Consider the following 41,988-nt stretch of genomic DNA (forward strand, 5'->3'; position numbering starts at 1 on the left):
TCGGTCGCCTCGGCCAATGCGCATTGGCGGCGACTGAATGAGTTGCTCGGCGACGCGACCGACCCGACGAGGATGCACGGCGTCACCGATGAGGAATTGCGCGGCGCGGGCATCTCGCGGCAGAAGGCGGGCTATCTGCGTAGCCTGGCCGAAGAGGTGACCAGCGGTCGCCTCAACCTGTCGGACCTGCCGGAGGACGACGAGGAAGCGATCGCCCAACTGGTCGCGGTCAAGGGCATCGGCCGCTGGTCGGCGGAGGTCTATCTGCTCTTCGCCGAAGGGCGCACCGACATCTGGCCCGCCGGCGACCTGGCCGTGCAGATCGAGATGGGGCGCATCCTGGGCCATGACGCGCGGCCTTCCGAAAAGCAGGTCCGTGCGCTGGCGGAGGCGTTCCGCCCGCACCGCAGCGCGCTGGCGATCTTCACCTGGCATCATTACGGCGCAGGGGCGGACGCCGCGCCCGTCTAGAGCGGTTTCCGACTAGGTTGAACCATCGTCATCGCCCTGTGGGCGACCGCTTCGCGGCGGGGCGCTTTCGGTCCAGGGCGGCGTTGCTTGGCGGTCACGATGCTTCTGCATCGCTCCCTTCGCGCGCCTTGCCCCGAACCGAAATCACCTCCGTGCCAATGATCCAACCTGATCGGAAACCGCTCTAGAATCCGGACGCTAGTCGCTGTGCGGCGTCGTGCGGTGGCGGGTGGCCACCCCGACCAGCACCGCCGTCGACAACAGGATCGACGACACCAGGCCGCCAATGGCGAGCAGTCCGCCCGGCGTCACCCGCACCTTGGCCCGGAGGACGACCTTGCGCCCGATCCCGGCGCGCAGCGTGGCGGACTGATGGCTGGGGCGGCGTGGCGTGATGGAATGGGACATGGGCGATCAACGCGGCGGCGCCCCGTCCGTTCACGCGCCATAGCGCTGAGCGATGCGGTCGCGACGTTGCGGGATCGGCCGGTCGGGATCGAGTTGGACGAGATGAACGCCCGTCGGCGCCATCGCGGCCCGGATCTCGGGCCAGATATCGCCCCGCGCCGCGACATAAAGCGTCACCTTCGACAGGGACCCGGGCGGGAGCGACGCGCCGATCCTGTGCAGAACCGCGACCATGTTCGCCGGGGACAGCGACGCCAGCGCGACGTTATCCGCATAGGATTTGGTCAACGCCTCGCGTGTCCAGGTCTCGGTGATCGCGTAATCCTTCGCACCGGGCAGGCGGAGGACGGTGGTGGAGGTGGAGATGTCGGGTCCGCGCAATCGCGCCACGGCCTCGCGCAGATAGTCATGCCATTCCCGTTGATCGTTGACCGCCGGGCCAAGGAGCGGGGCGAGGAAGGCCGCCTTCGCCCTGGCCGCCGCCGCAAGCTGTTCGGCATGGACGCGGCGGCCTGCCGACAGCGCCTGTTCCAGGGCGAAGTCGTTCGCCGGGGCGACCGCACCGGTGGCGAGATCGACCGTGATCGGCACCATGCTGTCCGGGCCTTCGTCATCGCTGGTCGGCACGAGGACCGGGATGACCACCCGGCGTCCATCGGATGAGAAACAGGGCTTGCCCCGCCATCGGATCGAACTGACCGAATGGGGAAGCGCATCGATATAATCCTGCGGCACGAGGTCGGTCAGCGCCAGCGCGCGGACCTGTTCGCCCGAGGGGCCGTAGATCACCACGGCGTTCGGGCCGTATCCCGTCCCATGCCAATTGTCGAAGGTGACGGTATAGGCGCCGTCCTCCCGCACGATCACGTCCACGGGTGCGACCTCATTGGCGATCGGCTTTTCCCAGACCGTCCGCCACCGCCCGCCCGTCCGCGTCTGAACCCTTGCGGTCGCGGCCCGCGGGCCGTTCTCGGTCTGCCCCGCCGGTTCGACATGATCGACCTTGTCCTCGAAATAGGCGAGCTGGCTTTCCAGGTCGCGCGGCGTGACCGTGACGCGTGCATGGCCCTTGCAGGACGTGAAGGTCCGGGTCGTCGGCATCGTCCAGCTATCGGCGCAGGACGCGGTGGGGGTGAAAGACGTCGCGACAAGGGCCAGGCCGATCAGAACGGCCATGCGCAGGAATTGCATCGTCCTTCCCCCCCTTACTGACTGGCCATGTTTCCCATCATTGTCGCGGTCGTGGCAAGCGCGCACTGGCATCCCGCCCCCCGCGCCCTTAAGTCCCTACCCATGTTGACCCCCGAACAGGCCCGCGACCGGGCCGCCGATATCGTCGCCCGCGCCCGCGCCGCCGGAGCCGACGCCGCCGACGCCATCTTCGCCGCCGACGCCGCACTGGAGGTGTCGGTGCGCCTCGGTGCGCTGGAGGATGTCGGGCGGTCGGAGAGCGAGGAACTGGGCCTGCGGGTGTTCGTCGGGCGGCGCTCGGCCAGCGTCTCGACCTCCGACCTGTCGGGCGACGCGATCACCCTCGCGGCCGAGCGCGCCGTCGCCATGGCGCGCGAGGCGCCGGAGGATCGCTGGGCAGGCCTGGCGCCGGAGGAACGGCTGCTCAAGGGCGCGCCGCCGATGCTCGACCTGGACGACGGAGGAGAAGTCGCGCCCGAGCAGCTCCGCGCCGCCGCACTCGTCGCCGAGGAAGCCGCGCGCGCCGTGGCCGGTGTCACCAATTCGGAGGGAGCGGGGGCCTCCGCCTCGCGCGCCGTCTCGGCGCTGGCAACCAGCCATGGCTTCGCGGCGGGCTATGCCGCGACCGGCTATGGCCTGTCGGTCAGCGTGGTGGCGGGCGAGGGCGCGGGGATGCAGCGCGACTATGCCCATCACGGGGCGCGCCTTCGCCGCCTGCTCGAAAGCCCCGAGGCGATCGGCCAGCGCGCGGGCGAGCGGACCGTGGCGCGGCTGAACCCCGCCAAGCTGGCGAGCGGCGCCATGCCGGTCGTGTTCGACCCGCGCGTCGGATCGTCGCTGGTCGGCCATCTTGTCTCCGCCATCGCGGGCAGCGCGATCACCCGGCGGACCAGCTTCCTGCTCGACCGGCTGGGCGAGCGGGTCATGGCCGAGGGGATTCGGATCGAGGACGATCCCCATCGCCCGCACGGGCTCCGCTCGCGTCCCTTCGATGGCGAGGGGCTGGCGGTGTCGCCGACCGCGATCGTCGAGGACGGGGTGCTGGAGACCTGGCTGCTCGATTCCGCCTCGGCCCGGCAATTGGGGCTGGAGCCGACCGGCCATGCCGCGCGGGGCACGGCGGGGGCGCCGGGCGTTTCGACCAGCAACCTGTTCATGGCGGCGGGGCGCGTGCCGGTGGAGACGCTGATCGGCGACATCGCCGACGGCGTCTATGTCACCGAATTGATCGGCAGCGGCGTCAACCCGGTCACCGGCGACTATAGCCGGGGCGCGGCGGGCTTCCGCATCGTCGACGGACGGATCGCGGAACCGGTTGCGGAGTTCACCGTGGCGGGTAATCTGAAAGAGATGTTCCTAACCATGACGCCGGCCAATGATCTGGAATTCCGCTACGGCGTCAATGTGCCGACGCTGCGCATCGATGGAATGACGGTTGCCAGCGGCTGACCCGACCCCGACGGCGGACCTGATCCCGGCGGTCGTGGCGGCGGCGCGAGAGGCGGCGGCGATGGCGCTCGCCCGATGGCGCACCGATTTCCGCCAATGGGAGAAAACGCCGGGCAGCCCGGTGTGCGAGGTCGATCTGGACGTCGACCGGATGCTCCATGCACGGCTCCAGGCGCTGATCCCCGATGCCGGATGGCTGTCGGAGGAGACGGCGGACAAGCCCGACCGGCTGGCCGCGCGCCGCGTCTGGGTGGTCGACCCGATCGACGGCACCCGCGACTATATTCGTGGACGCGAAGGCTGGGCGGTGTCGGTCGCGCTGGTCGAGGACGGGCGGCCGGTGATCGGCGTCCTCGCCGCGCCCGCCCGGGGCGAGTTGTGGCTAGCCCAGGCGGGCGGCGGCGCGACCCGCAACGGGCGCACACTGAGCGCGGGCTATTGCCGCCGGATGCCCGGCGCGCGCGTGCCGGTCGATGCGCTGCCCAAGGCGGACCGCGACCTTGTGGCGGTGTTCAAGCCCAACTCGATCGCGCTGCGCATCGCGATGGTCGCCGCCGACGAGGCCGATCTGGTCGCGACGCTGCGCTGGGGCAATGAGTGGGACATCGCCGCCGCCGCGCTGATCGCGTCCGAGGCGGGGGCGGGGGTGGCCGATGCGCTGGGCCAGCCGCTGCTGTTCAACAAGCCCGATCCGCGCGCGTTCGGCGTGCTGGTGACGGCGCGCGGGCTTCAGGACGCGGCGGTCGAGCGGCTCGGCCCCCGTGCGCGCGACGTGATCGTACCCGTCACCGGCTGAGCATCTGCTCGACCCATTCGGGCACCAACTGCCCGGCGGAGCCCAACCGGCTCTCGTCGAACCAGCCGCTCCCCTCCGAGCGTTCGAGATTGAGTTCCAGCGTCCGCGCGCCATAGGCGCTCGCCATCCGCACGAACCCCGCCGCCGGATAGACCGCGCCCGAGGTACCGATCGACACGAACAGATCGGCCTCCGCCAGCGCCGCCTCGATCCGGTCCATATGATAGGGGATCTCGCCGAAGAACACGATATCGGGCCGCAGCGCGGGTGTGGCGCAGGCGGGGCAGGGCGTTCCCGGCGGCAGCGCCTCCTCCCACCCGAACCGCTCCCCACAGGCCGCGCAGAGGGCCTGCTTCAGCGCGCCGTGCATATGCAGCAACCGCGTCGCCCCCGCGCGTTCGTGCAGATCGTCCACATTCTGCGTGACGATCAGCAATTCGCCCGGCCATTCCCGGTCCAGCCGCGCCAGTGCTTCATGCGCCGCATTGGGCCCGACCGTCGCCAGCGCGGCACGCCGCAGGTCATAGAAGCGGTGGACCAGCACCGGATCGGCTGCGAGCGCCTCCGGCGTGCAGACATCCTCGACCCGATGCCCCTCCCACAGTCCGCCGGGTCCACGAAAGGTGGCGATGCCGGACTCGGCGGAGATGCCCGCGCCGGTGAGGATGACGATGTTCGGGGTGTCGCGCATGGCCGGGGTTTATCCTGGGGGTGGAGTGTCCGGAAGGGGGCGGATGTTTGCTGTGAGTGGCGAACGGTTCCAATCACTCGTTTGGTTATTCTGGACAGCGCCGATCCAGCAATGATCCTGCTACTGTGACACGTCATGCAGGGATGGAGACCACGCGCGATAATGCAGGTCGGGCAGGCGTGTCATAATCGCGGGGCTGGGCAGGCGGGGTATACGAGGGAAACCGCGCTCCCTCCGCTTTGATCTACCCTCTCGCATATCTCTAGCGATTTCAGGTCGTAGGGCTTTGCTACCTCCCGGCCACCTGCGTCTTTTCGACTACGTTGATGACTTGCTCGACCCGCGCAGATGCAAGGTTGCCGCGTCGCCATGTTTCCTGAACCGTAGCGACAATGGGCTTCTTTTCCCATTCTCCACGACTAATAAGTGTCCGATCATTCTCAGACACTAAGGCGTCGCGTAGCGAGGCAAAGACGGTCTGCCCGGTCTTGGTGTTCTTGAGCCTGACACGAAAGCCATCTGGCACGTCGGTATCAACACGCAAAACTTCGTACTCTGCTGTAACTATTTTCTTCACCGGAGCACTTGGGGCGGCTCTAGCCATACGGCGAGCGACTTCGGGAGGAAGGTGGTTGTTACCAATTTCGGTATCCTGCACCTTCGCTGCAGCCTTCACGACACCCTTCTTTCCATCCTCACTGGCATCAATAAGTGCATGACTTCCATGAGCAGCGGTGAGCGCATCAGCTAATATCTTCATACGTTTAAGATCATTTTCGCTCGCGAACTTTTGAGCCTCTAGCACGTCTTTCATCTGCTTACTGGAGGCTTCGGCTTTCGCCTCTTCCCGTTGCTCCTCAAGATATGCATTCCAACACGAATATCCTGTAAACAGCAGAGCAAAGGCGATTACAATTATCGCAATCTGCTTTCCGGTAAGCTTGCCAACCGCCTTTTCCATGAATTTCTCAATTAGTTCCTGAGCGTTAAAGCTCAGATCAGTGCTTCCCTTTTTTACCTTGAATACAATCTCAAACTCTTGACGCTCTTCTTCCGAAAGACCTCTTAGAATCGAGGTATTTTCTAAGACAATCATGAACGCTCGGTTCACGCTAGTCTGATAGTCAATCATTGCCTGCATAACAGGCTGGGTCAAAACTAATTGGCTGCCCTCAATCCAAAACTTGAAATGAAAACGCGGCCAATGGTTTATATGGGGTAGCTTACTGTCGTCGGCAAATCCGGTATGGCTTAGCTCTTCAAGGAGCGCCCACGCCTCGTCCTCATCGTTGATGGGCACTAGTTCCATACCGGGCACTCTTGGACGTCTCGCCATCAATCCCCCCATTCATGACGAATACCGTCGCCAGCGAAGCCCTATCACAATCACAAGATCGTTGCTTGCCAACATCCTAAGTCTGCCGTTTGGTGATGGGCAAGCCTGTTGCCTCGCCTAGTACAAAAGCCTAATACAACCGTCCCGACGCTCTTTCAGAAAACCGCAGAAATCCGCCGTTTTCGGTGCCAACCGTAAAATCCTCTTCTGGGCACAAACCCATGCCGACTACCGAACGGTTGACCCGGTTGCCCCGCTGACGGGGTCCCGGACGGCCCGGCCCCAAAAGGAAACCCCCGCAACCTGCCCCACAAGCGGTCACCGATCGCTGGGCGCACCACCCGCAGCCGGTTTCCTCCGACATGGACCTGTGCCAAGGAACGCCGCATGACGATGTCCTTCCTCCAGTCCACCGGAACCCCCGCATGATTGCCATCGGCATTTACGGCAGCGCCGGTCGCATGGGCCGCGCCATCGCGGACCTGATCGAGGGGGAGGGCGCGACGCTGGCCGGGGGCTGCGATTCGCGTGACGATCCCGACGCGCTGGCCAAGTCGGCGGATGTGCTGGTCGACTTCTCGATCGCGGGCGCGCTCGATGCGCATCTGGCGGCGGCTCGGGCCGCACGCACCCCGATCGTGATCGGCACCACCGGCCTTTCGCCCGCGCAGCACGCCGCGATCGACGAGGCCGCGACCGAGATCGCGGTGCTCCAGACCGGCAACACCTCGCTCGGCATCACCCTGCTCGCCAATCTGGTGCGCGAGGCGGCGGCGCGGCTGGGCCCGGACTGGGACATCGAGATCACCGAGATGCACCACCGGCACAAGGTCGATGCGCCCTCCGGCACCGCGCTGCTGCTGGGCGAGGCGGCGGCGGCGGGGCGGGGCCATGCCCTGTCCGATCTCCGGGTCGATGGTCGCGCCGGGCTGGTCGGCGCCCGGACCGAGGGGACGATCGGCATGGCGGCACTGCGCGGCGGATCGGTGATCGGCGATCATGAGGTGATCTTCGCGGGCGAGGGCGAGCGGGTGACGCTCGGCCATTTCGCGCAGGACCGCACCATCTTCGCACGCGGGGCGGTACGGGCGGCGCTGTGGCTCGCGGGGCAGGCACCGGGGCGCTATCGCATGGGCGACGTGCTGGGTCTGTAACGCGCATGAAGAAGGCGGACGTCGTCCAATTCTATCACCGGCTGGCGGAGGCGAACCCGCATCCCGAAACCGAGCTGGAATTCCGCAATCCCTATACGCTGGTCGTCGCGGTCGCGCTGTCGGCGCAGGCGACCGATGTGGGGGTCAACAAGGCCACCCGCGCCCTGTTCGCCGAGGTCGACACGCCCGAGAAGATGCTGGAACTGGGCGAGGACGGGCTGAAGCAGCACATCAAGACGATCGGGCTGTTCAATACCAAGGCCAAGAACGTCATCGCGCTGTCGCGGATGCTGGTCGACGAATATGGCGGCCAAGTGCCGCAGGATCGCGCCGATCTGGAACGCCTGCCCGGTGTGGGGCGCAAGACGGCCAATGTCGTGCTCAACGTCGCCTTCGGGCACGAGACCTTCGCGGTCGACACGCATATCTTCCGCGTCTGCAACCGCACCGGCCTGGCCAAGGGCAAGACCCCGCTGGCGGTGGAGTTGAAGCTCGACAAGGCGACGCCCGCGCCCTTCCGGGTGCACGCGCATCACTGGCTGATCCTGCACGGCCGCTATATCTGCAAGGCTAGGCGGCCCGAATGCTGGCGCTGCCCGGTCGAGGATCTGTGCGCCTATCGCCCCAAGACACCCGCCCCCGCCGCCAAAGCCGCAAAAGCGGCGACCCCGTCATAAAAGGGCTGGCGCGGGGTGGCGCACGATGCTAGTCGGCCAGCCCACGCACCCGTAGCTCAGCTGGATAGAGCGCTGCCCTCCGAAGGCAGAGGCCACAGGTTCGAATCCTGTCGGGTGCGCCATCGTTTATCATGTAACGCACTGATAATGCAGCCGTTTAAGGCTGGCGAGTAGACTCCGTACCACCTTTCGTTCCCTCACCGTCTGCTTGTCGAAGGCGCTCAAGCGCGAACGGTGGCGGTCGTAGGTCGTTCACCCATCCCCGCCAAATGTGAGGGATGAGCGAAGAGACGACACCTGATCCAGCCCCGTCCCCACCAGCATCGCTCGCGATTTGCTGCGCTGCTGCTCATATGGCCGCGAGGCTCAGCGTGATGAGCTAGAGGTCCCGTGTATTTCACTAGGATCGAACCCGTCCTGCAGTTCCAGGGCTTTGAGCAGCTGGATAATCGTCGAACGCCCAACCCCCACGACGCGGGCCTCAGTTTCGCTAAGGATTCGTGCAAGCTCTACGCGTTCTGGCTCTGCGATGGGGTATAGCGAGGAGCGGGCTTTCTCGTCGCACGCATGCCCCGCCTGGCAATCGCATAGGCCAGTAAGATTTGCGACGGATAGCTCGTTCCCACGACTGCCGCAAAGTACGCGAACGGAGCTGTGCGCTGCGCGTCGAACATCGCGATGTGGCCTAATACGGTGACGAGCTGGAGCGCGGCTGAAGCGATCAACCACCATCGAGCATGTTTTAGAGCGGTCCACACCAAGCCCATCAAAAGCGTCAGGTCGATCAAGAAGACGCCAGCGTTTACCGTGGCATAGTCAGACGACCCGGGGAGGCGAAGTGCGACGGTTGCGAGCGCGGCAGCGAGATATAATCCCGCAACGCCGCGCTCGATCCGACTGCCCCATCGCCAAGCGGCGAGCGATGTCAAAACAACGAACAGCCAGAAACCGTATACGGCGTACCACATGCCCCGCTAGGAGCATGGAAGCTTAAATCGATCAAGCCGGAACGGCTGTATTTTTGATGGTCCGATTGGCGGCCGCCTGAGGTGGAACATCCTTGCCGTAATCCTCCATCCGGACGCCCAGATCGGCACCGACCCGGTTAAGCATGCCGTGCGCTCGGATCAGTTCCTCGCGGGCATTCACGGCCATGATGGTCGCCTGAGCAACCTTGTTGATCGCGGCGAGGGCGGTGGAGATCGGAAGACCCATCTGCTGGCGGGATTCGAGCAGAGCAGTCAGCGCTCGAGATGCATCCAATGCGGCGGCATCTGCTGAGACTTCCGCCGGATTGATGGTCGCGGCCACATGATCGATGGACTGATCGTAGAGCTTCATAGGTTTTCCTAGCCATAGAGAAGATGACCGATCCTCCCCATCCGTTCTGCCAGCAGCGGGGCTGAAATTATAAGCAGCAGCAATAAGAACGCGGCTGTGAGCACCAGTACGAAGCGCGACAGCATCGACCTTTCCTGCAACCATTCTTCCAGATGATCGGCCTGACCCGACGGGTTGATCGACACCAGTCCCTCGAAAGCGGTTCGCTCCTCGGCAACCATCGGCTCGACCGGCCCGGCGGGTCGGAGCATCGGTGGAGCCTGATCGATCGGTTGAACCATCCCCTGTGCCGGGTTCCCCAGCGATAGGGGATGCGTTGCTTCGAAAGCTCGAAGCATGTCGGCCGCAACATATCGCCCGACGTTGCCCAGCTTCGCGCGTGCCGATTTGATATGCTGGTCGACCGTATGTCGGCTCATGCCAGCCAACGACGCCACCACGTCCGATTTGCGGGTGTGGTGAACCAGCCGGAGAACGCGGCGCTCGGTAGGGGTAAGCGACTCATATTGACGAGCATTCATGGTAAACCTCCGTTATGGAGGATTTGTACCTGTTCGTGGCGTCATCTTTGCCCGTCTTTAGGGCCTGACCAAATGAGTCAGCCGACGCCCGAAGGCGTTCATCCCTATGCCGTCGCTGTGACGGCGATCGTCAAGGCGATCCCTCAGTCGGACAAGGCGAAGCTACGCTAAACTGCTGGTCACCCGCCACCTTGTCTCCAGGGCGGCGGGTGGAACTACCTGCGCGGGGACCGCGGGTACCCCGCGCGCGAAGGTCGAGCGACAACTTTTGCTCTCGATCAATTGGACTTGATTGATCGTATTTATCGTCTGGAGGCAATCGGTGTCACCAGATATTGGGCCTGCGTCCTTGGGGAGTAGCTACCCGCAGTAGCGGGGTTGCCGTCAACATCCTTGAGCTATCGGCTCGTGGCGGCAGCAGCAGGTTCGTCCTGCCCAGCGAGACCAATGGTGCAGCACTCCGCTTTGTGGCCACGGGTGCATGCATCGTTTGGTTTGCTGGCCTTGAGTGTTGACGTGATGCCCGGAATTTTGACGCTTGGCGCTTTGGGCGCAAGTCTGTCCGTCGACGCCTTCGCGGCGGCGCTGGGCAAAGGGGCGATCGAAGGACGAGCCCGCCTTCGTGATGCGGTTAAAGTCGGCATCGTGTTCGGCTTCTTCGAGGCGTTGACGCCTGCACTCGGTTGGCTGCTCGGCTTTGCGCTGAACGACTGGATCGCCGACTATGACCATTGGGTCGCGTTTACCCTGTTGTTCGCCGTCGGCGCCTATACGATCCGGGAAGCATGGACTAGCAAAGGTGATGCGCAACAGGGCGATAGTGAGACCAAGCCCAGTATGCTGCGGCTTGCTGCGACGGCTATCGCAACGAGCGTCGACGCGGCGGCCGTCGGCGTGACTCTGGCTCTGATGGACGTCAACATTTGGGCTGCCTGCATGGTGATTGGCGGAACGACGACATTGATGGCAACCATTGGCGTCATGTTGGGTAAGCATATCGGGCCCTACCTCGGCCGATACGCGGGCATCTTGGGTGGTTTTGTCCTGATCGTGATTGGCGGTCTGATCCTGGCTCAGCACCTGTCAGCTTAAAGTGGATGAGTTTGGCTCGAGGGGCGCGGTGTGGATCAACGCACGCCGCACATCACGAGGCGATCACCGTCAATTTCAAGAGGTAATGGGACAAGTAGAGTCCATTCATCCGAAGGCGATGATTACTGTCCTGCGCCCTGAGGATGTGACGGCATGGCTGCGGTGTGCCGTGAAGGCAATACGATCTGAGGGGGCTATTACGCGATGCAGAGCATCTGATGATCCGGCCAGTCCGCCGCTGCACGCATGTCACGAACTGGCCGTTCCTTTAAATTATTTTTGCGGATGACACATGCCAGGGCCGCCGCCAGGCGCCCAACTCACGCTGTCGCACTTGTTGCCCTCTCGGCCCTCTACCGAGCCGCCGTCACCGCCACGGCCGCCGCCATCTTCGCCCGCACCGTTTCCACTACCGTTCGAGGGCGGTGGGGGATCGGCTCGGGGAGTGGTTCTATATTCACACCGTACACGGCACTCTTCGACAGAGTCCATTATTCCGTTCGAAACGCAGTTATCAAAGCACTCTTCATATGTTTCGAACGGAGCAGCGATCGCGCTTGTACTGACAAGCGTCGTTATGAATAGCCCGCCAACCGCAAGAAGTGAAATTCCGCCGGTTTTCCTGTTTATCCAAGCCTTCACAGTGCGCTCCCATATCATCTGCGAGGGCAGCATTGAGACATTTAGAGGTTTGCAGGTCAACAAGCCTTTTGGGTAAAATGGATCCAATATAGTTCTAAGCGTTGGCGTGCTCACAAGATACCAAGGGCGCGGCAACTGCCACAAAAGTGTGCATGCAGCATATTCTAACGGACCGTTGCATCGGAGCTGGAAGGTGCAGTGAGCCCCTCAATCAACGCCAGGACCCATAGAAAGACGATCGGCCGCATCCGGCGATCGCCTAAATGTGACTGGGATAAGCCTATCCCAAAAGGATGTTCCTAAAGCAGCATGTGCTACAAAAACTCGCTCCGCTGCTTCATCCAGCGCGAACAGGATCATGAAGACGATCCGCACCCGCTGTCCCTGGTTCACGCGACAGGAAGCATGAGCTGTTCGCCAGCCGCCGCCAGGCAGGCACGGGCCGCCAATGCGCCATCAACTGCCTGACGGTAATGCACAGTCCCATATCGCTCCGCTTCATCGAACGCGAACTGCGCCCATTCCTCCGAGGGATAGCAAGCCTCATAGATGGCGCGCGCTGCTTCGCGCAGGCGGGGGTCGTGCTGCATCATGCTCATATTCCAGCGATTCGTGACCCGGCCTAGCTGGAACGAATAGGGAACACGAGTCAAGGGGCGCGATGTGCTCGGACGGCTTCATGGGGCGCCAAAATATGACAGACTGGACGTTCCACACCCTCGCGTTATGCTCGGGAAAGGGAGAGATTCTATGTCGCAAGACAAGGTCCGTATGTCGCGGTGGGCGGCAATCGCAGTAGGGATGATCGCCGCGCCGGCCTTGGCGCAAGGGTTCACGCCGCCTGTAGGTTACGGTGCCAGATCGAATTCGGCCACCCAACCGTGCGTGGCGCTCGTCGCCGACTTATCCGCGCCGAATCTGACATGCATTCCATTAGCGGAAGCGGCCAAGCTATTTAAAACGGACCCAAGCTATCCAAACGCGGATCAGCAGCATCTGAAGGTGGTCGGGGCTTATTCGCTCAACCTTCGGGCCAGTGAACGGCTGACCGGGGCTAAATCGCCAGGGTTTCTTCCAGTCCAACTGCAACTGAGCGGCGGTCAGTGCTTCAGCCTCAGCGCAGAGTATTATGGCAAGCTGTCCGAAGCACGCTTGACGCCGACGGTGTGTGATGGTCGTCGATATGACGACGATCAAGTTGTGTCACAGCCAGCAGGAAAGCCGCTGCGACTGGTCGGCTCGGCATGGGGATATGGCGCATGGGTCGACGACAAGGCAGGAACGACGATCGTCACGGCACCCCGGTCTCAGACGTTCAAGCCGCTGTTCACCGCGCACATGCCTGTCACGGCGATCATGGCGATGAACAGCCCCGACGCACCGCTTGGGAACGTGACGCTGGTAGGGCAGCTTCATGGCAAGCCGGTTGTGATCGTGCTGGAGGTATCGTTTTGATCCGCTCGCATCTAACCCGCGCGGGGCATGCTACACGCTGCCGTAATACCACATTTTAGGGTAGGCTTGGCCTGAGACGTCGGGTTTTCTGCGGTTTTTGGCCTTGTGGTGACTGGCGTGATTAGCCTTTGGCAATCACCGGGTAATCACCGCTGCCGCTTTCGATCGCTAACACGATGCTGCCGCCGCTCGCTGTCAAAGCGCCTGTATCGATTGCGCCGTAAGCAGAGGGCTGAATTGGAAGGTCGGAGCGAGCTTCGCTCGAGCTCAAGTTGCACGACATGAGTCTGAGTTGAGCGTCGGTGACGTGAGCTCGACCTCTTTGTGGGACGTCTATGCGTCTGGCGTCTAGAGTAAGCGCGGCGGAGGTGCTGGAGGTTTGCGGATGACAAGCGTTCCGCCACCCTCTTTCGGGATAAAGCCATCGAGCCTAAGCAGCGCGTTATCGAATGTATGAAATTCGGTTGCGTTGGCGATTACCGCTGTCGCGAGGTGGATTGCATCGGGTGGCCTAAGGCTAGGGTAGCCTGATTGAAGATACTTGCGGGCCAGCGTGCCAACGTATCGATCGACGGGGACTATCAGAATATATTCGTTGCGGAAAAAGTCTGAAAGGACATCGCTGTCTTCGGGTCTGACTTTGTCGTCTTTGCATACCTCTGCGAGCGATAGCCCTGAGGTGACAATTTCGACGGAACGTTGTGTGGCAAGCTCGATCGTGTGATTGCAAAGTGCGGCGCGATCTTCGGTGCCGCCTCCTCTTAGTGCTGCCTGTTCTTGAATTATGGTCGCGATCCAGGTGCACGCGTCCCAAGCGACGCGCCTAGGCTTCCCCATTGCGGACCCTCTCCAAATACTCATTAGAAGACAGACCGTGGGTAAAATCTCGGTCTATGATGTCGTTTAGCTGAGGTAAGAGTGTCTCATTGTCATGAAAGTCGAGAGCTGTCACCTCAGCTTGACTGAGCCGGGCCGGGGAGCGATACTTGAGTATGCCGGTCGCGGTAACACGCCTATGTCTCCATACGACATTTGCCACAGGTTCGTCTTCAAGGGCTTTCAAAGCGTTGCCAGCTAGGAAGCACTTGACATCTTGAGTCGTCACTCGGCTTCGTATGACAATAAATGGGCGCTGCCAGCCATCGGTGCCGACGCTTTGGATATGGCCTTCAAAGCTGCCGAGCTCTCTGTATGGGTGCACAGGATCAGCTTCTTGAACGATAGAGACGTGTTTAAGCGCTTCTATTGCGGCTACAGTTCCGATGGCTATCTCTGGCAGATCGCTCTCAACGGCGCCGATGCGCGTTTCAGACAGCCCCCGCGTAATCCGCCGAAGGAAACGATCCGCTGCCTCTATGACGTTATCATTCCAATATGGCGGGCGCTCGCCCGTGGCGATAAGCTGTCTGAGGCCGCCGGTCGTAAGGTCGCGGGCTCTTGCGGCTATTGCGAGCCCGTTATCGAAGCCTGGCATTGGCACTGCCTCGACCAAAATACGGGCAGGGCTATTTTTACTGAGTCCAATAACCTTCCAGTCGAATTGCTCGGTTGCTTCGCCCGTCATCGTCTCTGCCACGCTATTGAGCATGGCAAAAAAGTCTTGGATTTGTTCGATCAGATCGCTCAGCCGAGGGGCATCGGCTTCGTCGCGACCTGCAATGCTTAGTTCGACGGTCGTGACCATGGTAGCTGTATGCCCACCTCTCATCCCGAGATAAAGCATGGGTGTTCACAGGAAGTAAAGGCGAACGCTAACCGATGGATCTGCCGATCCGGATGGTAGGGATGAAGCACTGTCTTCATTCAGAACTGTACGTCTCTGGGGCGTCAGGGCGCATGCCAATTCGACCGGCTGACCGTGCATAGGCACGTCCCGGACCTTGATCGAATCTCGCTCCCGGCCATTCGTTCGGGCCCCCGCTGCCGGGTGTGCCCTGCAAGACGGAATTGCGATCAGGTCGGCATCAATGTGCCGTCTCGGGCCGGGGGCTATAGCGCCAAACGTTTAGGATTTACCGATTGCGAATTTTGCGACGGTCTGCCCGGTCCTTCAAAACAGGATATACCTTGTGGTTTTCATCCCACCACAGGACTCGCATAATATGCCCGCTCCTAATGCACCACACGCGGTTTGTGCCTGCCAAACGTAGTGAGAGAAGCTCGTCTAGATCGTCCAGTTGGATGTCGATGAGGCGCTTTCGAGCATCCTCGCACAGTTTCCGGACTGGAATGGCATGCGATCCACCTGCCGTTATATCGTTCCAGTTTTTGCCTTCAAACTCATAAAGTTTTTCGACGACCTCTCGAAATTTTGCATCTTCAGCGATGCGCCAGCCAAATGGGCCTTCGCGATCGGAGTGGCTGAAGCGCCACGCAAGTGGATGGCCATCGTCAAGGTTGTGGTCGGTAAAGCGAGCCTTCTTCTCAGGCTGAGGCTCCGCCGCAATTTTGGCCTTTTTCTCTCTGTTCACCACAGTTAAAATTACAGATTGCCGTAATATTCGGCCATTGCAGCATTTGTAATTTGTCGGCTGCTCCGCTGACCATCTGGAACGCCCTCGCGAGCATTAATCCAGGGGTCTTCCTCATGCGTCAGGGCGCTGAGCCAAGTTGCAGACTTATTGCCGTAATCACGAAGGACTGCATCAACCGTATCGCGTTCGTCGTTGGTGAGTTTTGAAGAATTGCCGCGTGGCTCAGAGGTAATTGTAAATTCGCCCTGATGAGCAAAATACAGGTCGGGTGTTACCGGGCCGTTTGCCCACGCTTCGATGCGGTTTTCAAAGAGTGGTTTTTCGTCCCAGACGAGGGACCAGGCTTGTGCGTAATAAACCAGCTTCTGCAGCTTCATTGCTGTCAGAACCTTGGTCTTTTCAAGAATGTAGGCAGCCACGTCGAAAACGTCGGCCATTTGTGTTCACCCATCCGCTTGCGATACCGACCGCATCGTGTGTCTTGGAATAGGGGTTTCCCCCTATGGCGTAAAGGCTGTGCGGCTGATTCGCGCATCTTCATGCTGTTTACTCGACGGGGGCCATAATACGGGAGCGTGCTATATGGCACGCATCCTGAGGCCACCCGAGAGCCTTTAGCATGCTCTGGCATGAGGGGGGGGGCGCCGCCAGCCGGTCGAGTCAGGAGGCATAAAAAAACCCCGCTTTTGCGGGGTTTTTAGGTCTTGCAGCTTATTAGCCGCCCCATTCTTGCTCTTGAACCATGGTCGGTCTCCTTGCTTGGTTTCAATCTAGTTATTAGTCGGATTATGTCAACCAATCGTTGAGGGGGATTAATGGGAGAGCGTTACCGAAGCTGGGCTGAACGAGAGGAAATAATACGCTCCTTAATCGCAGAAACTAACCCAAAACCCCTTCAGGAGTTCCATCTCACAGAGAGTGAAGAGGTGTATTACCGTGCCCGGTCAGCCAAAGCCATAGCGGCTCTTGCACGTCGTTCATCTGCCTTCAAGGCCTATTACTCGCTGCCCACTGCCAAGCCGTTCGCCTATGTCGTAGGTATGTCCCTCGTCACGTCCGGAGGGGCTATCGGCTTCGCAATTTTTCTACTTTTTATGAAAGCGCGGGGGCATTCGTTGCCCTATCCGCTCTTGGCTGCATGCGCGACTGTAGCGGTGGCGGCGATAGGATGGGCCGTGGCGGGTTGGAATACCCACCGAAACACCGTTCGTCAGAATACTAACAACATTCTGTTTGCAAGATTTTCTCAGACGCCTTTTGGTGAATCCCTCTATCGGTTCCACAAAAAGTTTGGCTGGGCCATAACGGAACCGGTAACCAGTAAAGAAATTAGTGGGCTGAGAAACTCGGATTCCGAGGAGGATCAGCGCGCTGCGGCTGCCGCGGTATATATATTAAACTATTTCGAATCTATTGCTTCCGGTGTGCTTCAAGGTGATCTTGATAAAAAGATAGTAAGCGACAATGTCAGGGGTTTTATCTGCAGTTATCATGATAAATGCTACTCTCACATCCGAGAGAGCAACAAAAAGAATCCAAAGACGTATGAAAACTTAATTAAATTGCGCACTCATTATCGCAACCCATGAACCGATTAAGTGTGCCAAACGAAGGCATTAAATATTATTTGATGCACATCGCCTCAACGATTGCCTGCATCAGTACCGAGCGCGGCACAGGTACCCCGACAGACACATAGCCGGGGTTCTGTGCCGCCCGCGTGCCGTACAGGTTGATCCACTTGCGCCCATGCTGCCGCCAGGCGCGCTGTAGCGGCACGACGGGCAGCAATAGGCACATCCCGGCCGGCGCATAGGCATAAGCCACGAAGTCCGCCGCCAAGGGCTTCTGAATCCACCCAGGCACCCGGCGCGCTTCGTCCAACCAGCGTTCCAGCAGGACGTCAGGCCAGTCGTGCATGCGCACCTTCTCATCGACGGTGTACGTCCGGCCGCAGGACAGTGTGAGCAGCCGGTCTATCCCGCCGCGCTGCGCCCAACCGTCCTCGCGCACGGCCACCGCAGACACCATCGTAGGGAACGCGCGGCGATAAACGGGAAGCCACCAATCCGCGTCGACGAAGCTCTCCGACAGCGCCAGGCTGTCCCGGAAGCGATGCACACGCGGAGAGCCCGCCGCTCGACGATCGCGAGCGACGGGCCTGTGTGCCATGCGCCGGGATGGGACCGGCGGCGGCAGTGCAATGCTATTCGTGGGGTTCCTCCCTTTCGTGATCGCCGTTGTCCTCTCCGGGATCGCTGACCGGGCAGCCGGGATGCTCCAGCCAGTTGGCGCCTTGGTCGTGGAAGTCGTCTTCTCCCATCGAGCCGTCCCGCTCGTCGCCATTCAGTTCGACGTCAGGGTCCCCGTCCAACTCGTCCATGCGGTCGATCAGCCGTTCGGTGATCCGCGCCAGTTCGGCACGGGGCAGGGAAGGGATGGTGGCCAGTACCGCGTGCGGTGATGCGACCCGGTCCAGCCGATGCCAGGGACGGCGACGCGATCGTCGCCACGGCATCGCACGGTTGGTGCTGGGCGGCGGGGTGACGGCAGCGTGTCCCATCATTCGCTCCTTCCAATCGTCTGCTGGTCTTGGAGGACGGTGAAGAGCGGGGTCATGCCGCGTCCCCTTCGCCACGAAGCCAGCGGCCAGCTTCAGCGGAAGCCTCGCGCTCACGCTTCGCCATTTCGACGAGCACCCCGCCCAGCCCGAGCAGCATCGCCGCGTCCGATAGGGGAATGCGACCACGATGATCTGCCATGAATTGCGCTAGCTGCTGGGCGTGGCTGAGCCAGAAGCCTGACGTATCCCAATCGTCAGGCAGGCGCGTTTCTTCCAGCATCAGGGTGAGGAATTCAGCCGCTTCAGGAGTGACGGTATTCATCATGCCGCCTCCCCATAGTGCCGCTGCTCGATGATCTGGCGCACCGCCTCTGCCCGGTCAGGGTGCCCGACGATCTGTGCCATGAGCGGCGTCAGGTCATCGGAGGGGCAGTCCTGTATGACCAGCCACAGCTTGCGATCGGACGTCAGGGCATAGCCGCCGATCTGGACGAGGGCGTGCAGCCAAGCGGTGGGGGTGAAGGTGGTAGGGTTGGGAAGGGTGGCCATGTCAGCGACCCTCCGGGGCATTGGCCTGGAGATAGGTGGTCCACCGCTTGCAAGCTGTGTTGTAGAGCGGACTTGTCACTACCGTCCGAGCGCATTCGCCCCATTTGCGTACCAACACCTCGCGCGCCTTATGGTCCTCACGGTTCACGAACGGCAAGGACATGAACTGGTCGGCAATCGCGATGAAGGCTCTGACCTGCGCAAGCTCTTCGGTTGACCATTGCTCCTTGTCGGCATGCCCTCTGACGCGGGCCATACAGGCCAGTTCTGTGGTGCCCATGGCGAGATGAAAGGCGGCCTTGGCGCGCATCCACGCCTCATACCGCTGGCTGCGCAACAGGTTCTTGTTCCTGCTGCGATTCATGTCAGCATGCCGCTTACGCTCGCTCGGGTTTAACTGATCTGTCGCGGTGAGCGCATGGATGAATGCGGATTTTGCGGTTTGCGAAGCCATGTCAGCGCACCCCGTGCTTGAGCCGTTCGACATCGGCCCGAATGGCGTCGGCATATTCTTCGCTGAAGGCAAAGCCCTCGCTGCGTTCCTTGGCTAGGTCCATCTTGAGCAGGACCGCGTCGAAGTCCGGGGCGGGGGTAGTGATGATCAGTCGATCCATCACGTCGGCATATCGGTCGACGGCTTCATCTTCGCCCGGGGTCCCGAGCGGGATGGCGTCGCTGATTGCTCGCAGTCGCTGATATTCGGCCAGGGCGGCATCCCAGGCGATGCGGTATTCCTCGGGCGCTGCCAACAGCTGACGGGCGTGGAGCATCAGCCGGTTGGCATTGTCCTCGTCGATGCCGGTCTGGCCACCGCAGGCCATGTGACCCAGCAAGCGTGCGAACTCCGGCCAGGACGTCGGCACGGCTCGGTCCGCCAGATCGGATGTCTCGCACATCGCTTGTGAGGCCTGTTCGTATTCCGGGGTGACACGGCCATCATCCGGCACGGCATTGAACCGATGAACGGCGTCATCGTGCGCGTCGAGCAGGGCGCAGAAGGTTTTGCTTGCGTTCGACATGTCAGAGGCCCTCCCCGGTCAGGCGGCGGGCATCCGCCGTGATGGACGCCAGCACAAAGTCCGGGTCGCCCTCGCACCCGACCCGATCGACAAATTCGAGCTTGATCAGAATGTCGGCCATGCTGGTCGCGGGCATCGCTATGGCCGCGCTGCGCAGGGCATAGGACCGATCGGCAAGCGTCGACGACCGAGCAGCAAGGCGAGCGATCTGATGACGTGCCTCTACCTCAGCTTCGCGGGCCTCCCGACGCGCGGTCTGTGCCGCGATGATGGCATCACGCTCATCGGCAAGGGCAACAAGTTCCAGGCGCGCCTGACGCCAATCGGGATGGTCCATGTCGCTTGGTTGTGGATCACGAACCATCTGCCGAGCAGCAGCAACGGAGCTGGCCCGCGCTGTGCTCAACCGGACCGTTTCACCGAACAGGTTCACATAGGTCGTGGCCACCTCGCGATGGGGCGGAGCTTCCTCTACCGGGAGTGCTTCCTTTTCCGCCCAGCATGCCCTGCGAGCGGGCATTTCCACTTCCTCGTCGAAGCGGTCGCATTCGGCTTCGACACGGTCCCGCAAAGCGATGAGACGGAGCAGACGGGGGTTCACCCCGTTGCTCGGTGCGAGGTCGTGCCGCGCACCAGCGACGGCCGGGACGGCGGCGGCAAGCGCGACAAGGCCAGCGCCCCCGAACAGCGCGCGACGGGTAGTTTCCGTGGTCATGGTTTAGCCCTCCCGCCCGGCTTCACGAGCCGCTTCGATCGCATCGTTGACGTTGGGGGCATCGCAATAGGCACCGAACACCGCGAAGTTGCCGGTCGCGTGGTAATGCTCCAGCGCCTTCTGGCCGTACGCGTCCCGGATCGCCGTCAGGCAGTCGAAGCGATAGCCGACATAGGTCCAGTACTCGTCGACGGTGTTGCCGAAGCGCGGGCGGTGCCATTCGCCATGGGGCGGATGGGCTGCAACGGTCGCCAGGATCGCGCGGGCGCGCCGGTCGGTTGTCCAGCAGGGGGCGGTGTCATTCGCAGGGGTAGGGGCGTTGATGCAATCCGCCGTCTGGACGGCAGGCGCAAGGATGCTATGCGCGGCAGTAGCCATAGTCGATCTCCTTCATAGATCGGTTGTGGTCAGGCCGGGGTGGGGAGGTAGGATGCCCCATCTCGGCTGACTGATAGGTTTCATATCACTAGTATTTCTGGCAATCAAGCTCGAAGTGATCTATTAAATATCACATGATGACCGTCGAGCAGTGCCGAGCCGCGCGATCCCTTTTAGGCTGGTCCGCTCAAGAACTTGCTGACCAAGCTGGCATCGGCGTCGCGACAGTGCGCCGCTATGAGGGCGGGAATCAGATTGCGGATATTTCGCTTGAGGCCTTGTCCGGCGCGCTGGCTTCTGCTGGCGTCACGCTAATCGGGGCGGGTCAAAAATCGACGTCCGGCGGCGTTGGTGTCCGCTTGACGAAAGGCGTGGGGGGCTGACGCTGTCTTTCACGGTTGGCGCTTGCCGGGGCGGTCCCGTTAGCGGACATCACGATCATGCCCGAAAATGTGCATCTCATCGCAGAAACCGCAACCAGGCGGCTTAGTCTGATCGCCCAGACGAACGGGATGTGGCGGTTCGTTGAACATAGCCACTATGAGGGTGACGAATATACCGGCGCCTACTTCGCGCCGACTCACGAATCGGGGTTGTACGAGAGCGCGGATGCAGCGGAGCGGGATGCGCGGGCGACGCTACCGTGGCTGAGGCAAAGCTGAAGCCGCCCAGAATCTGACATTAGCCGGGCGGGGAAAGGTGCTTGTAAGGCGACCCGCTGAATGGGGCTATCAAACCGCACTTCGGAGCCATTGACCCGGAGCGCACCTTTCATGGGATAAAGCTACCTTACTTCAAAAACCTTTCCGTCGCCCGCTTGATTTCAGACAGTCCCTTGTCCTTATATGCGACCTCATAGAGTGCTGTTCCGGTTTCTACTTGCTTTGGAATAAGGCGCGATAGTAACGGCAACGAGCGCAATTCCTCGCCCTTCTTGTATAAATGGCGGCGCGTCTCCCACGCCAGCATATCGGCCATTTGCAGCCCTACTACGTCCTTCGGCTCGGCATAGCGAATATCCTTGATCTCCGGCCAAGCGTCGCGCTTGCGGTGCCATTCCCACACCTCAAGTGCACGGCGTTGTATTGCCGCTGATCGGCGAATATCATTGTAATATCGGGCTGGCCGTGAAAATTCATCTCTTGGCGTATCTTCTGCATCATCATTTCGAAGCAGAAGCTGTAGGCGGACGGAAAACGAACTTGTAGATCTGAACGCCGCCTAGTCGATTCTTTCCAGTTGCCGAGGGAGGCTGCGCTGACACCGCCTATTGGGCTTGTTGTCAGAATGTTTGCCATCCGCCTAAGATGTGGCAAGCAGTCTTTGTGCCAGTTCCAGCCTTTGTAAGGGCCGGTTTGGTTCTTACAGTCGATGTAGTGGAAGAAGGGCACGCGATCTGCCTGCAACTGAGCTTTCCAAGTCGCAACAATTTTGGGCCAATCTTGCAAGCGAGCAACAAACCCGGCAATTAGGGTGATGTCATGCGCGCCATCGATACCGCTTTCATCAAAATAGGCGATTTGCATGCTAGATCATCCTTCCTGCGCGTACGGTTGCGCGACTATGCGCTTCGCTCCCGGAAGCCGCCAGTCAGCTCCCGCCCAAACCGGACGAAATGGCGGAGTCGAATCCGCTACTAGGCTTAGCGAATTGGCTCGCCTCGAATTTATTTTGTAAAGTCACTAAGGGGGGTATGGCGTATTCCCGCAACGTCAGCGACCATATTGCCACAACGGGGTATGTGGCATGGCAAAGCACTATGGCGTTCTGACGTTCGACAATCGTGGTCCTATCAAGTCGTGGGAGCGGATGACATCTGTCCAACGGCATAACGCGCGGACAGAGGAACTGCCGCATTGCGATCCGGCGGCACCGGAGCCCTTTTGCCTCAGAGGATCGGTAAGCCTAGTCGAGGACGCACAACGCGAATTGTGCTTGCGCGGGCTCGACCCGTCCGCTCTTCGGGCTAACGGCGTCATCGCCCATGAGGTGATCCTGACCGCGTCGCACGAGTATTTCGCGCAGGGTGACGAAGCGGAGAGAAACCGGCGCCTGTGGCATTGGGTTGCCCGAGCCTATCTGGCTGCGATCAAGATCTGGCGGAAAGTGACCATCGTGCAGATGGTGCTCCACCTCGACGAATATACGCCGCACATTCACGTAGTCCTGATGCCACTGGTCAAGAAGGTGTTCGGGCGGCGGCCGGACGATGGCGAGCGCTGGACGCTGAACGGGCGCGAGATCACCGGTCCTGGCGAGTTTCAGCGTGCCCACGACGAATATGCGACCGAGATGAAGCCGCTGGGGTTGCAGCCCGGCGTGTCAGGCAGCGGGCGCAAATACCGGCCGTTCGCGGAAAAGGCCGCTGAGATGGACGAACAGTGCAAGCGGGCGGCGGCAGAGGCGGACGCCGTGAACGCGAAGCAAGGGGCGGAGAAAGCCGAGCAAGCCCGCGCCGCACACTGGGCGGACGAGTTCGACCGCCTGAAGTGCGATCGGCTCGAGCTGAAGGAGGGGCAGCGCCTGTTGAAGGTCGAACAGGCCAAGGTTCGCGCCGATATGCTCCGCCAGGAGGTGACGAGGCGGGCGCTGGCGCCGAAAGAGGCGCATCCGACCAAGATATCGGCGCAGTTGGCCGAATTGAGCGATAAAGCCGCCGCCGCGCTGGCGGAAGCCGATCGGATTAGGGTAGAGGCACAGCGGGCATTGGCGTCCGCGCTGAAGGTTCGGGCGCATGCCGATACGCTGATGGCCATGGCTAATGATCTGGAAACGGCCCGCCTGATCCAGGCGCGTGACGCTGCACGGGCTCAGGCCGGCTGTGTGGACGACGCGTTGGAGGAAGCGGACCTCGGCAATCAGCTGGCGCTTCTCTCGGTAGTAAAAGCTAATGGGAGGTGATCATCCCGCGTGACCCAGAATATGGAACAGTTACTGGGTATCCGTTGGAAACGCAGCGCTGAAGCCGCCTGGAACACTGCCGCTCTCTGCATATCTTCCATCTTCGCACCAGAAACCCACCCCAGCCGCTGCCCCATTAGAAAGGCTATTGATGTTGGCGTTTAATAGCCGCGCAGCCATCTCGCAGTTTTTACGATTAGGTTCAGCGGCACTATCGCCGTCGAAAGTCGCGAAATGAACGCGGATGGTGCGGTCCACGCTGGAATTGCGGTATAGCGTGACCTCACTCGCACTTCCGGCGGCGCAAGCCGAAAGGCTGGCCAGGATAGCTAAACCTACGCATTTGCGCATACCACATCCCCCAATTTTGCTTCCATACGGTAGCAGATAAATCAGGTCATCCGAAAGGGCTCCTGCTTAGTAACGTGGGAGCATAACCTGGTGTCGAATAAACCCCAGCGCCAGGGAAGCTTTTGATGAAGCCGTAATTGTCGTAGATAGAACCGCCAGGTGAGAAGGTTCCGGAAGATAGGGCATCCGGCTTCGGCGTCTTATAACTGCTGCTCCCGAGTACGTTGCCCAAGGCGTTTGAAAAAACCTGCCAGCGCATTGGCCTGAACCTGACTGCCATAGAGCGCGGCGTTTGCCCCGGCGCTTGCTGCACTGTTTCCTGCGGCGGTTGCCTGATTGACATAGGCGATACCCGAGCCGGTAACCGAGCCCAGAGCGTTCAGACCAGCGCCCTGCTGATTGTTGAGCTGCCCGAGGTAATTGGCAAACTCACCGCTGGCCTGGTTCTGACCATAGTTTAGCAATGCCTTTTGCGCCGCCCCGCTCTCTAGCGCCCCGCGAGCCGCATACCCGCTGTTGATCGCGTTGTAGCCCTCGTTGAGCCGCGTCTGATAGCCGGTCGATGCCTTATACTGAGCCAGGGCATCCTGCGCCGCGCCAGTATTGCCTCCAAGCCCGAGCAACGCATTGATCTGGGTGCCCGCTGCATTCCCGCGGTCAACCGTGGGTGCTGCAAGGCTGTAGTTCTGATTATAGACCTGCTGCGCGAGGGCGCGGTCTTTTTCCGCCTGTTGGGCCGCGATGTTGGCGGCCTTCTTGGCGCCCTTGCCACCGGTGATGCCCGAGAAAAGGCTACCGACTGCCGAGATGCCTGCAATGGCAAGAGGAGCAACCATCAGATGTCCTTCCGGATGTCGCGGGCGCGAGACATGACGTCGTCGTAGATTTTGTCGGCAGAAAGCCGGTCGGCGATTGCCATCACCGGCAATGACGAGTCATCGATCCGGCCCCCGTCCTCCATTTCATTTAGGATGACGATCGCCCGAGCCATTCCCTCTATCGCTTCCTTGCGGAAGCCAAGCCGGATTGAATCGGACGCGTAAGTTGCGAGGGCCTGGACGATCGCAAGCTCGCAGGTGGCCAGTGCGAGAATATGCTTTTCTGCGGGATCGTCGCTCATTCCGTTGACCTTGCACCTTGCTGCGTTGGCCATCACGATGGTGAGAACCCAGGCATGTGGAATAGTGGGCGTTGGCTTTTTACCCACTATTCCGCAGCGGCGCAGCACCCGTAACCCTGGTGGATGCCGAAGCCGAGGAAACGCCCCTTCCCCCGCTATCGCGAACTGGTGGATTACTGCCAGGCGACGTTCGACGAGACTGGCACCATGCCGAGCTATTCAGCGATAGCGGCGGCGTTGCGCTTCTATGATCGCAGCACCGTTCGTCGAACTGTCATGCGGGCTGAAGCGCATGGGCTGTTGCACCGTGCGGGAGAATGGCGGGGCGGGAAAGGTCAGCGGACGGGTCAGCGGCTTCGGCTGGGGGCAGCGCCTATTAGAGCTTAGCAACCCGTCAATTGACTGAAACGCGCCCACTGTCGCAGTCGGGCTTGCGGACGATCACCAGCAAATCCGCCGCCGCCGGTTCGACGCCATGTGCCGCCAAAAGCGCATCAACGTTCTGACCCTTTCCACATTGCGCGACGATCAACCGACCTGCGCCGATCAGCGCACCCTCCAATCGCGCCAGACGTTCCCTGATGCGTGTCATGCCCTGCCCCTTTCTTCCAATGCTGCAATGCGCTGCTCAAGATCACCCGTCTCGACGATCGCCTTATGGGCGGTCAGCAGCGCCATTACGCGACCGGCCTCGTCTGGCGTCACCTCCCCGGCAGACAATGAGGCCAGGATCGCCGATGACGCTGACACGGCATCTGCGGCGGTCTTAACCGGGGGCAAATCGATGGATACCAGCGCGTCCCGGCGGGGCGGGGCCAGCCGATCCAGGCACAGGCGAAGGGCGACCGTGTCGCCCTCCAGCGCCTTGTCGATCGCCGCCTTGGTCAGCGCTTCGTGCTGGCCCTCCAGCAGCGCCTCGATGGCAAGGGTCACCCGCGAACGTGCGCCCTTCGGCTTTCCGGGGTTGCCGGGCTTGAATCGGCCGTCCCCCGATTTTGCGGGCTCGTTACGGGGCTCAGAACTGTCCAAAATACCCTCCCTGCGACCGGGCGATCTGATCCTTAAGGTCTTTGATGAAGGCCGCGCTGCCGCTGTGCATTAGCATGGCTTCAGGCGTTCCCCGGCCAGTTATTATTAGGAACCAGCGGCCAGCACTTTGACCAGCCGCGAAATAGCGCGTCAGATCTTCGCCGCTCATCTCGTCAAAGGCAGTCGGAGCGATGACCCCGGCCGGCGTGACATCGATCGGATCGTTCGCGTCAACGACAATCATCGCGAACGTCGAAGGTGACCAGCCGAGGTGCGCCAGCATTGGCGTGACCCAGTCGGATGCCACCTCAGGCGGGGCGTAGCGAACGAGCCCATACCACACGCCCGACCCCTCGGGGCGCTGATCCTCCAGCTTCTTTAGGCGGGTTTCCCAGCGGTTCATACCTGCATCCCCCGCGCGAATATCGGGTTTTGGGCGGGGTGCCCCGGCCTCTGCGCCTTCGCGGCCTGACCTATTGTCGCTATTGTCTCTATTGTCAGAGCCTCCGTGTGTGTCACTGCGTTCTCCTTTTTATATAGATAGATAGAAGTCTTTTAGGGGACGACGCGAGGGCGCAGGCAGCCAGTGATCGAGACGCAGTCCCTGTGACAATAGGGACAATAGGGACAATAGGTCCGGTCACCGGCCGATCTCCCACAGCATCACCGGGTCCACGAAGGTCGTGTTCGGTCGGCCCCAGCGCTCGAGATAATAGACGTCGTCGGACGTGAACGCGCGGTGGTCGTCCATCGCGACGATCGACCGCCCGGCTATCCAGACCGCGAGCGACAGCCATTCATTGCTCCCGTGTGGGCCGATCCCGAACACGTCATGCTCGGTCCAGCCCATCGACAGCGCGGTGGTCGCCCAGCCTTCGGACGCCAGCCGGATCGCGTCGGCAACGGTTGCGTGCCATTCGTCGGGGCTGGCCAGTCGCGGTGGCTTTTGCTTCGCCAGCGCCCGAAGGCCCGCTTCTACGGCGGCTGGCAGGCCATAGGCCGATGTGCGGATATATGTTGGCGCTGTGTCTGCCAGCGCCTCCGCCGCCGACTGTCGCCAGTTACCCATGATCCGCGCCATGCACTGCCGGATTGACCAGATAGTCCTTTTTCGGACGTCCTGGGCCGTCGCCTTGCCGGGTGAAGCCTTCGCGGAGCCACCCAGCTTCCATCAGCGCTTCAACCGCCGCTTCGACGTCCTGCTTATTCCCCAAGGACGGCAGCTTTGGGTTGCGCTGCACCTCACGGGCATTGATCCGCTCGAGCCGCTCCTTGACGATGAACCGGGAAAGCGCCGCTGCATCCTTCTCAACTGGCGGCAGAGCGGCGTCACCAAAGACCCGCCGCGCGTGTGGCTTGAGATAGTCCTCGATAAGCGTCAGGGCGTTGGTCAGGGACAGCACCGAGACGCAAGACGGTTCACGTCCGCCAGCGTCCGCCCAGGTCAGATACTCCAGCGTCAGAGCGAGGCGAAGCGCTAGGCCACGCGCTTTGCCCGCCCAGGACGCATAAAGACCTGCCGCTTGCCGCACGTCGGCATCGTTGTCAGCGATCCATTCCTCGAAAATATCGGCGGCGCGAGCATCAAGCGGAATGGTCACCGTCTCGTCTGCGGGGCGATGTATCTGCTGAAGGCGGCGATAGAGCCGATCCAAGCGCGCGGTGTCCGCGATCTGACGCGGGCGGCTGAAGCGAATCGCTTCCGGCCATACCCACATGAATCGTGCTACAAGGCCATCGTCCGACACGCCAAGAAGAGCGTCCCGCAGCTTGTCCGGCTGAATGCCGCCCAGGACGCTGACGCCGTTGAACGGCACGACGAGCGGCTTGGTCTGGCTCTTACGGTCGACGACGAAGTGCCGCCCACCGTACGCCTCGAGCCAGAACGCCCGGCCACCAGGCGAATAACGTTCAAAGCTGTCCAGCCATCCGGCCAGCTCGTCACGCAGGTGCAGCGTCCCGTTGACGTTACCGGCCAGGATCGATGCCATTTCCTCTGGCGTCGAATCCTGAACCATCAGGCGCGGGCGCTGCGGCGCCTCCGGGGCTTCGGCTTCTTCGGGCATATCGGGGGTTTCAGCATTGTCCTTGGTCGCCTGCTTTACCCTGTCCTCCCACTGCTTCCGCTCTGCCTTGGCTCGCTCCGCGACGGTGGCATGACTCATCAGGACCATGCGGTGCTGCTCAGCCAGCTCACCTTCCATGGCGCGCAAGGGGAGGGTGGCGGCATCGATGCCGGGTGACTTGTTGGACGATGGGTCACCGACAAGACCGCCCCACAGGATGCAAGGCTGGTCGAAGCCCTCCCAAGCAGAAACCCAGCGCTTGCCGCCGATAAGCGACGCCGCAACCGTCAGGACGCCGATAGCGACATAGTCGACGGGCGCACCTTTGCCTGCGGCCAGATCCCGAACGAGCGGCATCAGGTTGCCCAGCACATCGCCGGGGAAAAGTGGAGCGGGCGCAAGGCTGGCGCGCGTAACCGACATGTCGGGCGTCGACCATCCAGCGGTGCGACCCGAGGTCGCGTACCCTTCGAAGGGCATCGAGGTGAACGACTCTGCGTCGTCGAACCGCGATTGCACGGATGCCGCGCTCATGACCGCGTCCCCATCAACTCATCGTTGAAGTCCTTATAGGGTGGGTTCGGGCGCATGATCCGCACCGCCAGACCCGCTTCGGAATATGCCTCGGCTGCTTTTGCGGCGGCGGCTGAACCGGCCGCATCGCCATCGGCACCAATGACGATCGCCCGCGTCACGTCTGCGAACGTCATCTGGGGCATCATCGAAGTGCCTGCTGCCACCCACACAGACCGCCCCAGTGCCTGGGCAAGCGTCAGGCCATCCTCAAGCCCTTCCGTCACGAGCATGCTGGCGGCGGGCGGCCCGAGTTGGATCGCGCCACCGATCACCTGACCCAGGCTATACTTCACCTTCGGCTTCGGATCAGATTCGGTCGGCGTCGTGGCTGCCTTGCGCCCATTCTCGGTCAGATAGGTGCGCTGGACACCGACCAGTTCTCCGGCCGGGTTGGTGACGATGCCGATCAGGGCTGGAAGCGGTGAGGGGCCGTTCGCAGCCAACAGGCCGTTGCCGTCGATTTTCGGGGGAGCGATCCGAGCGAACCGCAGGGTATGCGGCAGCGGCATCTTGATGCCACGCGAGCGGAGGTACGCTTCCGCCGGAGTGCCATCGATCGAGACAGACGCATCGACGATCCGCTGAGCCACGGCCCGCAGATCGGACTTCGGCTTGGCAGGAGCACGCTGCTGCTCGAGTTCACGCAGGACGCCGCCGTCAAGCATGTCGATCGCCTCGATCAGCGAAACCCTGTAGGATGCCTTCACGAAGTCCAGGACATCGCCAGTCCAGCCGCACCCAAAGCAATGGGCGCGCCGATCGTCCTGATAGATCGTAAACGAGGGCGTCCTGTCAGGGTGAAACGGGCAGCATGCTTTCCATTCCCGGCCTGCACGCTGCAGCTTCACGCCCGCCTTGGCAGCAACCCCCGACAATGGGAAACGGTCGCGGATGCTCGCAACGACGGAGGCGAGCGCGTTGGTATCGAGCCGCCGGGTCATGCGTACCGCTCCACGATCGGCAGATCATGCTCGACCGACAGGCGGTGCGCATAATCCGACGCCTGATGCGACTTGGTGAAGCGCACGCCAACGCCGCCACCGCCCATCGGAGCTTTCACGCCGACGATATAGCCGCCCGCGATCGGAAAGACACAGATCGACCAACGCTCTGCCTCTGCACCCAAGCCGCGCAATTCGACCAACTGGGCAGACGGACGCAGGCCATACAGCCGCTTCTCATCAGGGGAGAGGCGCAGGCGCGCACCCAGCCGCCCCTTCGGGGCGGGCTGGGCACGGTACCAGGCGTCAAGCGTCGGATAACCGACGATTCCGCGATCCACGCCCAGGATGCGGTCAAGGCTGCGTGGCTCATTCACCTGCCGCCGCAATGCGGTGACAGCAGCGATCGCACGGGCCTGCACCTCGGGCGTCTGGCGCGACGCGATGGGAATGATGGCGCCGCTCATAGGTCGACCACCATCATGCTGATCCCGGTGCGCTTGGCGACGCGACGCAGGAACTGGTCACGTGCCAGACGATAGGCCGGAAGGTATTTCCGACCAGCGGGGCCGACCGGCATGCGGGGGGACCAGTCCGCCTCAAGCTGCTGGTTGGCAAACCGGAAGGAGACGGTGAATCCGTCCCCGACCGGCGTCGCGCCGCTGAACATCTCGACGTTCTTCATGCGGCACCACCTTCCTGGGCGACGCGGTCGTTCGCAGCGTCCGGTTGGAACCCAGTGATCCGCCAGACGATCGCCTTCGCACCGCTGACATTGCGACGACGCAAGCCAGTATCGAAGATCGCCTTGCGGTCCTTCAGGGCCGTGAAGCGGGGCTGCAAGCTATACCGGGGGTACCCGGCAGCGGCGCAGGTCTCGTCGACGGTCAGGCCGCCGGGATTGGCATGCAGCGTCTTCATGACGATGCGCTCAAGATGACCGGCGGCGTCCGCAATGGATGCCCATGCTGCGGCTGAAGTGTCTGTCTGGCGCATCACCGCACCCCCTCGTTATAAGAGGGAAGGGCGCCCCAATGCAGGGACGCGATCAGTTCGGCACGAAGGCCAGTCAATCCGAACGCGGTATTCAGCCGTTGAAGCTGCAGGGCGGAGGTGCTATTTCCAAAATCGTCGCAGCCAAGCTGACAAGTTTTGGGAAGCCGCACGGTGCCAGCCGGGCGGCTTTCTCGCTTAATAGGGCGCGAGTGCCCCTTTTCGGTCACCATGCTCGATCAGGCAGCAAGCTGCGTTAGCAGCTTTTCCTTGAAGCGGCGTACGCTACGTCCGGTGATGACGGATTTACCGTCGAGTTTCAGAAGTTCGAGGTCTCCTCGTGCGACCAGCTGATACAGCTTGGTGCGACCAATGCCGCCAAGGTCTTGGCGGGCTTGAGCGACCGAAAAGAGAGGTTCGTCCATATCGTTGCCTCCGTATGGATGCTGGCGAACACCAGCGGGCAACAGGATTAGTAGCGAGCCTTAGGGGTAAATTGCCAAGGACATTAAACGGCTTTCTTGTCCACGCTGGCAGGCCCGCCATTAAAACCGAGGACGCGCTTGTATACTGCCCCATCGCGCAGGAGCAGCCGGTCGTCTGTCCCACGATCGGTAAACCAAAGATCGCTTTCACCCTCTCTTTTTGCGATCGCGATTTTCATCTGAATGACGTCGCCCCCCAAAATGGGTGGTAGGTCACGGGTGCGCCATTTCTGCATTGCCGACCAGGTAATTCCAAAAGCAGACGTAACCATTTCTCGTCGCGGCTCAAGTTTGAGGCCTAATCCCTCGAAATACGCTTCCCATTCTAAGGCGCGAAGCTGCCACACGGCGCGAGTGTAGCTATCCCGGCGCTTTCCTTGCTTCCGATCAATGGGGGCAAAAAGAACAGGATAATCGCCCCCGGCTACGCTGGCTGCTTCGTTCGCTACGTCAAATAAGGATGAACCTGACCCAACTTGTTCTATGCTTGCAAAAAAATGGAATGCAATCTTCAGTCTTTCTGAGGCCGTCGCTAAGGATGCTTGCCTGTCAACTGGGTCGGGTGTTGGTCCATAAGCGTGTCGCAGAACTCGGTCTCCGCACAGTTCTGCCGCTAGATGAAGGGATTGTATGGCGATTACAGATGCCCAATCTTCTTCGTCTTCAGCACTAGCGCGAAGATGGTTGGTGTTGCTGATGAACGCTTCAAAAGCATCCTGCATCGTCTGTCGGTCGCTCGGCAAGATGCTCACCCGACGTTCCCGACGAGATTAAAAGTGAGGAACCGTCCCCACGCCTCCAGTAGTTCGCGCCGCATGTCGAGGAACTTGGCGCGCTTGTACGCGCGGATCACTTTGTCCGGCACGACGTGAGCCAGGGCGGCTTCGGCAACGGCGTCGGGCACCTCGGGCATCTTCTCCGCTGCCCAGTCCCGGAACGAGCTGCGAAAGCCATGCACCGTATAGGCGTGTCCCGCGTCACGCAGGGCCTTACTCAACGTCATATCGGAAAGCTGCTCACCTTTACGGTTGGGGAAGACGAGGTCGTCGGGCTCATGGCCGCCTTCCTCGAAAATCTGCTTCAGCAGCGCGACCGCTGGCTTGCTTAGCGTGACGGTATGCGCCGTCTTGGTTTTCATCACCTCGGGCGGCCGGTTCCATTCCGCTTTATCAAGGTTGAAGTGCTTGCGCCGTGCCGACCGAATCTCCCCCGATCGCGCCGCCGTCAGGATTACCAGCAGCAGTGCCTGGCGCCCCTTAGTCGGAGCCCCGGCATTCAGCTGGGCCACCAGCGCAGGCACTTGTTCATAGGGCATGGCGGCATAATTCCCGCCATCCGCCTGCTTGGCCAAGCCGACGGTCACGGACCGGCGCGGTGCCTCGCTTTTCCTCCAGCCTTTCGACTTGGCGAAGTCCAGCACCTTACTAATTCGGAACCGCACCTTGCGCGCCATGTCCGGCTTGCTGGTCCAGATGGGGGCCACGGCGTCCCGGATATGCTCGGCATCGATCTGGTCGACACGCATCGTGCCCAAGGACGGATAGGCGTGGTTGGTCAGTGAACCGAGGAAGATGGTCGCGGTCTTCTCTGCCCAACCACTTCTCAGCGCCTCGTGGGTCGCCTTCGCTGCTTCCTCGAATGTCGGCACCTTGCGGCGCTCGCGGTCGCGTTCAGCGATCGGGTCGAGCCCGGATTTAGCGGCTGTGCGCAACAGCCCGGCTTTCTCCCGCGCCTCGCTCAGCGTCAGGATCTTCTTATGCAGGATCGGGATGGCGATCGGGGGAGGGGTGTTGCGATCCGCTCCAACGCGGCTGGACGTGTCGACAGAACCCAGGCCAATATCCCGCCGCTGCCCGTCGACCTGCACGCGCAGCAGCCAGGACTTTCCGCCCGTCGGCTTGACGAGCAGATACAGGCCATCGCCATCAGCATGGCGTCCGGGCTTGGCGTTCTTGACCGACAGGGCTGTCAGCTTGCCCATAATCCTCCCTCAACCGTTCCCTCACCATATCGCGGCTTAATGCGAACGTCCACGAACGATTGCGGAACAAACGTCCTTTGTTTGTTCTTGCCTTAGGAGAGGGAGCGGTCAGGAACGAACGGTGGCGGTCAATTAGTTAGATGCCTGTCGGGTGCGCCATTCACGTCACATGGCTTTATGGCGCAGAACGACCTCTGACCGGGGCGGGGGACCGGTGTGGCGGCGGCTTCGGCAGAGCCGAATGTAGGCTCCGACACTCGACCCTTTGTGACGTGCCACTCCCCCTCGTTTGCGAAGCGGGGGACAGTGCGTGGCATAGAACGCCAGAGTCTCACCCGACATCATATCGCGATCACGACCGGTCTTGCGGGCTCTATACTGAGATATCCACCGAACCCTTCGCAACCGGGTAGCGCCACCTCCGCGTTACGTTGCCAGTAACCGGCGCGCGCAGGTCTGCACATGATCGGCGATCAGTTTGAATGCCGGGCTCATCGGAGAATGGCGACGCCATGCGATGGCGATCGATCGATAGGTGCGCCAGCCCTCGACGCGCAGGACCGTCAGGCCCGCCGCGCCGCCTACTTCCGATCGCAGGTAAAGGGTAGGCAGCAGGGTGAGCCCCAGCCCGGTTGCTACCATCTGGTGCAGGCTTTCCAGGCTGGTGCCGTAATAGTCCGGTGCGATCGTCATGCCGTAACGGTCGGCGACCTCCGCCGCCTGTCGCGCCAGATGGTGGCGGGGGTCGAGCGTCAGCAGCGGGCTGCCGCTCAATCTCTCCCGCGTCGTTTCACCGTCCGCATCGATCGCATGGTCGAGCGCGGCGACGAGGTGCAGCGGCTCGCGGAACAGGGGCTCGACGGTCAGGTCGTCGCCCGCCATCGGCAACGGCCCGAGCAGCACGTCGATATCGCCGCGCGTCAGTTCCAGCAGTTGTTCGTCGGGAATACCTTCTCGCACATGAAGGCGCAGATGCGGTGCCATGCGATGCAGTTCGGCGATGATCGGCGACAGCAGATAGGGGCCCAGCGTCGGCGTGGTGCCCAGCCGCAAGGTGCCGGTCAGGCTGTCCGAGGCCCCCGCCGCCAGCGCGACGATGTCCCGCGCATCGCTCAGCATCCGCCGCGCCATCACCACGATACTGCGACCGACCGGCGTCAGCACGGCCCCCGCCGCGCTGCGTTCGAGCAATCGGGTGCCCAGCCGCTCCTCCAGCGCGCGGACCTGCTGGCTGAGCGTCGGTTGCGAAACCCGCGCGACGCGCGCGGCCAGCGCGAAGGAGCCGGTGTCCGCGATCGTGACGAGATATTCGAGCTGACGCAGCGTAGGCATATCGCCCTATAGTCCCACCCTATAGCCGGGGCACCCAAAAACCGATTGGCCGAACGGATGATACTTCGTTACACCTTCATCACATGGATCAGTGGGCGCTCGCCATGCGGCAGGGCGCGCGATGGCAATCCGGAGTGATCGGGGCGCGACAAAGGGGATTGTCTTGGCGGCAGAACGTTTGGGATTTCGCGATGCGATAGGCTGGCTGTCGCAGATCATCGGGCCGGATGCGGCCTATATCCGGCTCGGTATCGTCTATACCGTCGCGATCAGCCTGCTGGCGCTGGCGACGCCGATCTCGGTCCAGTTGCTGATCAACAGCGTCGCCAATACCGCGATGCCGGCACCTTTATGGGCGCTGTCGGGCGTGCTTCTCCTGTTGCTGCTGATGGTCGCCGGGCTGAGCGCGCTGCGGGTGTGGATCATGGCGGCGTTCGAGCGCCGCCTGTTCTCGCGGGTCGTCGCGGAAGTCACGCTGCGCGCGGTCCATGCGCAAGATCCCTTCTTCGCCGATGGCAATCGCGGCGATCTGTTCAACCGCTATTTCGATCTGGTGGTCGTCCAGAAGGCGGTCCCCAGCCTGATCATCGGCGCCTTCACCATCATGTTGCAGGCGGCGATCGGATTGACGATCACCAGCTTCTATCACCCGGTCTTCCTGGCGTTCAACGCGGTGCTGGTGAGCGCGGTCCTGCTCGTCTGGCTGCTGTGGCGGCGCGGTGCGATCAGCGGGGCGGTGGCGCTGAGCCACGCCAAGCATAATGCCGCCCGCTGGCTGGAAAGCGTCGGCGGGTCGAACGGCTTCTACAAGTCGCTGCGGCACCTGGATTTCGCCATGGACCGGTCGGAGGCGATGACCGCCGGATACGTCGCCACGCATCGCCGCTATTTCCGTTACCAGTTCGCGCAGACGGTCGCGTTCCTGCTGATCTATGCCTTTGCCAGCGCGGGGCTACTGCTGCTCGGCGGCATGTTGATCCTGCGCGGCCAATTGTCGTTGGGGCAACTGGTCGCCGCCGAATTGATCCTGTCGGGCGTCTTCTATGGGATCTCGCAGCTCGGCTGGTATCTCGACACCTTCTACGACCTCGCCGCCAGTTCGGAAGAATTGTCGCTGCTCTTCGCCATTCCGCAGGAGCCCAACGTGCGGGGCGACAATGGCCCGCGCGACGGGTCGGTCAAGCTGACCGATGTGGCGTTGGACGCGGCGCGATACGATCTGGCCCTGACCGCCGGGGAGCAACTGGTCACCGTTGCCGAACCCGGGGCCGAGCGCCGTCTGGCCATGCTGTTGAAACGGCACGCCTTGCCGGATCGCGGGCTGATCCGGATCGGTGGCGGCGATCTGGGATCGTTCGACATGTATCATCTCCGCTCGGACGTCACGGTGCTCGACCGTTCGACGATCGTCGAAGTCACGATCCGCGAATATCTCCGCCTGGCCTCGGGCGAGATGGCGGAGGCGGCGATGCAGGCGCTGGCGACGGTCGGGCTCGAACGTCGCCTCGCCAGCCTGCCGCAGGGGCTGGACACCCCGCTCGGTTCGACCGGCTATCCGCTCAGCGTCGGGGAGACGATGGCGTTGAAACTGGCCAATGCCTTGCTGGTGGGGCCCAAATTGCTGCTGCTCGGCCAACTTTACGACCTGTTGCCGCCCGAACGGCTGCTCGCGGCGCTACGCGTTCTGAAAGCGCGCGGGACCACCGTGCTGTTGTGTACCGGTCGCCCGGAAGATGTGGAACTGGACGGCTATCTCTATCTGGGGATGACCGAGCAGCGCCGCTTCGCCCACCTCGCCGATCTCCAGGCCGCCTGTCAGCGGGAGGGCAACGATGTCGCATCCGCCTGAACAGCTCGCGCATTTCCGCACGCTCGCCTCGCTGCGCCCGCCCCGCGTCACGGTGGCGATCGCCTGGATCGTGACGGTCGGCATCGCGGCGGCGATCTTCGTCCTGTTCTTCGTGCCCTGGCTGCAAACCGCGCAGGGGCGGGGGCAGGTCGTCTCGCTCGATCCGCAGGACCGGGCGCAGGACGTGACCGCGCTGGTCCCCGGCCGGGTCGAGCAATGGTATGTCCATGACGGCCAGCATGTGCGGCGTGGAGACCCGATCGCCCGGATCGTCGATCTCGATCCCAATCTGCTGTCCCGCCTGGCCGCCGAGCGGGCGCAGGTCGAGGCGGAGATCGCATCGGTCCGCCAGTCGCAATCGGTCGCACAACTCGACGTCAACCGGACCCGGCAGCTCTATTCGGAGGGGTTGGCCTCGCGGCGCGATTTCGAACAGGCGCAGATAAAAGTCGCCGATTCGGGTGCCAAGCTGGCGGAATCGCGCGCCAAGCTGAACCGCATCGATGTCCAGCTCAACCGCCAGTCGGCGCAGCTCGTCCGCGCGCCGCGTGACGGCCGCATCCAGAATCTCAACGCCGCAGCGGGCGGTGCGCTGGTGTCGGCAGGCACGCTGCTGGCGGTCGTGGCGCCGGAGCAGGTCCAGCGCGCGGTCGAACTGCTGATCGACGGGCGCGACGTGCCGCTGCTCCGCCCCGGCGGCCCGGTGCGACTTGAGTTCGAGGGCTGGCCCGCGATCCAGTTCAGCGGCTGGCCATCGGTCGCCTATGGCTTTTTCGATGGTCGCATCCGCACGATCGATCCGAATGCCAATACGCAGGGCCTGTTCCGGATCCTGGTCGAGCCGATGCCCGGCAAGCCCGCATGGCCGGACCGCCGCTTCGTTCGGCTGGGCGGCAAGGTCCATGGCTGGGTCCAGGGCGAAACCGTGACCGTCGGCTATGAACTGTGGCGCCAGCTCAACGACTTCCCGCTGGAATTCGACCAGAAGCCGATCGACGGCGATACGGGGAAGGGCGGCGGCAAGGACGACGACAAGAAGATCGCGGCCAAGGCGGGCAAGCCGAAATGATCCGGTCGCGCCTGCTCCTCTCCGCCCTGATCGTCGTTCCCCTTCTGGCGGCCCCCGCGACGGCCCAGCGTATCGAGGCCAATCCGGCGCCCGCACCGGTACGCGCCGAAACGGCGCCGCTGACCCTGGACGACGTGCTGCGCTCCTCCGCACGCGCCGCGCCGCAGATCGTCGAGGCGCTGGCCAAGATTCGCGGCGCCGAAGGCCGCGCGCTCACCGCCAGCGGGGCGTTCGACACCGTGTTCGAGGCGGAGGGACGCTCGCGGACGCTCGGCTATTACGACGGAACGGTGGCGTCGGCGCGCGCCACCCGGCCGCTGAGCGACAATGGCGGCTATGTCTATGGCGGCTACCGCGTCAGTCGCGGTGGCTTTCCGGTCTATGAGGACGAGAATTACACCAATCGCCTCGGCGAAGTGAAGGTCGGCGCGCTCTACTCGCTGTTGCGCGACCGTCTGGTCGACGAACGGCGGACCCGCCGGACCCTGGCGTCGGGCGACATCGACATCGCCCGGTTCGAGCGCGAGGCGGTTGCCATCGGGGTGCAACGCCGCGCGATCGACGCCTATCAGAACTGGGTCGCTGCGGGCCTGCGCCTGCGCGCGTATCGCGATCTTCTCCAATTGTCGGAAAGTCGGCGCGGCGGCCTGGCGCGGCAGGTCCAGCTCGGGGCGCGACCCGATATCCTGCTTGCCGAGAACGACCAGAATCTCGTCCGCCGCCGCGCCCTGGTGGTACGCGCCGAAGGCGACTTCCAGGCGGCGGCCAATGCCCTGTCCCTCTACTTCCGCGACATGAACGGGGAGCCGATCATGGTCGGCCCCGAGCGCCTGCCGCCGGATGCCGGTGCGCTGGCGGGCGTCGCGGCGGCGGTACGCGACGATTTCGCGCGCCGCCGCCCCGACCTGCAGATGCTGCTCGCGCGGATCGACCAGGGATCGGCGCGGCTGGCGCTGGCGCAGAACGACCTGCGCCCCCGGCTCGACCTGCGCGGTGAGATGGGCAAGGATGTCGGCCCGATCGGGCTGGGCGGTGCGTCACGCACCCCGCTGGAGGCGGCGGTCGGCTTCCGCTTTTCCCTGCCGCTCCAGAACCGGGCGGCCAAGGGCCGGATCGTCGAGGCCCAGGCGGAGATGGACGCGCTGGCGGCGCGCAGCCGCTTCCTGCGCGACCAGATCACGGTCGAGGTGGAAGGGATCACGATCGGTGTCGATGCGGCGGAAAAGCTGGCGACGATCGCGGAGCAGGAACGGCAACTGGCCGAGCGGCTCGCGGCGGCCGAACGGCGCCGGTTCGAACTGGGGTCGAGCGACTTCTTCCTGGTCAACCAGCGCGAGGATACGGCCAACGACGCACGGGTGCGCCTGATCGATGCCCAGGCCCGGATCGCCGCCGCCCGCGCCGAACTCGCCGCCGCCACCGCCGACCGCGCCGCGCTGGGCCTGGACTAGCCGTCGGGGTACCCCCGGTACCGTCGTTCAGCGCGCCGCTTCCAGCGTCTGGACCAATGGGCTGGGGACCTTCAACACGGTGCCGTGCCGCTGCCCCTTCACCAGGGCCACGGTGTCGGACACGTCGGTCCACTCTCGCCAGTCCTTCGTCTCGAACGCGCCGTAGCGGCCATTGGCATAGTAATCGACATAGAGCCGCGTCCGGTCGCCATCGGTGACCAGCGTCGGCCCCTCGGCGCGTTCGCCCGTGACCAGCGGCTTGGGCATCAGGCGATAGGGGCCGAGTACGCGGTCGGCGACCGCCCATTGGATCGGGCCCCAGCGGCCCCGCTCCTGATTGTCGCCCTCCTTGAACACCGCGATATAGCGTCGGCCGACCCGCTGGATGGTGGTGTCGATATGGTCGAAGCCGGGATCGATCAGCACCCTTGGCTTTGTGAACGTACGGAAGTCCTTGGTCGTGACATAATAGGTGCGGTTGTTCATCTGCCCCGAACGGCGCGTTTGCGGAAAGCGACCTTCGATGTCGGAGGACCAGGTGATGACATAGCGCCCGGTCGTCGGGTCATGGATGGTTTCCGGCGCCCAGGCATTGGCGGTACCCGGCACCCCTTCCATGAACGGCAGATAGCGCTGGTCGGACCAGTGGATCAGGTCGCGTGAATGCGCATAGCCGATGCCCTTGTCCTTCCACCCCGTCGTCCAGACCATGCGGTAGACGCCATCGGGTCCGCGCAGGATATGCGGGTCACGGAGCAGCTTGCTGCCGACGCTCGGGGTCAGGAAGACCTTGTGGAGGTCGCGCCACTGGTGGCCGCCATCCGTGCTGACCGACAGATGCAGTCCGTCGCCATTGCCGTGGAACGAGGTGAACAGCCAGCTTGCCGCGGGCGGCTTGGCGGGCGCGGCCATGGCTCCACAGAGCAGGGACGCGACGACTACGGTCGCACGAACCGCGATCCTCCCGACCCCTCGCGATCCTTTACGAAGTCCCATGTCCGCTCCTCCGATCCTGGCCATCCCAAAAGGCGATGGCGCCATATTATTTTGTCGGACAAGATTATGAGCGACATTTCCGATAGGCAAGGGTAGCCTTTGGGCTGCATCGACATTCAAGCGGAAGGTCTATCATTCCTACCCCTCCAGGGAAGGAATGAGTCTAGGCATCGGATCCAGCTTGCCGAACCCGCCCTTTGTCTCCGACCGCATGGCGTTGTACGGAGCGGGAAAGAGCCCGATGGCCGTCTCTCTCGCCGGGCTCGATCGACCGATTGGGAGCCCTTCGTCCGATGATCATTTCCGCCCCCTCCGATTATCGGGAAGCCGCGCGGCGGCGCTTGCCGCCCTTCCTGTTCCATTATCTGGATGGGGGAGCGAATGCCGAGCATACGCTGCGCCACAATGTCGCGGATCTGGCGGCCATCGAACTTCGCCAGCGGGTGCTGCGCAACGTCGCCGACCTGTCGCTGGAAACCGAGTTGTTCGGCACCCGCATGGCGATGCCGGTCATCCTCGCGCCGGTCGGATTGGCGGGCATGTATGCCAGGCGCGGCGAGGTGCAGGCGGCGCGGGCGGCGGCGGTGAAGGGGGTGCCCTTCATTCTGTCCACCGTCTCGGTCTGTGCGATTCAGGAGGTTCAGGCGGCGTCCTCCGCGCCGATCTGGTTTCAGCTTTATGTGCTGCGCGACCGGGGCTTCATGCGCGATGCGCTGGAGCGGGCACAGGCGGCGGGGGTGAAGACGCTGGTCTTCACCGTCGACATGCCGGTGCCGGGCGCGCGATACCGCGATGCGCATGCAGGCATGTCGGGTCCCAACGCGGCCTTTCGCCGGATGGTGCAGGCGGCGCTACATCCGCGCTGGGCCTGGGACGTGGGGCTTCGCGGGCGACCGCATGATCTGGGCAATATCTCCGCCTATCGCGGCATGCCGACCGCGCTGGAGGATTATATCGGCTGGCTCGCCGCCAATTTCGATCCGTCGATCGCCTGGCGCGACCTGGAATGGATCCGCGATGTCTGGAAGGGGTCGATCGTTATCAAGGGCATTCTCGACCCCGAGGATGCGCGTGACGCGGTGCGTTTCGGCGCGGACGGGATCGTCGTGTCCAACCATGGCGGGCGGCAACTCGACGGCGTCCGCTCCAGCGCGCGCGCGATGCCCGCCATCGCCGATGCGGTGAAGGGCGAGTTGAAGCTGCTCGCCGATTCGGGCGTGCGCTCGGGGCTGGACGTGGTGCGGATGCTGGCGCTGGGGGCGGATGCGGTGCTGCTGGGCCGCGCGTTCATCTATGCGCTGGCGACGGCTGGGGAGGCGGGGGTCACCAATTTGCTGCGCCTGTTCGATGCCGAGATGCGCGTGGCGATGACGCTGACGGGGGTACGGTCGATCGCGGAGATCGACCGGTCCGCGCTGGCGAGCGAGGTGTAAATCCTCCCCTGCAAGGGGAGGTGGCAGACCGAAGGTCTGACGGAGGGGCGTCCCCGCTGGCGGGAATGCCCCTCTACCACCCCAAGCGTGGCTTGGGGAGGAGTCAAGAAGGTCAGCGCGGCATCTGCTCGAGCATCTGGATATGCTGCTGCACGATCGGCACCGCGCTCTGGGCGCTGGTCTTCAGTGCGGGTTTGTCGCCGTTCGCCGCGAAGCTCTGATGCAGGTCGAGCGCGGCCTGGTGCGCGGGCCGTTGCTGGCCGATATAGAGCCGGTCGAAATCAGCGGCGGACGCGCGGCGCAATTCGCCGATCGACGCCTCGGCGCCGCCCAGCTTGGGCGGCATGGGCGACAGGCCGTCCTGCTTGGCGGCGCGGACCGTCGCGGCGGTCGTCTGCATATGATGGTCGATCATCATCTGGGCGAATCGCCGCACCTCCTCATTCTTCGACTTTTGCAGCGCGATCCGGCTCGACGTGATCTCGTAGAGATC

At 62.6% G+C, this 41,988-nt stretch carries 54 protein-coding genes, 1 tRNA gene and 1 riboswitch (1 of these 56 cut by a window edge); of the genes, 16 read left to right on the plus strand and 39 right to left on the minus strand.

Going from position 1 to position 41,988, the window contains the following annotated elements:
* On the plus strand, positions 1-471 hold the 3' portion of the coding sequence (locus tag OXQ33_RS07475) for a DNA-3-methyladenine glycosylase 2 family protein (protein ID WP_267434060.1). 159 nt of this gene lie to the left of the window's left edge; 471 of the gene's 630 nt are visible here — the last part of the coding sequence; the start codon falls outside the window, past its left edge; its stop codon occupies positions 469-471.
* Positions 472-669: 198 nt separating this feature from the next.
* Here the strand turns inward: OXQ33_RS07475 and OXQ33_RS07480 are convergent, their stop codons facing one another.
* On the minus strand, positions 670-879 hold the full coding sequence (locus OXQ33_RS07480; RefSeq protein WP_267434061.1) for a hypothetical protein: 210 nt from the start codon (positions 877-879) through the stop codon (positions 670-672).
* 30 nt (positions 880-909) lie between these two features.
* Complete coding sequence (locus OXQ33_RS07485) at positions 910-2,070, minus strand: hypothetical protein (protein ID WP_267434062.1); 1,161 nt, start codon at positions 2,068-2,070, stop codon at positions 910-912.
* Between the two features lie 102 nt (positions 2,071-2,172).
* Between OXQ33_RS07485 and OXQ33_RS07490 the strand changes: the two genes are divergently transcribed.
* Together OXQ33_RS07490 and OXQ33_RS07495 are read left to right on the plus strand one after the other, a co-directional pair.
* Entirely contained in the window at positions 2,173-3,519 is a 1,347-nt protein-coding gene (locus tag OXQ33_RS07490) for a metallopeptidase TldD-related protein (protein WP_267434063.1), read from the plus strand.
* A complete protein-coding gene (locus tag OXQ33_RS07495) occupies positions 3,506-4,315 on the plus strand; it encodes a 3'(2'),5'-bisphosphate nucleotidase CysQ (protein WP_267434064.1) in 810 nt (269 codons plus the stop codon). Before OXQ33_RS07490 ends, OXQ33_RS07495 begins: the two co-directional genes overlap by 14 nt.
* Here the strand turns inward: OXQ33_RS07495 and OXQ33_RS07500 are convergent.
* Both OXQ33_RS07500 and OXQ33_RS07505 read right to left on the minus strand, forming a co-directional pair.
* Complete coding sequence (locus OXQ33_RS07500) at positions 4,305-5,006, minus strand: NAD-dependent deacylase (RefSeq protein ID WP_267434065.1); 702 nt, start codon at positions 5,004-5,006, stop codon at positions 4,305-4,307. The genes OXQ33_RS07495 and OXQ33_RS07500 overlap by 11 nt on opposite strands.
* 289 nt (positions 5,007-5,295) lie before the next feature.
* The gene (locus OXQ33_RS07505) at positions 5,296-6,306 is read right to left on the minus strand and encodes a hypothetical protein (protein WP_267434066.1); all 1,011 of its coding nucleotides are present in this window, start codon (positions 6,304-6,306) and stop codon (positions 5,296-5,298) included.
* Between the two features lie 461 nt (positions 6,307-6,767).
* Between OXQ33_RS07505 and dapB the strand changes: the two genes are divergently transcribed.
* From dapB to OXQ33_RS07520, 3 genes are all read left to right on the plus strand, one after another.
* Positions 6,768-7,496 carry a 4-hydroxy-tetrahydrodipicolinate reductase gene (dapB, locus tag OXQ33_RS07510; RefSeq protein WP_267434067.1) on the plus strand — a complete coding sequence of 243 codons (729 nt, stop codon included), beginning with the start codon at positions 6,768-6,770 and terminating at the stop codon, positions 7,494-7,496.
* A 5-nt stretch (positions 7,497-7,501) separates the two neighbouring features.
* Positions 7,502-8,173: an endonuclease III gene (gene nth, locus OXQ33_RS07515; RefSeq protein ID WP_267434068.1), complete on the plus strand. Its 672-nt coding sequence runs from the start codon at positions 7,502-7,504 to the stop codon at positions 8,171-8,173.
* A 45-nt stretch (positions 8,174-8,218) separates the two neighbouring features.
* Positions 8,219-8,295, plus strand: a tRNA-Arg gene (locus OXQ33_RS07520).
* A 387-nt stretch (positions 8,296-8,682) separates the two neighbouring features.
* Here OXQ33_RS07520 and OXQ33_RS07525 read toward each other — a convergent pair.
* From OXQ33_RS07525 to OXQ33_RS07535, 3 genes are read right to left on the minus strand one after another with little or no spacing between them, the layout of a single operon-like run.
* Positions 8,683-9,141: a hypothetical protein gene (locus tag OXQ33_RS07525; protein WP_267434069.1), complete on the minus strand. Its 459-nt coding sequence runs from the start codon at positions 9,139-9,141 to the stop codon at positions 8,683-8,685.
* Positions 9,142-9,172: 31 nt separating this feature from the next.
* Positions 9,173-9,514: a hypothetical protein gene (locus tag OXQ33_RS07530; RefSeq protein ID WP_267434070.1), complete on the minus strand. Its 342-nt coding sequence runs from the start codon at positions 9,512-9,514 to the stop codon at positions 9,173-9,175.
* Between the two features lie 8 nt (positions 9,515-9,522).
* Positions 9,523-10,035 (minus strand): helix-turn-helix transcriptional regulator, encoded by a 513-nt coding sequence (locus OXQ33_RS07535; protein WP_267434071.1) that lies wholly within the window; start codon positions 10,033-10,035, stop codon positions 9,523-9,525.
* A gap of 339 nt (positions 10,036-10,374) precedes the next feature.
* Positions 10,375-10,471: riboswitch (yybP-ykoY riboswitch) on the plus strand.
* On the opposite strand from OXQ33_RS07535, the gene OXQ33_RS07540 reads away from it, so the two are divergent.
* Positions 10,429-11,127, plus strand: a complete 699-nt coding sequence (locus OXQ33_RS07540; protein ID WP_267434072.1) for a manganese efflux pump MntP family protein — start codon at positions 10,429-10,431, stop codon at positions 11,125-11,127. Its footprint overlaps the riboswitch before it by 43 nt.
* A 1,031-nt stretch (positions 11,128-12,158) precedes the next feature.
* Here the strand turns inward: OXQ33_RS07540 and OXQ33_RS07545 are convergent.
* On the minus strand, positions 12,159-12,359 hold the full coding sequence (locus tag OXQ33_RS07545) for a hypothetical protein (protein WP_267434114.1): 201 nt from the start codon (positions 12,357-12,359) through the stop codon (positions 12,159-12,161).
* A gap of 160 nt (positions 12,360-12,519) precedes the next feature.
* Here OXQ33_RS07545 and OXQ33_RS07550 point away from each other — a divergent pair, with 160 nt between their 5' ends.
* Positions 12,520-13,224: a hypothetical protein gene (locus OXQ33_RS07550; protein WP_267434073.1), complete on the plus strand. Its 705-nt coding sequence runs from the start codon at positions 12,520-12,522 to the stop codon at positions 13,222-13,224.
* Positions 13,225-14,047: 823 nt separating this feature from the next.
* On the opposite strand, the gene OXQ33_RS07555 is transcribed toward OXQ33_RS07550, so the two are convergent.
* The 3 genes from OXQ33_RS07555 to OXQ33_RS07565 form a co-directional block, all read right to left on the minus strand.
* Entirely contained in the window at positions 14,048-14,908 is an 861-nt protein-coding gene (locus OXQ33_RS07555) for a hypothetical protein (protein ID WP_267434074.1), read from the minus strand.
* Between the two features lie 328 nt (positions 14,909-15,236).
* Positions 15,237-15,698, minus strand: coding sequence for a hypothetical protein (locus tag OXQ33_RS07560; protein WP_267434075.1), 462 nt, complete (start codon positions 15,696-15,698; stop codon positions 15,237-15,239).
* Positions 15,699-15,706: 8 nt separating this feature from the next.
* On the minus strand, positions 15,707-16,135 hold the full coding sequence (locus OXQ33_RS07565) for a type II toxin-antitoxin system antitoxin SocA domain-containing protein (RefSeq protein WP_267434076.1): 429 nt from the start codon (positions 16,133-16,135) through the stop codon (positions 15,707-15,709).
* A 378-nt stretch (positions 16,136-16,513) separates the two neighbouring features.
* Here OXQ33_RS07565 and OXQ33_RS07570 point away from each other — a divergent pair, with 378 nt between their 5' ends.
* Positions 16,514-17,287 (plus strand): DUF4760 domain-containing protein, encoded by a 774-nt coding sequence (locus tag OXQ33_RS07570; RefSeq protein ID WP_267434077.1) that lies wholly within the window; start codon positions 16,514-16,516, stop codon positions 17,285-17,287.
* A 34-nt stretch (positions 17,288-17,321) separates the two neighbouring features.
* Here OXQ33_RS07570 and OXQ33_RS07575 read toward each other — a convergent pair whose 3' ends face one another.
* The 8 genes from OXQ33_RS07575 to OXQ33_RS07610 form a co-directional block, all read right to left on the minus strand.
* Positions 17,322-17,819 carry a hypothetical protein gene (locus tag OXQ33_RS07575; protein WP_267434078.1) on the minus strand — a complete coding sequence of 166 codons (498 nt, stop codon included), beginning with the start codon at positions 17,817-17,819 and terminating at the stop codon, positions 17,322-17,324.
* Positions 17,820-17,904: 85 nt separating this feature from the next.
* The gene (locus tag OXQ33_RS07580; RefSeq protein ID WP_267434079.1) at positions 17,905-18,264 is read right to left on the minus strand and encodes a hypothetical protein; all 360 of its coding nucleotides are present in this window, start codon (positions 18,262-18,264) and stop codon (positions 17,905-17,907) included.
* A gap of 49 nt (positions 18,265-18,313) precedes the next feature.
* Positions 18,314-18,586 (minus strand): hypothetical protein, encoded by a 273-nt coding sequence (locus OXQ33_RS07585; RefSeq protein ID WP_267434080.1) that lies wholly within the window; start codon positions 18,584-18,586, stop codon positions 18,314-18,316.
* On the minus strand, positions 18,583-18,810 hold the full coding sequence (locus OXQ33_RS07590; protein ID WP_267434081.1) for a hypothetical protein: 228 nt from the start codon (positions 18,808-18,810) through the stop codon (positions 18,583-18,585). Before OXQ33_RS07590 ends, OXQ33_RS07585 begins: the two co-directional genes overlap by 4 nt.
* 1 nt (position 18,811) lies before the next feature.
* On the minus strand, positions 18,812-19,264 hold the full coding sequence (locus tag OXQ33_RS07595) for a hypothetical protein (RefSeq protein WP_267434082.1): 453 nt from the start codon (positions 19,262-19,264) through the stop codon (positions 18,812-18,814).
* 1 nt (position 19,265) lies between these two features.
* Positions 19,266-19,829, minus strand: coding sequence for a hypothetical protein (locus tag OXQ33_RS07600; protein WP_267434083.1), 564 nt, complete (start codon positions 19,827-19,829; stop codon positions 19,266-19,268).
* Position 19,830: 1 nt separating this feature from the next.
* Positions 19,831-20,544, minus strand: a complete 714-nt coding sequence (locus tag OXQ33_RS07605) for a hypothetical protein (protein ID WP_267434084.1) — start codon at positions 20,542-20,544, stop codon at positions 19,831-19,833.
* 3 nt (positions 20,545-20,547) lie between these two features.
* Complete coding sequence (locus OXQ33_RS07610) at positions 20,548-20,922, minus strand: hypothetical protein (RefSeq protein WP_267434085.1); 375 nt, start codon at positions 20,920-20,922, stop codon at positions 20,548-20,550.
* A 134-nt stretch (positions 20,923-21,056) separates the two neighbouring features.
* On the opposite strand from OXQ33_RS07610, the gene OXQ33_RS07615 reads away from it, so the two are divergent.
* On the plus strand, positions 21,057-21,305 hold the full coding sequence (locus tag OXQ33_RS07615; RefSeq protein ID WP_267434086.1) for a helix-turn-helix transcriptional regulator: 249 nt from the start codon (positions 21,057-21,059) through the stop codon (positions 21,303-21,305).
* A gap of 57 nt (positions 21,306-21,362) precedes the next feature.
* Entirely contained in the window at positions 21,363-21,584 is a 222-nt protein-coding gene (locus OXQ33_RS07620) for a hypothetical protein (RefSeq protein WP_267434087.1), read from the plus strand.
* Between the two features lie 127 nt (positions 21,585-21,711).
* Here the strand turns inward: OXQ33_RS07620 and OXQ33_RS07625 are convergent, their stop codons facing one another.
* Entirely contained in the window at positions 21,712-21,900 is a 189-nt protein-coding gene (locus OXQ33_RS07625) for a hypothetical protein (RefSeq protein ID WP_267434088.1), read from the minus strand.
* Positions 21,901-21,911: 11 nt separating this feature from the next.
* Positions 21,912-22,448 (minus strand): hypothetical protein, encoded by a 537-nt coding sequence (locus tag OXQ33_RS07630; RefSeq protein ID WP_267434089.1) that lies wholly within the window; start codon positions 22,446-22,448, stop codon positions 21,912-21,914.
* A 220-nt stretch (positions 22,449-22,668) separates the two neighbouring features.
* Here OXQ33_RS07630 and OXQ33_RS07635 point away from each other — a divergent pair, with 220 nt between their 5' ends.
* A complete protein-coding gene (locus tag OXQ33_RS07635; RefSeq protein ID WP_267434090.1) occupies positions 22,669-23,823 on the plus strand; it encodes a plasmid recombination protein in 1,155 nt (384 codons plus the stop codon).
* Between the two features lie 30 nt (positions 23,824-23,853).
* Here the strand turns inward: OXQ33_RS07635 and OXQ33_RS07640 are convergent, their stop codons facing one another.
* From OXQ33_RS07640 to OXQ33_RS07715, 16 genes are all read right to left on the minus strand, one after another.
* Positions 23,854-24,081 carry a hypothetical protein gene (locus OXQ33_RS07640; protein WP_267434091.1) on the minus strand — a complete coding sequence of 76 codons (228 nt, stop codon included), beginning with the start codon at positions 24,079-24,081 and terminating at the stop codon, positions 23,854-23,856.
* A 293-nt stretch (positions 24,082-24,374) separates the two neighbouring features.
* Positions 24,375-25,010 (minus strand): hypothetical protein, encoded by a 636-nt coding sequence (locus OXQ33_RS07645; protein WP_267434092.1) that lies wholly within the window; start codon positions 25,008-25,010, stop codon positions 24,375-24,377.
* Positions 25,010-25,294, minus strand: coding sequence for a hypothetical protein (locus OXQ33_RS07650; RefSeq protein ID WP_267434093.1), 285 nt, complete (start codon positions 25,292-25,294; stop codon positions 25,010-25,012). The genes OXQ33_RS07645 and OXQ33_RS07650 overlap by 1 nt, the downstream gene beginning before the upstream one ends.
* A 394-nt stretch (positions 25,295-25,688) precedes the next feature.
* Positions 25,689-25,886, minus strand: a complete 198-nt coding sequence (locus tag OXQ33_RS07655; protein ID WP_267434094.1) for a hypothetical protein — start codon at positions 25,884-25,886, stop codon at positions 25,689-25,691.
* Positions 25,883-26,323 (minus strand): DUF5681 domain-containing protein, encoded by a 441-nt coding sequence (locus OXQ33_RS07660; RefSeq protein ID WP_346015346.1) that lies wholly within the window; start codon positions 26,321-26,323, stop codon positions 25,883-25,885. The genes OXQ33_RS07655 and OXQ33_RS07660 overlap by 4 nt, the downstream gene beginning before the upstream one ends.
* Positions 26,310-26,726: a hypothetical protein gene (locus OXQ33_RS07665; RefSeq protein WP_267434096.1), complete on the minus strand. Its 417-nt coding sequence runs from the start codon at positions 26,724-26,726 to the stop codon at positions 26,310-26,312. The genes OXQ33_RS07660 and OXQ33_RS07665 overlap by 14 nt, the downstream gene beginning before the upstream one ends.
* 237 nt (positions 26,727-26,963) lie before the next feature.
* Entirely contained in the window at positions 26,964-27,392 is a 429-nt protein-coding gene (locus OXQ33_RS07670) for a hypothetical protein (protein WP_267434097.1), read from the minus strand.
* Positions 27,385-28,923 (minus strand): DUF3987 domain-containing protein, encoded by a 1,539-nt coding sequence (locus tag OXQ33_RS07675; protein WP_267434098.1) that lies wholly within the window; start codon positions 28,921-28,923, stop codon positions 27,385-27,387. The genes OXQ33_RS07670 and OXQ33_RS07675 overlap by 8 nt, the downstream gene beginning before the upstream one ends.
* A complete protein-coding gene (locus OXQ33_RS07680; RefSeq protein ID WP_267434099.1) occupies positions 28,920-29,906 on the minus strand; it encodes a CHC2 zinc finger domain-containing protein in 987 nt (328 codons plus the stop codon). The genes OXQ33_RS07675 and OXQ33_RS07680 overlap by 4 nt, the downstream gene beginning before the upstream one ends.
* Positions 29,903-30,373: a hypothetical protein gene (locus OXQ33_RS07685; protein WP_267434100.1), complete on the minus strand. Its 471-nt coding sequence runs from the start codon at positions 30,371-30,373 to the stop codon at positions 29,903-29,905. Before OXQ33_RS07685 ends, OXQ33_RS07680 begins: the two co-directional genes overlap by 4 nt.
* Complete coding sequence (locus OXQ33_RS07690) at positions 30,370-30,591, minus strand: hypothetical protein (RefSeq protein WP_267434101.1); 222 nt, start codon at positions 30,589-30,591, stop codon at positions 30,370-30,372. Before OXQ33_RS07690 ends, OXQ33_RS07685 begins: the two co-directional genes overlap by 4 nt.
* Positions 30,588-30,827, minus strand: coding sequence for a hypothetical protein (locus OXQ33_RS07695; RefSeq protein ID WP_267434102.1), 240 nt, complete (start codon positions 30,825-30,827; stop codon positions 30,588-30,590). The genes OXQ33_RS07690 and OXQ33_RS07695 overlap by 4 nt, the downstream gene beginning before the upstream one ends.
* Positions 30,828-31,138: 311 nt before the next feature.
* Positions 31,139-31,324 (minus strand): hypothetical protein, encoded by a 186-nt coding sequence (locus OXQ33_RS07700; RefSeq protein ID WP_267434103.1) that lies wholly within the window; start codon positions 31,322-31,324, stop codon positions 31,139-31,141.
* Between the two features lie 83 nt (positions 31,325-31,407).
* Positions 31,408-32,136 carry a hypothetical protein gene (locus OXQ33_RS07705; RefSeq protein WP_267434104.1) on the minus strand — a complete coding sequence of 243 codons (729 nt, stop codon included), beginning with the start codon at positions 32,134-32,136 and terminating at the stop codon, positions 31,408-31,410.
* Positions 32,133-33,365 carry a site-specific integrase gene (locus OXQ33_RS07710; protein ID WP_267434105.1) on the minus strand — a complete coding sequence of 411 codons (1,233 nt, stop codon included), beginning with the start codon at positions 33,363-33,365 and terminating at the stop codon, positions 32,133-32,135. The genes OXQ33_RS07705 and OXQ33_RS07710 overlap by 4 nt, the downstream gene beginning before the upstream one ends.
* 426 nt (positions 33,366-33,791) lie before the next feature.
* Positions 33,792-34,697, minus strand: coding sequence for a LysR family transcriptional regulator (locus tag OXQ33_RS07715; RefSeq protein ID WP_267434106.1), 906 nt, complete (start codon positions 34,695-34,697; stop codon positions 33,792-33,794).
* 163 nt (positions 34,698-34,860) lie between these two features.
* Here OXQ33_RS07715 and OXQ33_RS07720 point away from each other — a divergent pair, with 163 nt between their 5' ends.
* Genes OXQ33_RS07720 through OXQ33_RS07730 form a run of 3 tightly spaced genes read left to right on the plus strand, consistent with a single transcriptional unit; the run spans position 34,861 to position 39,066 of the window.
* The gene (locus tag OXQ33_RS07720) at positions 34,861-36,546 is read left to right on the plus strand and encodes an ABC transporter ATP-binding protein (protein WP_267434107.1); all 1,686 of its coding nucleotides are present in this window, start codon (positions 34,861-34,863) and stop codon (positions 36,544-36,546) included.
* Positions 36,530-37,615 (plus strand): HlyD family efflux transporter periplasmic adaptor subunit, encoded by a 1,086-nt coding sequence (locus OXQ33_RS07725; protein ID WP_267434108.1) that lies wholly within the window; start codon positions 36,530-36,532, stop codon positions 37,613-37,615. Before OXQ33_RS07720 ends, OXQ33_RS07725 begins: the two co-directional genes overlap by 17 nt.
* Positions 37,612-39,066: a TolC family protein gene (locus tag OXQ33_RS07730; protein ID WP_267434109.1), complete on the plus strand. Its 1,455-nt coding sequence runs from the start codon at positions 37,612-37,614 to the stop codon at positions 39,064-39,066. The genes OXQ33_RS07725 and OXQ33_RS07730 overlap by 4 nt, the downstream gene beginning before the upstream one ends.
* Positions 39,067-39,093: 27 nt before the next feature.
* Here the strand turns inward: OXQ33_RS07730 and OXQ33_RS07735 are convergent, their stop codons facing one another.
* Positions 39,094-39,978: a glycoside hydrolase family 43 protein gene (locus OXQ33_RS07735; protein WP_267434110.1), complete on the minus strand. Its 885-nt coding sequence runs from the start codon at positions 39,976-39,978 to the stop codon at positions 39,094-39,096.
* 377 nt (positions 39,979-40,355) lie between these two features.
* Between OXQ33_RS07735 and lldD the strand changes: the two genes are divergently transcribed.
* Entirely contained in the window at positions 40,356-41,495 is a 1,140-nt protein-coding gene (gene lldD, locus OXQ33_RS07740) for an FMN-dependent L-lactate dehydrogenase LldD (RefSeq protein WP_267434111.1), read from the plus strand.
* 112 nt (positions 41,496-41,607) lie between these two features.
* Here the strand turns inward: lldD and OXQ33_RS07745 are convergent.
* A partial coding sequence (locus tag OXQ33_RS07745) for a DUF4142 domain-containing protein (protein WP_267434112.1) occupies positions 41,608-41,988 on the minus strand: 381 nt, incomplete at its 5' end.

The organism is Sphingomonas sp. GM_Shp_1 (assembly GCF_026540895.1).
Taxonomy (GTDB): domain Bacteria; phylum Pseudomonadota; class Alphaproteobacteria; order Sphingomonadales; family Sphingomonadaceae; genus Sphingomonas.

Coding starts and splice junctions, on each gene's coding strand:
- OXQ33_RS07625 (WP_267434088.1), bottom strand. CDS start 21,900: ATGGCCGATATGCTGGCGTGGGAGACGCGCCGCCATTTATACAAGAAG.
- lldD (WP_267434111.1), top strand. CDS start 40,356: ATGATCATTTCCGCCCCCTCCGATTATCGGGAAGCCGCGCGGCGGCGC.
- OXQ33_RS07690 (WP_267434101.1), bottom strand. CDS start 30,591: ATGAAGAACGTCGAGATGTTCAGCGGCGCGACGCCGGTCGGGGACGGA.
- OXQ33_RS07595 (WP_267434082.1), bottom strand. CDS start 19,264: ATGGCTTCGCAAACCGCAAAATCCGCATTCATCCATGCGCTCACCGCG.
- OXQ33_RS07550 (WP_267434073.1), top strand. CDS start 12,520: ATGTCGCAAGACAAGGTCCGTATGTCGCGGTGGGCGGCAATCGCAGTA.
- OXQ33_RS07600 (WP_267434083.1), bottom strand. CDS start 19,829: ATGTCGAACGCAAGCAAAACCTTCTGCGCCCTGCTCGACGCGCACGAT.
- OXQ33_RS07535 (WP_267434071.1), bottom strand. CDS start 10,035: ATGAATGCTCGTCAATATGAGTCGCTTACCCCTACCGAGCGCCGCGTT.
- OXQ33_RS07685 (WP_267434100.1), bottom strand. CDS start 30,373: ATGAGCGGCGCCATCATTCCCATCGCGTCGCGCCAGACGCCCGAGGTG.
- OXQ33_RS07580 (WP_267434079.1), bottom strand. CDS start 18,264: ATGATGGGACACGCTGCCGTCACCCCGCCGCCCAGCACCAACCGTGCG.
- OXQ33_RS07605 (WP_267434084.1), bottom strand. CDS start 20,544: ATGACCACGGAAACTACCCGTCGCGCGCTGTTCGGGGGCGCTGGCCTT.
- OXQ33_RS07655 (WP_267434094.1), bottom strand. CDS start 25,886: ATGACACGCATCAGGGAACGTCTGGCGCGATTGGAGGGTGCGCTGATC.
- nth (WP_267434068.1), top strand. CDS start 7,502: ATGAAGAAGGCGGACGTCGTCCAATTCTATCACCGGCTGGCGGAGGCG.
- OXQ33_RS07500 (WP_267434065.1), bottom strand. CDS start 5,006: ATGCGCGACACCCCGAACATCGTCATCCTCACCGGCGCGGGCATCTCC.
- OXQ33_RS07675 (WP_267434098.1), bottom strand. CDS start 28,923: ATGAGCGCGGCATCCGTGCAATCGCGGTTCGACGACGCAGAGTCGTTC.
- OXQ33_RS07585 (WP_267434080.1), bottom strand. CDS start 18,586: ATGATGAATACCGTCACTCCTGAAGCGGCTGAATTCCTCACCCTGATG.
- OXQ33_RS07525 (WP_267434069.1), bottom strand. CDS start 9,141: ATGTGGTACGCCGTATACGGTTTCTGGCTGTTCGTTGTTTTGACATCG.
- OXQ33_RS07635 (WP_267434090.1), top strand. CDS start 22,669: ATGGCAAAGCACTATGGCGTTCTGACGTTCGACAATCGTGGTCCTATC.
- OXQ33_RS07725 (WP_267434108.1), top strand. CDS start 36,530: ATGTCGCATCCGCCTGAACAGCTCGCGCATTTCCGCACGCTCGCCTCG.
- OXQ33_RS07645 (WP_267434092.1), bottom strand. CDS start 25,010: ATGGTTGCTCCTCTTGCCATTGCAGGCATCTCGGCAGTCGGTAGCCTT.
- OXQ33_RS07480 (WP_267434061.1), bottom strand. CDS start 879: ATGTCCCATTCCATCACGCCACGCCGCCCCAGCCATCAGTCCGCCACG.
- OXQ33_RS07485 (WP_267434062.1), bottom strand. CDS start 2,070: ATGCAATTCCTGCGCATGGCCGTTCTGATCGGCCTGGCCCTTGTCGCG.
- OXQ33_RS07530 (WP_267434070.1), bottom strand. CDS start 9,514: ATGAAGCTCTACGATCAGTCCATCGATCATGTGGCCGCGACCATCAAT.
- OXQ33_RS07665 (WP_267434096.1), bottom strand. CDS start 26,726: ATGAACCGCTGGGAAACCCGCCTAAAGAAGCTGGAGGATCAGCGCCCC.
- OXQ33_RS07700 (WP_267434103.1), bottom strand. CDS start 31,324: ATGGACGAACCTCTCTTTTCGGTCGCTCAAGCCCGCCAAGACCTTGGC.
- OXQ33_RS07695 (WP_267434102.1), bottom strand. CDS start 30,827: ATGAAGACGCTGCATGCCAATCCCGGCGGCCTGACCGTCGACGAGACC.
- dapB (WP_267434067.1), top strand. CDS start 6,768: ATGATTGCCATCGGCATTTACGGCAGCGCCGGTCGCATGGGCCGCGCC.
- OXQ33_RS07670 (WP_267434097.1), bottom strand. CDS start 27,392: ATGGGTAACTGGCGACAGTCGGCGGCGGAGGCGCTGGCAGACACAGCG.
- OXQ33_RS07650 (WP_267434093.1), bottom strand. CDS start 25,294: ATGAGCGACGATCCCGCAGAAAAGCATATTCTCGCACTGGCCACCTGC.
- OXQ33_RS07730 (WP_267434109.1), top strand. CDS start 37,612: ATGATCCGGTCGCGCCTGCTCCTCTCCGCCCTGATCGTCGTTCCCCTT.
- OXQ33_RS07715 (WP_267434106.1), bottom strand. CDS start 34,697: ATGCCTACGCTGCGTCAGCTCGAATATCTCGTCACGATCGCGGACACC.
- OXQ33_RS07545 (WP_267434114.1), bottom strand. CDS start 12,359: ATGCAGCACGACCCCCGCCTGCGCGAAGCAGCGCGCGCCATCTATGAG.
- OXQ33_RS07710 (WP_267434105.1), bottom strand. CDS start 33,365: ATGGGCAAGCTGACAGCCCTGTCGGTCAAGAACGCCAAGCCCGGACGC.
- OXQ33_RS07565 (WP_267434076.1), bottom strand. CDS start 16,135: ATGGCCGACGTTTTCGACGTGGCTGCCTACATTCTTGAAAAGACCAAG.
- OXQ33_RS07680 (WP_267434099.1), bottom strand. CDS start 29,906: ATGACCCGGCGGCTCGATACCAACGCGCTCGCCTCCGTCGTTGCGAGC.
- OXQ33_RS07630 (WP_267434089.1), bottom strand. CDS start 22,448: ATGCAAATCGCCTATTTTGATGAAAGCGGTATCGATGGCGCGCATGAC.
- OXQ33_RS07570 (WP_267434077.1), top strand. CDS start 16,514: ATGGGAGAGCGTTACCGAAGCTGGGCTGAACGAGAGGAAATAATACGC.
- OXQ33_RS07490 (WP_267434063.1), top strand. CDS start 2,173: ATGTTGACCCCCGAACAGGCCCGCGACCGGGCCGCCGATATCGTCGCC.
- OXQ33_RS07620 (WP_267434087.1), top strand. CDS start 21,363: ATGCCCGAAAATGTGCATCTCATCGCAGAAACCGCAACCAGGCGGCTT.
- OXQ33_RS07590 (WP_267434081.1), bottom strand. CDS start 18,810: ATGGCCACCCTTCCCAACCCTACCACCTTCACCCCCACCGCTTGGCTG.
- OXQ33_RS07615 (WP_267434086.1), top strand. CDS start 21,057: ATGATGACCGTCGAGCAGTGCCGAGCCGCGCGATCCCTTTTAGGCTGG.
- OXQ33_RS07610 (WP_267434085.1), bottom strand. CDS start 20,922: ATGGCTACTGCCGCGCATAGCATCCTTGCGCCTGCCGTCCAGACGGCG.
- OXQ33_RS07735 (WP_267434110.1), bottom strand. CDS start 39,978: ATGGCCGCGCCCGCCAAGCCGCCCGCGGCAAGCTGGCTGTTCACCTCG.
- OXQ33_RS07555 (WP_267434074.1), bottom strand. CDS start 14,908: ATGGTCACGACCGTCGAACTAAGCATTGCAGGTCGCGACGAAGCCGAT.